Raw genomic sequence first — 57671 nt, forward strand, 5'->3', positions numbered from 1 at the left:
CCGATTTATTTGGCAGATCCGTTAATGATCGTCTCATAATCGTCGAGCCCCGATGCCATCAGCCACTGACCGTTTACATACTCGATCTTTATAATCGCTGTGCCATACGGGTCGTCAAGCACCGTTGTATCTAACGTAATTTCGGCGGCATGATCTTTCTGGCTCTTCACCTTGGCGGTATCGATCAGAAATTGGGTCGCCCATCCGTGCCCCCCGTTTTGCGTGTTCACATACAGCCGCCCCTCATAGTCCTTATAGAGAGGCAGACCGGTATCCTTCGTTTCCAGATAACGGCTGTACAATTGCTTTTGAGCGGTATCCCGGGTGAATACTTGCTCGACCACTTTCTTTAAATCCGCTATCGAGTTGACACTGCTGGTATCGATTCCCGACTCCCATTTTTCCCCGTAGATCCTTCGATACTGCTCCTCGCCCGGAATCGCCTGCGACGCATCCTCTTTAAACACCCCGGAACCGTTAAACATGCCTGCAACGATATCTACCGCCTTCGGCAAAAGCTGGGTGAGAATCTCCTTAGCTTCGTTGTCCGTAAGAGCCGCATTTGCTGCATCATTTGTTCCGGCGGCGGTTTTTATTACTTCAACTTGATGATGTCCCTCGTTTATTTGTGAATTATCGCAGCCGATACAGCCAGCAAGTAAAACAAATGTTGCTAATAACAGAAAAATGGTGACTTTGGTTATCCTCATTCATCCACCGCCTTAAACAATTCTTCACTAACAATCACCCGGTTACCTTTCCTCATCCTTAAAATGATAATGCTCATGATCAATACCGTCCATTCCAACCAGCTCGCCGCTTTTCTTATGATAATAGGCAAAGTTACAGTTCACAGGCAACCTGAGCAGATGGTAATTTACATTCCGTGGCAATCCGTTAATCTCTTCAATCGCTTGTTCTTTAGAAGTATACATGGCAATGGGAAAAAAGTTAGGAAAACGTCCTCCTCCGTTAGCCACAAAAATTCCCCAAACCGCATCCTGAACCATCCATTCACCCTCCCCTGGTAACAGCCATTTTACCACAATTTGGGTTAAGCAGGCGATAAGGCGTTAAGAAAAAACGGAAACGTAAAAAAGCCCGGACACCTTCATCAGAAGGTCATCCGGGCCGTAAGGCTGTATTAGTCGAAATAAACCGCTTTGCCGGTTTTCGACGATTCGTAAATGGCTTCCAGAATTTCCGAGACGACGCAAGCCTGCTCCGGCGTAACGACCGGCTCTTTATCCTGCTCGACCGCTTCCAGCCACAAGCGCGCCTCCAGATCGGCCGGGCTTTCTTTTTTCCCGTCGTAGAAATCGACGCCCTTGGCATCCAGCTGAATTTCGTTCATGAACAAGCGGCTGTGCTTTTCGCCGTTAATGCGCAGACCGTCCTGCATGTCGGCCCCGCCTTCGGTGCCGCACAGCGTCGTTTTGGCTTCGCCGGTTTGCAGCATATTGATCGCCCAGCTCGATTCCAGCACGATCGTCGCGCCGTTTTCCATCGTAATCATGCCGAAGGCGGAATCCTCGACCGTAAACTTCTCAGGGTCCCAAGAGCCCCAAGCGTTGGCGGCGTTTTTCTTCTGGGACAGCTTGTGGAAGGCCGTACCTAGCACCGCTTTCGGCTTGTAGTTGTCCATCATCCACAAGGTCAAATCGAGCGCATGCGTGCCGATATCGATCAGCGGACCTCCGCCCTGCTTCTCTTCGTCCAGGAATACGCCCCAAGTCGGAACCGCGCGGCGGCGAATCGCATGAGCCTTCGCATAATAAATATCGCCGAGCTCTCCGTCGGAACAAAGCTGCTTCAAATACTGGCTGTCGGAACGGAAACGGTTCTGGTAACCGATCGTCAGCTTTTTGCTTGTCCGCTTGGCCGCTTCCACCATGCGGCGGGCGTCGGCCGCCGTCTTCGCCATAGGCTTCTCGCACATCACATGCTTGTCCGACTCCAGGGCGGCGATCGAGATATCCGCGTGGGAATCGTTCGGCGTACACACATGCACGATATCGATCGTGCTGTCTTTCAGAAGTTCCCGATAATCCGTATATACTTTCGCGTCCGGAGTGCCGAATTTCTCGGCGGCTTCCTGCGCTCTTTCCTCTACAATATCGCAGAACGCAACCATTTGGGCGTTGCTTTGATTTTTCAGTGCCGGCATATGCTTGCCGTTAGCGATTCCACCGCAGCCGATAATGCCGATTCTAAACGTTTTTGCCATTCCTATGTTCCTCCTTCGGAATCCTGAACTAATTAGCTTATGAGCCTGTCTTCTTGCTTAGCCCTAGTATATTGAAGATAGGGGGAAAAAGATATTTCTAATCTGGCTAACATTATATGCAATTTTGCCATCCTTTCCAGTCTGAAAGACTTCACCGGACTATTGTTTCCAATCTGATGCAAAATTTGTCGCCGATTTCCCGGGAAATGGAATTTCGGACGTAAAAAAAGAAGCCTCCGGTGCGAGACGCTTCTTCTTCTGCCTTATGCTTTTTTGATTGCGGTTGCGACCAGCTTGTAGCCGACCCCGCGAATCGATTCGATCTGCACGCTCTGCTGATTCATCTCCAGCTTCTTGCGCAGGGAGCTGACATGCACATCCACCGTGCGCTGGCCGCCGATATAATCGAAGCCCCATACGATATTCATCAAATCGTCCCTGGTCACGACGACGCCCGGGCGCTGAACAAGATAGAGCAGCACTTCGAACTCCTTCGGTCTGAGCGGGATCGACTCCCCGTTCAGCATGACCTCGTACTTCTCCGGATAAATGTACAGATCGCCGACCTGAATGACCTTCTCTCCCGCCGCGCCTTTGTCCTGAAGCTGGTCCTCGGACAATGTTCTGCGTAAAACGGCGGAGACGCGGGCCAGCAGCTCGGCCACTCCGAACGGCTTCGTAATATAGTCGTCCGCGCCGTATTTCAAGCCCTGCACGACTTCCTCCTCGGCATTGCGCGCCGTCAGAATGATCACCGGCGTTTTGTTGCCCTTCTGGCGCAGCTTGGATAAAATCTCGAAGCCGTTAAGCCCGGGAAGCATAATATCTAAAATGATCAGATCAAACTGCTGCTGAAGAGCGGTTTGCAGCCCTTCGCTCCCGTGATCGATCACCTTCGTTTCATAGCCGTCTTGCGATAAATTATAAGATAGCAGTCTTGCTAGCGTAGGCTCATCTTCAATAACTAAAATTTTGTGCGGCATGGGAATCCCCCGTTTTAGTTTCTATATGACAAGCTTATCATAGCACGGTTTTGTTGGCAAAATGTAAAGTTTTTATTAATTTATTGTAAAGCGGCAAGGGCAGGGAAGCGCCGGCTTATGACGCCCTGCCCCTGCCGCAGCCGCTAGCGGTCAATGGATGACCGGCAGCTCGACGATAAATTTCGTCCCCATGCCAACCTCGCTTTCCACGCGGATCGTTCCTTTGTGCAGCTCGACCAAATGCTTGACGATGGATAGACCAAGCCCCGTACCGCCCGAACTGCGGGAGCGGGCTTTATCAACCCTGTAAAATCGTTCGAAGATGCGCGGCAAATCCTTCTTCGGAATCCCGATCCCCGTATCGGAGATCGTCATCTGAATCCGCTCGTAGTCGCCGCTCGGACCGTAGCTGCCTTCTACCGGCTCGACCTTGACCCTCACCTTGCCGCCTTCCGGCGTATAATTGACGCCGTTGGACAGCAGGTTGATCAGAATTTGCCGCAGCCGGTCCTCGTCGGCTTCGATGTACATCTCTTCGTCGACCTCCATCGCCAGCTCGATCGACTTCTTCTTCGCTTCGGCGTTCATCACGTTCAGCGCATTGGCGACAAAGGTATGCATATGCACCGGCGAAAATTGCAGCGGAATCCGTTTCGATTCAATCTTCGACAGCTCCAGAATGTCGCCGATCAGCCGGTTCAGCCGCTCGCTCTCGTCGAAAATAATTTGCAGAAACGATCTCGCCGTCTCCTTATCGTTCAGCGCGCCGGCGAGCAGCGTCTCGGCGAAGCCTTTCACCGCGGCGATCGGCGTCTTGAGCTCATGCGACACATTCGCGACGAATTCGCTGCGCATCCGCTCAAGTCTGCGCACCGCCGTAATATCGTGCAGTACGATCAGTACGCCGGCCCATTCCCCTTCTCCTACGGAAAGGGGGCTTAGGTTGATCTCCAGAATCCGCTCCGATGGGTAGTAGAAAATCATCTCATCGCGGATATGCTCCTTAGAATCGATGCATTCCTGAATCAGCTGCGTAAATTCGTACTGCTGCTTCGCTTCGTCAAATTTTTTGCCGAGCAGCTCATGGGAAGAGAAGCCGACAATCTCCTCCGCCGAACGGTTGAGCAGCACAATCTTGCCTTCGCGGTCGATCATCATCACGCCGCTGATCATATTTTCCAGCACGCTCTTCAGCCGGCTCTCGTCCTCCAAAATCCGGTTCATCTGCAGCTGCAAGCTGTCCGCCATGCCGTTGATCGCCTGCCCGAGCTGTCCGACCTCGTCCTTCTTGCGGATATGAACTCTCGCCTTGTAATTCATATTCGTAATCTGGTAGGCGACCCTCGTAATCATCTCGATCGGGCGCGTCAAACTGTAGGCGATCCGGTAGCTGATCAGGCCGGCAATAATGAACACGGCCAGCAAGCCGATGAGCACGCCGTACCATACTTGGCGGATCGAAGCGTCGACATCTTCCAGGCTCATCGCTAGCCGCAAGAAGCCCTTGATTTGACCGTCTTCCTTCACCGGTACCGCCGCATACAGCATATTGCGCTGCAAGGTGGCGCTGTAGCGCATATCCGTGCCGAAACCGCCGCTCTGCATCGCTTCGGCGACTTCCTTCCGGCTCAAATGGTTTTCCATATCCTGCGGATCGTGATCGGAGTCGCCCAGCACCTTGCCGTCGGAGCGGATGTAAGTGACGCGGGCGTCCGCCGATGCCTTGAGCCGATCGGCCCGCTCCGTGAAATAGCGGATCTGCTCCGTCTCCGTTCCCGTTTGTCTCCAGTCGATCGTCACGAGAATGACTTTGAGTTCCCGCTCCATATTCGTTTTTAACGCATCGATATGGGATTCCTTCAGCATTCGGGCCATGAACAGCCCGGCGGCAAGGACGGAAGCCCCGATCAGCACTATAAATATCAATGTAAGTCTTGCCCGGAATTTTTGCATCGTTCCTTCGGTTCCCTCCGTATGAGGCGCGGCAATGTTACCCCCGCTGGAATCATTCTTGTGTAAAAAGTAAACATACCTTAGTAGCGTAGCTGTTCGGAGATCGGAACGCCAGTTAATTTTTTGTTAAGACGGGTTTCGAATTTTTTCAAGCACCAGTAATTCAACGGCGCGCAGACCGGGGCCGACCACTCCTTGAACCGGTGCCGCGACAGCTCGTTGACGATCACGCCCAGCGCCGTCGGCACTACAATAATTTTAACCAAATCGAGCATAACCTTTACATGATCGAATGCAATATCCGCCCCGAAAAACAGCGATACCTCGAACGGTATGACAAACGGGCTTAATGCGGAATCAAGCACGATCATCGACAGCGCAAGCGGTAGGCATCCGAAACGCCTGCTTGATCTGGCCCCAGCTGCAGCCGGTCGCCATCACGAACGTCAAATAAGCGAACAAATACGGCGCCCAGGCCGTCAGTCCGTTAAGACGGGCAGAAAAAAGAAACCCAAGTATCAGAGATACCGGGACAATGAGGGACAAATATTTTTCTATACCGGCGTTCAGCCGGATTCCAAAGGTTCTCATTGATTTAAGCGAATACAGGCTCTTTAAATTGCGCGAGCTTCTCCAGCGAGTTTTTATCGACTTCGGCGTGCAGGCTGTTGCCGTGGGAATCCATCGTCACAATCGCGGCGAAGCCTTCGGTTTGCAGATGCCACATCGCTTCAGGCGTGCCGAACTCCATAAAGTCGACGCCGCTTACTTTCTTGAAGCATTGCGCGTAATACTGCGCCGCGCCGCCGATCGCGTTCAAATAAACGGCGCCGTGATCCTGCAGGGCAGCCAGCGTTTTCGCGCCCATGCCGCCTTTGCCGATCACCATGCGAATGCCGAACTTCTTGATGATCGTTCCTTGATACGGCTCTTCCCGGCTGCTGGTCGTCGGGCCGGCTGCCTTCACATGCCATTCTCCGCTCTCATCCTTCGCCATAACCGGACCGCAGTGGTAGATTGCAGCGCCGTTCAAGTCGACAGGGGCGTCGTGATCCATCAAATATTTGTGCAGCGCGTCGCGCCCGGTGTACATAGGTCCGTTGATGATTACGACATCGCCTACGCGCAGCTGGCGAATCTGCTCTTCCGTTACCGGCGTTTGCAGTACGACTTCGCGGCGTTCGGACGTTTCAGAACTTGCTGCGGCTTCCTTCTTCATCGATACGGTGTTGCCGTTCGGATATACCCATTCCTTGATGCCGCCGGTGTTCGGATCGAGCAGAACGCCTTGTCTGCGGAACGCCCAGCAGTTGTAAGCAACGGATACGAAGAAGCTTGCCGGCAAACGGTTCATCACGCCCACCTTACAGCCGAGCAGCGATACTTGACCGCCGAAGCCCATCGTGCCGATGCCGAGCTGATTGGCGGTTTCCAAAATGTAATCCTCCAGCTTGCGCAGATCCTCTATCGGGTTCTCGTCGTCTACACGGCGGAACAATTGCTGCTTGGCCAGCTCGTAGCCGCTTGTCCGGTCGCCGCCGATGCCCACGCCAATGAAGCCCGCGCTGCAGCCCTGACCTTGCGCTTGATATACCGCGTGCAGAATGCATTTGCGGATACCGTCGAGGTCGCGTCCGGCTTTGCCGAGCCCTTCAAGCTCCGTTGGAAGGCTGTATTGAATGTTCTTGTTTTCACAGCCGCCGCCTTTGAGGATCAGCTTCACTTCGATCTCGTCCTGCTCCCACTGCTCGAAATGAATCACGGGCGTTCCGGGTCCGAGATTGTCGCCGCTGTTAGCGCCGGTAAGCGAATCTACCGAGTTGGAGCGAAGCTTGCTGTCTTTGGTCGCTTTGGCAACCGCTTCGAGAATTTGCTTCTTCATGACGATTTGGTTGGCGCCTACGGGACAATGAATAACGAAGGTCGGCATTCCCGTGTCTTGACAGATCGGCGAAACGTTGCACTCGGCCATATCGATGTTATCGGCAATCGTAGATAATGAAATCGCGGAACGGGTTCCCGCATCCTCCCGCTCTTGGGCGGATTGGATCGCTTGCCGGACGTCGGCCGGAAGATTCGTCGATGTCTCTACGATCAGGTCGTAGATGCTCTGTTGAAATTGCTGCATGAATAAAATCTCCTTTCCAAAATAAGCCCTGCGTCAATTCTATATATGATGGCACATAAGTATATAATAGCATATTCCGCCATGTTCAAAAACTGCGAAAAACAGCGCCATGACGGCTTCCCGCGGCGCCAGCCTCCCATTGTCGTTTCCTAGTAAACTTTTCGTTAAAAATAGCAGGCGGCGGCAGGAGTTTGCCCGCAAATAATAGAATACGTTAGCAGAGTAAACTAGGTCATTCAGACTACACGATAAGGAGCATCGATGTTTATGAGGAAACTCGTCGTCAAGGCGGTTGCCCTGAGTATTTTCGGGCTTGGCATGCTTCTTCCTTCCCTCCAGGCGGCCAAGACGAATGTCCTATACAAAGATCAAGTCGCCGTGATCATGTACCACCACGTGGACGATGACGCCAAAAGCGCCGGAACGATCACGACCAAGCTTTTTGAAGACCAGCTGACGTATTTAAAAAACAAAGGCTACCAATTCATCACGCTGCAGCAATTCAGAGACTATATGCAGGGCGCCAAAGTCCCTCACAACGCCGTGCTGGTAACGTTCGACGACGGATACGAGAGTTTCTATGTAAACGCTTACCCTATTTTGAAGCATATGCGCATTCCCGCCGTTAATTTTGTCATTACGGGAGATTTGGAAAATCCTCTGGCCAGCTATATCCCCTCCTTATCCAAGGATGAAATCGTCGAGATGACCACCGATACGAATTTTATCGACGCGCAGTGCCACAGCAACAGCTTCCATTATAAATTGCCGGACGGCAGCGCGGCCCTCCTCGGACGGATCGTAACGGACGACAAAAAGGAAACCGAGGAGCAATACAAGCAGCGCGTTCTCGGCGATACGCAGGCGTGCGTCGCCAAGCTGGGCGAGCTGTATCCCGGACCGATCGACGCGTATGCTTATCCGTTCGGCTTTTACGATAACAAAACGATCGATTATATCGGCCAAGGCGGCATGAAATATGCCTTCACCATCGTGCCCGAAATGGCGACCCGCGACGAAGACCCGATGCAAATTCCGCGCATCAACGCAGGCAACAGCGCCGTCACGCCGGAAGTTCTCGACTCTTCGATCATGCGCCGCATCGTGGCGCCCGCACCTTCGTCTCAGGAAGTGCCCTTAGCGGACACGATGAATCAGCTGGGCGGGAAAGCGGCAGCGGCGGCGGACGGCACCGTTACGATCCAGTACCAGAGCGGCCAGTGGACCGGGACGGCGAACGCCAACAAGCTGACGGCCCGCGCCGGAGGCAAAACGATTACGCTGCAAAAGCCGCTCGTCCTGAAAAATAACAAAGTGTTCATAGCTCTTAAAGATTTGGAAACTGTCATCGGCGCCCAAATCGTGTATAATCCTACTGTGCAGAGCTTTTCCGTGCGCCAGACGCCCGCGGCAAAGAAGTAAACAGGATAGGATGAGTTATATGGACAGTCATTTTTTCGCTTATATGTACCGCTTGCGCTACATTGAACGCTGGAGCCTTATGCGCAATATCCTCAAGGAGAACGTCGCCGAGCATTCGTTTCACGTCGCGCTGCTGACGCATGTGCTGTGCACGATCGCCAATGAGGAATTCGGCCGTAACGTTCCTACGGACCGCATCGTCAGCATGGCGCTGTTCCACGATGCGACGGAAGTGTTTACGGGAGACATCCCGACGCCGGTGAAGCACCATAATCCGAAAATTTTATCCAACTTCCGCGATATCGAACAGCTTGCCGCCGAACGGCTGCTGGATATGATTCCTCCGAAGCTTAAGCCCGTATACGAGCCGCTGATCGACGCCAAGTCGTCGGGACTCGATCCCGAGTTGAAGCGTTACGTCAAAGCCGCCGATTTGCTCGACGCCTACTTGAAATGCGTGACCGAGCTGTCCGCGGGCAACAAGGAATTCGGCAGCGCCAAGAAACAGATCGAGCAGTCGATTCAGGAAATGAATATGCCGGAGATGGAGTACTTTCTTAAGCATATGGCGCCCAGCCTGGAGAAGACGCTCGACGAGCTGTCCGAGGAATCATTGTAAGCCGATCCGCACCCAAACGAAAGGACCTCAATTTCCACTGCCATGTGGAGGCTGAGGTCTTTTTCTCGAAGTCCAGTCTGACTTAGAAAATATTTCAATTGGGAATATCATTGTTCGCAAAGAGGGCGACAACACAAATGTAGTTGGTCAAATAAAAGTTGCCGAAAGTCTTCCATCTGCTAACATTGGGGCAAATATATCCTTTCAAGATCAAAATGGAAAAGAATTAGGATTCATTGTTATTAATGAAAAGCTCAAGGCAGGGATAAATAATTTTGAAGCAGTCGGTTCCGGAGATTTCACTAATTATGTTTCATTAAAATTCCATATCGGTGCATTGAACGGTAGAATCGTAAAATAGCTGTTTGGAAAGAGCAAGAAAACCGTATCCAGCGAGCATGGCGATATTGAAATTGGGCGGGGAATCGAACTCGTCGGCTTTCGGGAACTAGGCCGCTATTCCGCCGGGGGTTGATCCCCCCGTTGCTCGCCGGATCGCTTTAAAATAAGGTAACTCCCCTATAACTATAATGTAAGTCCCCCATAAGTATCTTGGAATTATTGGTATAATACAATTTGTAAGCGTTTACTAATAATAGCATTGCTGTAAGGCCCGTGCCGGCCGGCCACCGGCTTGCGGCATCAAGTCTGGGAGCAAGGGAGGTGGAAGGAAAGTCAACCCGTCGGACGCGACGTGCTCAATTGATGTTGGCCTATGCCATTGCGGCGACGCATGGCTGAGGCATTACAAAGGAGGTTAAGTTGATGCTCAAATGGAATAAGTCCAAAATGAAAAAGATATGCGGAATTTCAGCCGCTTTATCGGTTACTTTATCGTTATTTTGTGCGGCGGGTAACCCTGTTGTCTACGGTGCTGCTGCCTCGCAAAATATCGTTGCCTTTCCCGGAGCTGAAGGCGGAGGCAAGTTTGCCACAGGCGGACGCGGAGGCGAAGTCGTATATGTCACTAATCTTAATGACAGCGGACCCGGCTCATTCAGAGATGCGGTCGGCACGCCGAATAGAATCGTCGTTTTTAAAGTGGGAGGAACCATTGAATTACAAAGCGATGTCGTTGTCAAATCCAATGTGACTGTAGCCGGGCAAACTGCGCCGGGCGGCGCAGGAATTACATTGAAAAACTATAAAATCGGTCTAGGCGGGGATAATATTATTCTTCGTTTTATCAGCTCAAGGCCCGGTGAAAGAGGCGTCGAGAAGGATTACGATGCATTTGGAGGGGCGAACGGAAGCAATTCCATAGTAGACCATGTGTCAATAGGCTGGGCAAATGACGAACAATGGGGACTTTATTCAAACAATAATAATTACACCGTACAGTATTCCATCATCGGTCCGTCGAATTCATTTTCCTACCATTCCAAAGGCATTCACGGGTTTGGGGTTATGCTTGGCAGGGCTAATGCTTCATGGCATCATAATCTGCTTGTACACAACGTATCCCGGAATTTCAGAGGAAAAGTAGTGGGAACCAATCCCATCGATTTTACCAATAACGTCATCTACAACTGGGGATACCAAACGGCTTACGGGACTCTCGGGCATGAAAATTATGTGAATAATACGTTAAAAATGGGCGTTTCCACCAAAGGAGGCTTCAATTATATAAGCGTTGGAGATAGCGGAACAAGTCCCGAAAACTATTCCATTTATTTAAAGGGGAATCGGTTTCTTAATAGGGATAATACAGACTACGGTACGCTTACCTCGAATAACTGGACAGGGATAACCTATGATTCCGGAAAAACAGAAGCAAATACCCGTTCGGATGTTCCTTTTGAAATGATTGTAAACGATGTGAATGTTTCTACCGCCGTCTACGCGGAAAGTGCCAAAGATTCCTACAATCATGTGCTGCATTACGCCGGTGCGGCGGTCAGTGCGAATCAAAGAACGGCTATTGACAAGCAGGTTGTTTTCGAAACAAGATCAGGTCAAGGATCGCTCACGGGCGCAAGACCTTATTCGGAAGCTTCGGATGAACAAAAAGCAGAGCTTGACAAATACCATATTGAAACGGGCGTCGAATATATGTATCCTGATGCAGTGCTGACCGGGGCGCCGGCGGATACAGATGGAGATGGCATGCCTGATGACTGGGAGAAGGCAAGAGGGCTTAATCCGAACAGCGCTTATGCGCCTGACGGCACCTTGGAATCCAGTGGGGACTACTGGGGAATGGGCTATACGAATATCGAATATTATATCAATGATTTAACGGTTCATGCATTCCCGGCCAACACCGTGAAGGCTTCTCCCAAAAAAAGAAAATAATGTCGCTGACGAAAACGATGCCTGCAGCGGCAGGGCGGCAGAATGGTTAATGAACAAATATCCGTCAAATTCGGGCAAGCAGCCGCTGCTTGCTTCTTTTTTTATGATCGTTGACTGCTGGCCGGCATCTCGACAGGATAGATCGTTCGACTTGCCGGGCTTCTCCCCGTTGACGCCCTCCCCCGTCCCTTTCGGAGAGGCGGGGGCGAATGAAAAGCCGATATGATCGATCCAAACCTTCTGCATATCGCCTTTCAGCTGTACCCTTTTGGGGCTTAGGCACAGCGCCTCCTTCGCCTCGCTCCCCTTCGCTTGCCAGAGGAATGATTATAGCTCCAGCAGCGCCGTTTTGTAGGCGGTGACGGTCGGCTGCATCGGCGCCAAAAGCCGTTCGGCCACTTTCCGCATCCGCATATTTTTATCCAATATTTGGATGACGGTATGCGTCGCTCCCGTCCTGCCCAACCTTTGCGCGGATTGGGCCGCCAACGCCAACCCCAGCCCTTGGTCCCGGTAAGCTTCGCGGATATATAGCGCGCGGTAGAGCAGCGTATCCGTCAGCTCGCGATCGACGATCGACCATCCGACGATTTGTTCATCCAGCTTGAGCGCCAGGCTGCAGCTGCGATCGATAATGCTTTCTTTTTGCAGCGGCATGAAATAATCGTTAAAATCTTGCTCCTGCAGCGTATTCATAAGCGCCAATTCGTTCTGCCGCAGCTCGCTCCAAGGGACGACGCGAAAGCGGGCAGGCAGCTTGAACCGGCGAATCCACGGGCTGGGCATGCCGGCGAATATGTCGCATCGGTAAAACCGGCTGTATACCGCTGGCGGCTGCCATCCCGATTTCACTAGAACCCGCTCCAGCGCCTCATATTGGTTGAGGGCATAATACTCGATGCACGCTCGCTTCTTTATTCGATGGAGATGCGCCTTCAGCTCCTGCATAAGCGCCGTGCCGATGCCGCGATTCCGGAAACGTCCGTCGACGAATACGGAGAGCACTCTGGCCGGATCGTCGCGGGCAGGCGAATGGGCGAGAAGCAGTCCGACGGGATGTCCCGTCCAGCGGGCGCCCAGAGCTAATTTTTGCCCCTCCGGGTCCGCATCGGGCCGGACCAGCCAGTCTCTGTAAGAACGATAGGTGAAGGGCTGATACGGCCCCGCCGTTTCCGGCTCAAGATGTACAATCTCAATCAAGGTACGACATCCTCCCGACGCGTCCAAAAAAAAGAAGCCGAAACGATGATTCCGGCTCCTCTCTCCAAACGTTGTATTATCTTTTTTTCTTGCCTTCCGGATACGGAGGACCGTACAGAATAAACGCCGAGAATGACGTGCCTCCGGAGACTTGCTCCAGTTCCGCTTCGTCCAGCTCGCGCTCGGCGTCGGAGGCAGGGGCGTTGATCAACGTCTTCGCCTGAAGCTCTCCGTTCTCCCCTTCGGAAATGACAACTTCAACGCCTTCCGGCAAATCCAAGCCGCTCAGCTCCCGGATCGCCTGATTCGGATTAGCCAGCGCGAGCGCCCGGAATGAAGCGTCCTCCGCAGCGCGCTGCTTGAACAACTCGAATTGCTCGTTAGCCTTCTCCATCGTCCAACTCATAAGGTAAAACCCCTTTCCATGATTCGTTGCCTAGCCACCCTCATTATAGCCTGACCTAAGGCAATAATCTGTACCCCATTCGGGGTATCTTTGCCGCACACGCCGTCACACAATCTGGCGCGCGGCGAGCCGGGCGAACGCCCCCTCCTGCCGCAGCAGCTCTTCATAGCTGCCCTGCTGCACGATCTTCCCTTTGTCCATCACGATAATCCGGTCGGCGTGGACGATCGTGCTGAGCCTGTGGGCGATGACGATTCGCGTACCGCTCATGCCCCGCAGCATCGTGGTAATGTTCTCCTGCGACTTCTGATCGAGCGCGCTCGTCGCTTCGTCGAGAAGTACGATTCTCGGCTTATGCACGATGGAACGGGCGATCAGAATGCGCTGTTTCTGCCCGCCGGACAAGCTGCCCGCGCCTTCCGACAGGACGGTATGCATCCCCATCGGAAGCCGGCTGATCTCGCCGTCCATGCCGACGAGCTGCGCCGCATTCCAGGCGTCGTCTATCGTGTATTCGCCGCCTTGGCCGATAATGTTTTGCGCGATGTCCCCGGCCCACAAACGGCCGTTTTGCAGCACGACGCCGCACCGCCGCCGGACGGCCCGCAGGTCCAGTCCGCTCAAGTCTTTGCCGTCGAAATAGACGGCGCCCTGCTCCGGTGTTTCGAAGCCGATAATCAGGCGCAGCAATGTCGATTTGCCGCTGCCGGAAGCGCCGACGACCGCTACGTATTCTCCCGGCTTAATCTTCAGAGAGACGTTGTCGAGTATCGGCGGCCCGTTCATGTCGTAGCGGAACGTCACCTCGCTCAGCTCGATGCCGCCTTTCAAATCTCCCGGATCTTCCCGGTTCGCTTCCGTTTCCGGCTCTTCCTTCATAAGCGGCCTGACCCTCTCGTAGAGCGGCTTCAGCTCGAACAGCGGCAGCGATGAAGCGCAGAAGGCGATCACCGAGCCGATCAACGTGGCGTACGCCGTATGGAAGGCGGCGAAGGCGCCCGGATTCATCCGAATGTCCGAGGCCGATATGATCCAGAACAGCACCAGGCTCGATAAAACCGGGTAAGCGCCGTTGACGACGGTCAGCCGGTTGGCGGCTTCGCGGAGACGGTACGCATGAGCGCGCTGCATGCTGAAGGCGCCGCTCCACCGATTGAAGGCGCGCCGCTCAGCCGCAGCGACGCGCAGCTTGGTTATGTTGGCGAGCAGCTGCACGAGCAGCCCGCCGACCTTGCCTTCCCGTTCGGTTTTTCGTTTCATGTGCTTGGCCAGCTGTACGCTTGACAATGCAAAGACGGCCGCGTAGATAACGATCAGCAGTACGGCCAGCCACGCCAAGCTCGGCTGATACCAGAACAGCAGACCGAATTGCAGCAAGGAGAAGATCGCGATCGTCATGCCCGATACGAGCCAGCCGGATATGACATGGAACATAGCGCCCACGCCCCCGATGCGGCTCGCCAAATCGCCGGCGTTGTACCGGCGGAAAAATCCGGCCGGCATATTCAGCAGCCGGTCCCATGTTGCGCTGTATAGCGACGCCCCCCATGTGCCGAACAGCCGAAGCCACGCCATGGACTGCGTCACCCGGAAGCCAAAGCCGGCAAAGGCGATGCTCATCAGCAGCGCCATCATCTGAAACAGCTGGCCCGGTTCCGCCGCAGGAATGATTTTGTCGATCATAAAGCCGGTAGCGGCCGGCAGCGCCATGCCGAGCAAGCCGAGGGTAAGCCCGTAGATCAGCCCCCAAACGATATCCTTCATCGCTCTTTGGGTAAGGAGAAAGCGGACGATATCTTTCGGCGTCAGAGAGCGGTACGGCAGCGGGCGGTACAGCTCGTAAGCGAACGGGCGCAGCTGCTCGGCCAGCCGCTGCTTGACGATGACCGGCTTCTCCCCCGCCTCGCAGATCATTCCGTAGGCGCCGTCTCCGGCCGGAAGCAGCGCCGCCGGACGGCCGTCCTCAAGAAAGGCGAGCAGCGGTCCGTTGTCTTCCCGCCACCAGCCCGAACGCAGCGCAACCTTGCGGCTGCGAAGACCGGCTTCGCGAAGCAGCTCCTCCGCCTTGCGGCCCGGTTCCCATCGTCTCGGCATGTTCAGTTCAATGCCGATCATTTCGCAGACAAGGCGCGTGCAAAAGAACAGAGGATCGCGCCGGTCCGGGAACGAACCCTCCCGCTGAAGTCCTCTCTTATCGCCGACCGCCGAAAAGCGGCTGACGGCTTCCTCCATGCTGAGCCTGTCTTGCTTTAATCTTTTTGCCAGCCGCTCCTGTTCTTCCCGCTTCGCCTGACGCAGCTGATGGAGCAGCTTTTGCGCCAGGAGACGGTGAAACAAGCGCACCGATTCGGGCAATCCGTCATGCAGCTGCAGCAGGCTTAGGGTGTCTGCTGTGTACAAGCGGTTGCCTTTGGGAGAAGCCGCCCATACGGAGCGCATCATCGGCACGTATACGCCGGGCGGGACCGCAGGCAGGCCGCCGTCCTGCCATAAGCCGGGCAGCCCGCCTTCAGCGCACATCCAGACGACATGCGCTTCCGAAGTGAACACCGCCGGTTCCCAGACGACAATGTCGGCGTTCGGCTCCGCTTGCTGAGCCTGAACCGGGGCTGCATCGGACACGGCCGCGGAAGTAAGACGGAGCAGCCACTCTTCAAGCAAGCCCGCCGCCTGAACCTGCAGCTTGAGGCTGTCATCGGCGTCATCAGCGCCGCCGGCCCGGGCGGCCTCCGCAAACGGTTCAAGCCGAATGCCGGCGATAACCGTATCCGCCATCATCTCGGCGATCCAGCCGAAGCCGCCTTCATCTACTTGCGGCAGATCGAACCAAACCTGCCCTGCCTCCACCGTAAGCACATGCGATTTGAAACCGGCCGGCTTACCTTGCGCAAGCTCGGCCGTATACATGTCCACGGCGCCTTGCTCCACGTAATGCATCGTCAGCACCCGGCGCTCTTGCAGCAGCAAGGCGGCTCTGGACGGATACCGCTGCCGTGCTTCGGCGAGTTCCGGCAACATCATGAAGCTTCACTCCTCTCCGAAGCATGGAACAGCTCCCGGTAATGGCCTTCGACTCGGAGCAATTCCTCATGGGTTCCCGTCTGTACGAGCTTCCCTTGGTCCAGCACCGCGATCATGTCGCAATCGCGGATAGCGCTGAGCCTGTGAGCAATAATGATGCAAGTGCAGCCTCGCCTGCGAATATTGCCGTAGATGACAGCCTCGCTCTCCGGGTCCAGGGCGCTGGTAGCTTCATCCAATATGAGGATGGACGGCCGCTGCGCGAGCGCCCTGGCGATTTCCAGCCGCTGCGCCTGCCCGCCGCTGAAATTCCGGCCGTCTTCCTCCACCATATGATCGTATCCGCCCGCTCTTGCGGCGATGATCTCGTGGATGCAGCTGTCCTTGGCCGCTTGAACGACAACGGCGTCGGGTATCGTCGGGTCCCACAGCGTAAGATTATCGCGGACGGTCCCTTCGAACAGCCGGATATCCTGGTCGACCAGCGAGACGGAATTGGCCAGCACATGGCGGGGCAGCTCGGACCGCTGCCGACCGTCGAAACGGATCGCCCCGTCCCACGGCTCGTATAAGCCGGTCAGCAGCTTCGACAACGTCGATTTGCCGCTGCCCGATCCTCCGACGATAGCAACCGTCGCGCCGGGAGGAACCGTCAGGCTGATCCGCTCGATAAGCGGAGGGTCCAGAGGACTGTAGCCGAACGTAACATTGCAGATAGCCAGCGCTCCGGACAGCTTCGGAGGCCATTGCTGCGGGTCGTTCGCCTCGCCCGCTTCCGATGAGCCGGAATGCGCCGTATCGGCCGAATGGTTCAGCACGTCGTCCAGCCGAAATAAATGCCCTCGCATTTGCTGCCATTCTCCCCCCATCGCCACCAGATTGTTGACCGGCGCAAGAAAACCCGAAGCAAAGCCGGTAAAAGCAAGCAGCATGCCGACCGTAAACGAGCCGTTCAGCACGAGGAGGCCGCCGATGACAAGAATGATTGCGCTATTTAGCTGCTCTAGCAGAACAGGAATCGCCGACAAATATTGGTTGGACGCGCCGAGCGCTTGCTCCGTGCGAGTCGTATTGGCCTGGTATCCCACCCAGCGGGAGAAGAAGTCCGACTCCCTGCCGCTCGCCTTGAGCGATTCCATATTGATCAGCCCGGCAATGGACGCGCCTTCCAGCTTCCCCTCGTCCATCTGCAGCTTCTGATTCCGGTCCGTCTGCTTGCGGTTTACATGCAGCAAGTACGCCACGTTAAGCGCAGCGACCAGTATGGCGATCAGCGCCAAACGGTAATCGTAAAGCAGCATGAACGTGAAGTAAAATCCGGCAAGCATCACGTCAATAACGGTGCCTGCAAGCTTTTCCGTTACAAATTGGGCGACTCTGTCGTTCGCCTGCGCTCTGCCCGCAATCTCCCCCACGAAGCGCTGAGCGAAAAATCCGACGGGCAGACGAAGAATATGCAATACGAAAGAGCCTGCCATACTGAGAGAAAACTTCGTTTCCATTCTCAGCAGCGCATACTGCCTTAGAGCCGTTAACAAGGCGCGAAGAACGACGATGACAAGCATTCCCAGCAGGATAGCTCCCGCCCATTCCCTCTGTCCCGCCAGCATCATCCGGTCTACGAAAAGCTTCAGAAACAGCGGTACGAGCACCCCCGTGCCGGCCAAGCCGATCCCCGCCGCAACCAAATAGACGACTTCCCGCTCATATCCTTTGAGCCGCCGCAGCAGCGACGAGCGCACCGAAAAACGGCTCCCTTCCCGCACGAAGGCTTCTCCCGGCGTCATGGTCAGCACGACTCCCGTATACGAGCTGTCGAACTCTTCGAGGCTTACCGAGTACGGACCGTGGGCAGGATCGTTCAGAAACGCCTTGCCGCCGGCAAAGCCCTCCACCACAAGAAAATGATTGAAATTCCAATGTACGATAAAAGGAGGCTTCAGCAGCTTGAGATTTTCCGGGTCCTTCTTGTAGCCTTTGGCCTCCATGCCGTATTTGCGGGCGGCCTTCAAAATGTTGCTCGCCTTGCTGCCGTCCCGGGATACCCCGCAATCGTACCGGAGCGTCTCTACAGGAATATGACGCCCGTAGTAGGCCAGCACGATAGCGAGGGAAACCGCGCCGCATTCGACCGCTTCCATCTGCAGCAGCGTCGGCGTAACCGCTCGCGCACCGCCGCGAAGCCTGGATAATAACGACGCCATCATCGGATTCACCTCTTCTGCGCGTTCGCGATCAGAATATCCATTCGATCGGACGCGTTTTGCCTGTAATAAACTGGACGGAGCACAGCATACCCGTCTTCAAGGTTATGCCGGACTCGGCGCGCCGGGCGGTCCAGCGAAGCCCGGTCGGGTGCCCCGGGTCCTTTTGCAGCGCGACCCGCACTTCCGCTACGGGACCGGCCGCGATGAAGGCTGCCGCAAGCTCGCGGTTCCCGGTCGCCCGCTCCGCCTCGTCCAATGCGGCGGGAATTTGCGATACGGCGGCGATCTCGCCGATTATCGCTCCGTTCGCATTGGCGCTGTCGCCGTTCGGCCATACCCTTGCCGGCGTGCCGGGCTTGAGCGCTTTGCTCTCATCCATCGGAACGTACACGACGGCCTCGTACTTGTCTTCGGAGTCCGCCGCCGCTTCCGCTTCCAGCGTGATGAGCGGCTGCCCGACCTGGACCCACTGTCCCGGCTGCGCGAGAACCTTCAGAACGCGGCCGCTCGCCAGGCTGACGACCTTCGACTTGAGCAGCAGCCGCTGCGCGTTATCGGCGGAATTGCCGCCGTCCCCGGCTTCCGGCCACGAAGGGTCGAACAGTCTCGCAACCGTGTCGCCCCGCCGCACCGTATCTCCCGGCTTGACCCCGATATCCGTCACCTGGCCGGCGGATGTAGTCGCGATGGCCGCAAGCCCGTCATGCATCGTCAATACGCCGTTTCCGTTCATTTTGACGGTCACCGTCCCCAGCACCGCCCATGCGAAAAAAGCGGCAAGCAGCGTTAAAACGGACAAAAGAGCGATCCAGTGCCGCGGACGGGCGATCGTCATCAGCACGTCAAGCTGCTCGGGCGAAGACATTTTCTCCAGCGAGGATTGGCGGAAAATATTCGGATTCATCGCGTCATTCCCCCCACTCTCCCTGTTTCGGCGATAGCTTGAGCAGGCGGACGAGACTGCCGCTCCCGGTCTCGCTCCCGGCATTGAAATTATAAGTGCGGAGCGCCCCCTCCCACACTCCGGCCGCTTTAAGGGCCTCAACCATCCGCGCCGGCTCGGCGGAACCAGCCTTATCGGCGGAGAGTGCGATCAGCCGCACCGCGTCGTAGGCGGCGGCCGCTATACGGCTCGGCGCCATCCCGTACGCGGCACGGTACTTGTCTGCAAAAGCCGCAGCCGCCGCTCCGCCCGCAGCTGCATCGGCGGCGAAATCGGTATAGCCGTATACTTCGCCGGCATACGCCGGCATCATCTCGGCGGCCGGGACGGCCGGACCGGCTAGGAGCGGGTAGCGCGCCCCGGCCGCCTGCAGCCCGGAGCCGATTTCCGGCGCCGCTTCCCCGCTGCTGTCATAGACGACCACAGCTTCCGTCTCCAGCAGCTTCCATTTGCCGATGACGGCAGTGAGCGCGGAGCGCGCGGAAATGCGGGTCAGCCTGTCGGCGACGAGAATCCCTTTCCGGTCGGCCGCTTTCTCCAAAGCCGCGGCAAACTGCCGGCCCGCGGCGCTGTCCTCGTAATAAATCGCCACCTTCCCGAAGCTTTGCCGGGCAAGCCACTCCGCGACTTCCCCGGCATAAACTCCGGGAGCGATCCCCAATGCGACGGAACGGCCCGCAGCCGATGCTGCGGCTCCATCCAGAAGGAGCGTAGGAACGCTTGCCGATGCCTGCCCTGCCGGCAATGAGGCGGCGATGGCGAACGCCGGAGCGGCAGAACCATCGCTGAGCTCTTCCGTCCCTCCGTCTCCCCGGTAATCCGGCGACAGTCTGAACCGCGGATAGGCGGAGCTCGCCTGCAAGTCCGCCATCGCCAGTTCAACGCCGCGCTGCATAGAGACTGCAGCGCTTGCGTCTTTCGGCAGATACACCGCAACCGGCACCTCGACCGCAGCGCCGTCTGCTATCGTGGCCGATAAGGACGATGGCGGCGACGAGTCTGGCCCTACCGCGGCCCATTGCCATAAATTTGCCGCCGTCGATGCGCCGTCCGCTTGCAGCCCGTAGCACAGAAGAGCGCCGGCCATGAAGGAGGCGGCCATGCAGAGCGCCACGGGCAACCGCGAACGCGCCGCTGCACCGGCAGCCGCGCGCCGATCGTTCGGCCGGACAGCGGCGGCCGCTTCCGCCGTCGATGCCTCTTCGACTGCCTCAGGCTCCGGCAGCGCCGGCTCTTCTGGCGGCGGGCCAGCCGTGCGCGAAGACTCGCGGTTCACCTTGGCCAGACGCTTAGCGAGGATACCGGCAAATTGAACGGCAAGCGTATTATGCTCGTACAATATCCGGTCGAACGAATCCTTGATCAGCTTCAGCACGACCAGATCGCTCTCCGCCCTGGCGGAAGCCGAGCGCGGGTCTCCCGTCAGCAAAGCCATTTCGCCGAAATATTCCTTTTCTCCCAATATCGCCAACGTCGTTTCGTTGTTGCCGGAGCCCAAATAAATTCTAGTTTTCCCCTGCATAATGATGTACAACGAATCGCCGAATTCGCCTTCCTCGAACAAGATGTCTCCCGCGCGGTAGCTGAGCTGGGTAAACTGCTGCAGCAGCGCCGCCTTATGCGCCCTGTCCAAGCCTACGAACAGCGGAATTTCCAGAAATGCAAGCTTGTTCAAAACTATCCCTTTCCCCTTCCGGCCTACACTAAAAAAGCCGAATCGTGTCAAGGGCACATTCCGGCTTCATAGAATCGTTTTCTTTTTCCGTTCCCATGCCTATCATTATAAGCAAACTTCCAACTCAAAACATACCCCATTTGGGGTATATCCCGATATATTTTGCATAAGGCGCGGGCTTTTGAAAGATTAGGATATAAGACCCTGGCAGGGCTTCGGCGGCCCTCATCCGTTCGATCTTTTGCTGCTGTGGGGAGAATTTAACAAATTCAGCTTGGCCGCTGCGGAGACGGCTTTCACCCGGTTATTGACTCCCAATTTGTCGAACACGTTACGGACGTGCACTTTGACTGTACCGGCAGACATCACCAACCGGACCGCGATTTCCTTATTCGACAAGCCGGCGGACAAGCATTGCAAAACGTCGAGCTCCCGGCTCGTTAAAGACGGCACGGCCTCCGCCCCATATTCTGAGGGCGCCGCCGCGCTCGAAGGTTCAAAATATTGCGTCAGCGTATGCACATAGCCTAATTGCGACGCCAGCATTTGCAGCAGCGGCAGCCGGTCCGCAGAAAACACGCCCGGTGCGTACTTGTTTTCCAAATACAGCACCCCTTGCAGATCGCCTTGAATCATCACAGGCAGCCCCAACACCGATTTCGGACGATGCCGGGTTATGTAAGGATCAGGCAAAGTATGCCCGAGACCGTCCTTGGCATCGTTCCATATGACAGGCATCCGGTTTATCGCCGCGCTGCGGACGACGTGCGGGCTGACGTCGCCGGACTCGTCCAGCGGAGTGTACCCTGTCCGGGCTGCGGCGCTTTTATCCGGATCGAGCATCAATACGGCGTATAGCGCTTCCTTTGCCGCTTTGACAAAAACGCCCTTGTGCGCTCCGGATACATTCATAATAATCGTCATGATGCGAGACATAAGCTTTAGCGAATCTTTCTCTTCCGTAAACGCCTGCGAGACTCTTACGATCGCTTCCATTTCCAGAACCTGGGCGTAGCTTCCTTTGCTTCCCGGCCGCTTTTCCTCTTGATCGGCCCGCCGTCCCTCGGCGGTGACAGGACCGGACGGCTCCGCGCCGGTTGTAGCGGCGCTTTCCAGCTGCCCGAGCGCGAAGAGACCGATGCCTCCGGTTTGCTGATATTGCCGGAGACATCGTTCCAAATCCGCTCTTAAGCCGGCTGCGCTCCGGTATCTGTCCGCTACGGATTTCTCCAGCAGCTTGAAGACGATCCGCTCCAATATAACCGGGATGGCGGATAAAGAACTGCCGCCGAGCGGAATGGGCGGCTTGGCCACATGGGCATGGGCCCATTCCAACGGGTCGTTCGCTTCAAACGGCAGCCTGCCGGCAAGCACCTCGTACAGCGTCACCCCCAGCGAATACAGATCGGTGCTCGGATCGATCCAGCCATCCAGCTGCCCGGTTCTCTCCGGAGCCATATAAGGCGGGCTTCCCTCCATGAGCGGCACGGTTCTCGTCTCGCACCTCTCTTCCGCAATTTGAATCGAATGCCCGAGTCCCGTAAGACAAACCCGAAGCGTGCCCGGGACCACGACGATCGTTTCCGGGCGAATGTTCATATGGACGATGTTCTTTTGATGCAGCTGCTCCAGGGCCTCGGCAATTCCGATCGCAATGGTCAGGAAATTGTCAAGCGGTACCGGTCCCGCCATGGCAAAATGCTTCAGCGTCATCCCATATACCCACTCGCTGGCCATAACGAGCCGGTTGCCTTCTCTGAATAGCGCCAACGGCTTTAAAACCCCGGCAAAGCTGAGATTCCCCGCCACTTCATATTCATTGATGACTTTGGCATTTTCGATGACGGCTCTCGGCCCTTCCTTAACGATTTTCAACAAAACGTCCAAGCGGTTCTCTACAGAAGATGCGTGACAAACCGCGATCGCCTCATCTTCAAAGATGACCTGGCGTATATCGTAACCGGTTGCTCTGAGCATAACGAACTCCTTTTTTTAGCGAAGAAACATGCAGGTTTATGTCGAATATTGTATCATAAATCGGCTGTCTGCTGGAGTATCTGCTTCTAAAGACCCGCTTGTTAACGGATGCCCGTTCATAAAAAAAAGAGCGGGCGGGAACTAAGCCCCAATAAAAACCCCGTCGCAGATATTACGTACAACCAATGTGCTCATTTCGATAATGCATCTTGGAGGGTTTCAGACATTGCAAATATATGTTCCCTTGTAAACAAATAACCAGTATTGATTTTGGCAAGAAATGTACTGCAAAAAAAAGGACATCCCGTCCTCGAAACGGATGTCCATATATGATGGGTACGATCGCCGATACTGCGTCCGATCCTGGTTTATTGAAAAACAGCGGCTTCGGTGATATCCCTGTAAGCCCAGTGGGTTAGAGGCAGATCGGTGAAGCCGGGCTTCCCGGCAGCTTCTTGCGAATCCGCCGCCTGACTGTCGGCGCTGCGATTCAGCACGCGGTTCAGCATGGCGATGCATTCCGCTCTTGTGACTTGGCGGTCCGGACGGAAATTTCCGTCCTCGTAGCCGAGGATATAGCCGCTTTCCGCCAACAGCCTGATGGATGCTTCGGCCCAATGGCCCCGGATATCCGGAAAATCCTCGGCAACGATTCCTTGCCCGGCCCCGGCAGACACGAATCGGGATAAGATTGCGGCCAGCTCCGCCCGGGTCAGGGTTTGCTCCGGTCGGAAGCTTCCATCCTCATACCCTCCGAACAGTCCCTTATCGCCCAAATACTGAACGGCAGCCGCATACCAGTCGTTGGCTCTTATATCCTTGAAGACTTGCCGGCCGCCGGGCTCCGCCATGTCCCCGTTCACTGTCAAACGGTAGAGCAGCTGGGCGAATTCCGCTCTGCTGATAGCATTATCCGGTCTGAATGATCCGTCCTCGTAGCCGGAAATATACCGGAACGTCTTGTCGGCGTTCAGCATGATGCCGGAGGATGGATCTTGGACCGCCTTGTATTCCCGATTGTCCGGATCGGGCTGGGGATTGGAAGACGATGCTTGATCGGACCCAGGATCAGCTCCGGGGGCAGTCTCAGTTCCGGGATCAGGGCCAGCGATGGGCGAGCCTGATCCTGAGGATGATCCTTTATTCTTCCGCTTAACCGGCGTTTCGGCTGTAATGGTAACCTGGTGCGCCGACGTCACTTTGCTGCCGTCCAGGGCGGAGGCCGTCACCTCCACCACCCCGGCGGCTTCAGCCGTCAATAGCCCGGACGAATTGACAGTTGCTAGCGAGGTTGCGCTTCCGTCCGTACTGTTGACATTCCAGCTAAGCGACTTATTGCTGGCATTGTCCGGAGAAACGATTGCCGTTAACTGCAGCTGTCCGCCCGCCGTCACACTGCTTGCGCCCGTGATGTCGATGCTTTGGACGGAAACGTGCTCAGGCTGTTCAGGTTGCCCGGGTTGTTCCGGTTGTCCGGGCTGCTCAGGTTGAGGCTCTCCCTCTGAACCGCCGGGTACGGCGCTCATGGTATCGACAGTAAATAAATATGGCGTAAGCGGCTGCAATTCCAAGGTTTCCGCCTGCTCTGTTCCGCCGGTAATCAGATCGGTGAAGCTTGAGGCCTGTCGGTTGCCTGACCGGATCGCCGCACTTACCGGCGTCGGGCCATAATTGACGACGTTCAACAGGGTGCGTCCCTCGTACTCGACACTACGCCACTCCACGTTATAAGGAAGCTCTCCGGAAGCCGGATCGACAAGCGTCATGTGCTGCGGATCAATAGATTGCAGAATCGGAAGCAGGAATGCTCTGATCTGAGCCGCAGTCCAGTCGGCCGCCGAAATTTTGTCGGCATGGGTGAAGACATAGCTCCGGTCAGCGGCGGATTGCTGGGCGCCGTGAGGTTCCAGCTCCAGCGCGTGGGAGCCGATGAGCAGTACCCGTCCGCCCGATTCGATAAACGCTTTAATACCGGTAAGCGTAGCGGGGTCCACCCGCGTCGCATAAGGGACAATCAGCAGCTTGTAGGCGCTGAGTCCGCCGTTCTTGACCTGCTTTTCCGAGATAAAGCCCGCTTTGTGCCCGCTGTAGGACAAAGCCTCGTAGGAACGCAGCATTACATTGGAATAATCGCCCGAAAAAATCCCCGCCGCTACCGAATACAGGATAGCCGCTTGCGGACGCTCATTCTGGAACGCGGTGACCTCCTTGGCCAGACGGTTTAAATCAAGCCCCGTCCGTCCGGCGGCCGCAACCGCATCAGGGCGGTGCAGAATGCTGCCTTCCCGGCTTGAGGACTCGTCATACGTCCGCTCCCAAACCCACATGGTCGAGCCGCTGCGCCCATGGATGGCGCTTTGCCAGAGCACGGAGCGGACATGCTTCGCCTGCTCCGGAGTGTACATCTTATCCCCGTCGGCTATGAGATGGTGCTCCGAATTAAACACAGGCGCTTGCTTGAAGGAAGCCTGAAGATCATAGAAGCTTAATTCCTCCATAAAACCTTTGGGCCCTTCATTGATGTAGTTCCAGTTGTCGTTGCCGTTAATTTGGCTGAATTCCGAGAAGCGCTCAATATCCACTCCCCAGGACAGGCTGCCCCGCGGGTCGCCCATTATTTTGACTTGAACGGGCAGATCCGGCGCCAGCTCGTGGATAATGCCGGCCATCCATTCATGCCAGCGGGCAAAATAATCCTGATTGAACAGTACATAATCATAGGAAACGGGAGTTGCGCTTACATTCTCCGGCATCGGCACCTCTTCAAAAGAGCTGTACGACGTCTTGTATACGCCGTTTAATTCGCCGATATTGCCGTTATAAATTTGCTCCAGATAGTCATGCCAGGCTGGCAGCGCATATGCATCCTTATTGGACTGATAGACTGACTCATTGCTTAAGGTAATGCTGTGCAGCGAGCTGTATTGCGAGACAATGGGAATCAGCGCTCTTAAGTAATCCTCCATCATGGCCAGGGCCATAGGGCGGAACAGCGAGAACTTGATGAAGCCGTTGTTCGCCACTTTCAACTCAGGCCATTTGGTCAGCGCCCAATCCGGAAAATAATGGGGCGAAATCAGCAAATTGACGGCAACGTGATTTTGTTCCGCGCGGGCCAGTACCTGCTCAATGTCGGATTCGATTTTTTTAGTAGAGACGACGTATTCTTTATCCTCGGAGTAACCGCCCAAATCCTCGAAGCCCGGGTTTTTCACCAGATTGACACTGCTGCCCGCCTTCGTGACGCGAAGATCGTCCACCCAGATCGTTCCCGCGTTCTCCGACGTAACCATCAGCTTGTAGGACGTTTCTTGAGCCCCGGTCGTGTATTCGTAGACCACCTCCCGCCAATCGTAGGTGCCGCTGGGGAAGGATTTGCGCTGCTTCATGGCCGAACCGCCGGGAAACCAGGTATTTTTGGCGTTTTCTCCCTTAACCCATACGCTGAATTCATAGGTGGTATTGGGCTCCACAGGGATCGTTTGGGCCGCATTGATATACACGTTGGCTTGCAACGGGGAGGCATTGGCAATCTTCAGGGAAGCATTTCCCGAATGGCTCACGCCCTCCACTATGGCGGCAGTGGCATTCACATTGCCTGAACGGCCGACCGTATATTGGTTGACGAAGTCTTTTTTATCCAATATTACGTCGCGAGGCCCCAGCTCGACCTGGATCACATTGGCGCCCAGGTCCTGGAACTTGGGAATATCCTCCCTGACCTTGTTAAAAGCGCCGTAGCCCGTGAAGAAAATGGGCCGTTCCTCCGTTGCCCCGCTGCTTCGCACCTCCGTATTTCCTAGGAAGGAATAGCCGGATATGGCCGTTGGCCCGTATACATAGCGGGGAACGGATTGAGGAATGCGGCTGCCCGCCAAATAGCTCTGAAGCTTCGTCAGCGCATCGTCATACAGCTTGCCCAGCTCCACAGCGACATAATAGGCCCGGCTCAATCTGCCCTGAACGATATCCTCCTTGCCGTAATCGACGAAATCCTTGATCACCGTGTAGTTGACGCGTTCGTAATCGGTGGACAGCCCCTGGGCCTCGCACTGCAAGAGCAGCTGCTCCAGTGCCGGAAGCTTGACCGCTATGGCATTCAGCATGGCTTCCACCTCGTCGGCAGTCATTACGGCGGCAACGCTTACAGTCTGGCGTTCCGTTCTGCCGTCTCCCGGATCGTATAAGGTAAAATCGAGCTCATGACTGCCGGCCAGACTAGCGGCAAAGGGCAGATCGATCCGGGCCGCCGACCGGGCGGGAATCGTTATATTCCGTTCGGCGCCAAGGGTGTCGGAAGATAGATGCAGGTTTCTGGGCTCGTCTCTCCAGTTTAACGCGTACATTGAATAGGAGACGGTTGAATCCACATTGACCTCTTGAGGACCTTCCACCCAGTAGCTCCAGTCTGCGGCGGCGGGAACCAGATGAACTTTGGCGTGCAGGCTCGGGCTTTTGGCCTTGCCGATGCCCGGCGTCCACTCAATCCAGCCTCTCCGGCCCGCACCGTCATTGTCGTTGATCAGCAGGGTGAACGGAAGAACGTCCGTATCCTGCTTGCCTGTATAGATCGTCGTCCATGGCATCCGCACCTCGTAGTAAGTATCATGGCCGCTCTGGGTGGCTGCCGCCGTAATCTGATCGGCGCCGGCGACCGCCTTGCCCTCGCTGAACTGCCATATATGAGCCTCTCCGTCCATGTAGTTGATGCCGTATTCCGGTCCGTAGGTGCCGTCCGGGCTGAAGGCGAACTGGATGCTGTCGCCCCGCCACATCGTACTGTCGGAGACGGGAGTATGCACATTGTCCGTCACCTTGGCCGCCCAGTAAAAGTATTGATCGTCATAAGCCAAATAGACGCTGGCCGAAACGTCATCCTTGCCGGCCCAGCCGCTCATGGCAATTTGCGCGGAATTATCCGGCAGCCGGATCTCCGCATAACCGCCCCATTCGTCCAGATTGCCGTCGATCACCATGCTGCCCGCCTCAAGAGCTACCGCATGGTTATGGCTTCCGAAGCTTGTGCGGAACTGGTCCCAGCCGGTTATGACAGGCTGCGTTCCGCTTGCATATACCGCTTCATGGATGGTCCCGGACGAGTTCGCCCCGTATGAAGCGGCGCCGCCGTCTGACAGCGCTTCCAATTCATTTCCATGAACAGCCGAAGGAAATCCTCCAGCTCCTATGGAGAACAAAAGCAAGAAAATCATGGCCCAGATGGCCGATGAACGAATGATCATACTGCTGTCCCCTCCCTATTTATCCGATTTTTGTAATCTGATGTCTGCCGTCCAGGCAGGTTTTGCAGGCAGCGTACTTCGTTCCACCTCCCTTCCTCACACTGGTCCCGCAACTGAAACGGGCATGGCCGGCGCCGGGTTCTCTTCGCAATCGATTCGTCTCCGACTCCGCCCTTTTGCGTCTCTTTACCATAAACACGATAAACGGCAGAGCGAAGGCTCGTCTATAATCAGGGGATAATCATTAGGAAGGGACTTTGCCGCGACAGAGCAATAATCATAAGCCCGGCCGCAATAATCATCAGAATGCGTCAGCGGCCCCCATGTGTCCTTTGCCGTCCCGGCATGAAAAAAGACTCCCGGCAACAGGCTGAAATCACCTGTCGCGGGAATCTTGAGGTTTACAATTCGTATTTTATGGCGGCTGTGCAATTCACGGTATGGCTGGTTGAACGCTACCCATGTAGTAATCCGCGCGCCAGCATCGACTCAGCAAGCAGAACCGCTCCTTTTCCTGCACCCATTTTCGTATTGTGGGAGACTAGAACATATTTCACGCCGCCGAGTACGGACTCCTCTTCAAGTCTTCCCATACTGGTCGTCATCCCACCGCCAAGCTCGCGATCCAAGCGGGGTTGAGGACGAAACGGGTCGTCAAAGAGATGAATCATACGGTCGGGGGCAGAATGCAAATTACCGTTTTGGAACGGATTGTAACCGTTGATTGCTTCTTTAATTTCAGATAAACCGGCTTGTTTTTTCAATCCGACAAACACCGATTCTGTGTGTCCGTCCAGCACATTCGCTCTCGTACATATACAATTGATATGGATCTCAGCCGGAGCAATGCCCTCGCTTGAATATTCTCCAAGTATTTTTAAAAGCTCTTTTCTCACCTTCCCCTCTTCATTGGGGATGTACGGGATTATATTATCCAAAATATCTAAAGATCGCACCCCGGGACTTCTTCCGGCGCCGCTTAGCGATTGCATGGAAACCATTAGAACGTTTTGTATTCCAAAACGATCGTATAATGGTTTTAAAGTTATCGCAAGTCCGGTGACCGTACAATTGGGAACAGGCAGAACAAAGCCTTTCCAGCCGCGTTCCCGCTGCTGTTTGCGAATTAATTCCGCATGATCGTCATTGACTCCGGTAATGAGAAGCGGAGTATCGTCGAAATAACGAAATGCGGATGCCGTCGAAAACGTTGGGGTCGTTTGGGCAAACCATGGCTCCAGCTCTTTAGCAAGATCGGATTCAATCGCCGTGAAAATCACATCGACAGTTTCTGGGCGGAACTCCTTCGAGGATATAACCGGAACTTCCAACATATCCGCAGGAACCGGCGTGTTCTGTATCCATCTGGATGATCCGTCGGATTCCAGTAAGGCTTCATTGTAATTTTTCAAAGTTCTTGAGGTAACCATAATGACGACTTCAAAGTCAGGATGATTGGATAGTGCTTGCACGAATTGCTGTCCGGCCATTCCGGTAGCTCCAACGACTGCCGCTCTTAACCTGGTCATTTTGTTCACTCCTCGTATTTAATTTAATGCTGCTATCCGTAACGCGATGATACAAATAAAAAAACTCACCCCCAAGACCATAGTCTCAGGGGCGAGATTCGTTCACTCGCGGTACCACCCGGATTCGCCGATATGTCGCCATATCAGCCTCTTCGAGTACGGCATCCCTGTACAAAAGATACTTATACTCTAGCTCTATAACGGGAGCTCCCGTTACACCATCCCCTCTCAGGTTCCGATGTACGGCTCAGAGGCTTTCTTCAATAAAGAATTCTTTACTCCTTTTCAGCTAACGGAGCTCTCTGTGAAAGAACGCTTTACTTACTTTTCTCATCATCGCATTTTCATGTTCAGGAAAATAATACCAAGCAACCAAACTAGAGTAAAGATATTTTTACAAATATGATTGATAAAATCAGTTACAAAGAAACGTTCCCCGCGTCCTGCGAATGCGCCGCTTTGCCTTGTTTGGCCGCTCTGCGGTCGCGCCAGCCTTGCAAAATGACGAACAGCGAAGGCACCACGATCAACGTCAGCAGCGTCGAATAAATTAAGCCCGAGATGATCGTAATCCCCATCGGACGCCACAGGTTGCCGCCCATAATCGTCATCGGCAGCAGCCCGCCTATCGCCGTCGCCATCGTCAGCAGAATCGGCCTCAGCCGCGCTTTGCCGGCTTCAGCTACGGCTTCATGCAGCGGCAAGCCATGCTCTCTCGCCTGCTCGATAAACTCGATCAGGATGATGCCGTTGCGCACGACGATGCCTGCCAGACTGACAAGCCCCATCAAGGCCATAAATCCGATCGGCGAGTTCGTTAAGAACAGGCCGATGACGGCGCCTCCGGCCGCCAGATAAACCGTGGACAATATAAGAACGGGGATCGATAACGACGAAAATTGCATGACCATAATAATATAGATCAACAGCACGACGATGATCGACAGCTTCCCGATCGAAGCGAACGCGTCGTTTCTTTCCTCATTCTCGCCGCCGTATTCGACCGTATAGCCCGGCTGCAGCTTATATTGGCCCATCTCCTGCTTCAAATCCTGCAGCACCGCATCGGGAAGACGGCCCTCCGTATAACTGCGGACAATAATCGTCCGGGTCTGGTTGCGGTGATGAATTTGCTTCATCATGCTGCTCTCATGAATGTCTCCAAGCTCGCGGACGGTCACGGTACCGCCGCTTTGCGACGGCACGTACATTTCCCCCATTGTATCGACCGGATTGGCCGTTCTTTCCTTGGCGTATAGCGATACGTCGAGCAAATCCTTGCCCTGCTGCATCGTCGTAATCTTAAGCCCTTCGGTTGCAATCCGCAGTGTTTGGGACAAATCCTTATCGCTGACGCCGAACAAGCGCTGTTTATCCGGATCGGCGTTAATCTCGATCGTATTCATATCGATCCCAACGTCATCCGATACGCTGACCGTGCCGGGAATTTCTCTCAGCATGGATTTCACATCCTCGGCCATTTGCCGCAGCTGCGCCAGATCGTCGCCGCTGATTCGCACCGCTATAGGCGCGCCCACCGGCGGCCCCTGCTCAAGCTCGCGCGGCGTAATTTCGACATCGTCGGGCATAATCGCCTTAAGCTGCTCCCGCCACTGCGAGACCACCTCTTTCGTGCGGATCACCTTCGGGTCGATCTTCACGAACAGCTGTCCGATCTCGGTGCCGGAGGAATCCGATTCGGAATAATAAAATCTCGGCGTAGAACGGCCGGAGTATGCGGAGACGAAGACGACGCCCTTCTGCTGCTGCATGAATTCAGCCGCCTTGGCAACCGTATATTCGGTCTCCGCGAAGACGCGGCCGGTCGGCAGCTTGAAATCGATCAGCATCTCGTCTTTTTCCGCCGGCGGGAAGTATTGAACGCCGAGCAGAGGCAGCAGACCGAAGCTGCTCGTGCCGATGAACAGCGCGACGATGCCGGTCAGCAGCGGCCGCCGCAGAAACCGGTGGATCTGCTTGCCGTACAGAGCGCTTAGCCGCTGAATCGGCTTGCCGAGCAAGCCGGGTGTCGAGCTCGCTTTGCCCAAGCGGCCGCCTTTGTTCATGATCCGCTCTCCCACCCATTGGCGGAAGATCGGTATAATCGTCAGCGACATCGCCATGGAGGCGGCCAGCGTCAGCGAAATGACGACCGGAAGCGGCCGGATGAAGCTGCCGATGTTCCCCTTCAGGAAGAACAGGGGGAGGAACGCGGCCGCCGTCGCGATCGTAGCGGTAAGAATCGAGATCGCCACATCGCGGCTTCCTTCCAGCGACGCCTTGGCCGGATCGTCCCCGAGCTGCAGCCGCCGCTGGATATTGTCGTTGACGACGATCGCGTCGTCGACGAGAATGCCGAGCACGATTACGATCGCCACAATCGTGATCTGATTGAGGTCGATTCCCATCGCTTCCACCGGAATGAAGCCGACCGTAATCGAAATCGGAATCGCCAGCGCCACGATCAGCGACGTGCCGAACGTGAGCCCCATCGAGCAGACGACGATAACGACCGCAATCCCGATCAAGAGTTCTCGTCCGAGCTCCTTGAACAAATGTTCCAGACTTTCCTTCTGCGTGAACAGCGAAGACATCTGCACATGATCCGGCAGCTGCGGCTTCAGCTCCGTCACCTTCTTGTCGATCCGCTTCTGCAGATCCGGAATATCCGCCCCCTTCTCCGCATTGATCACCAGATCGAGCGTCGGCTTGCCGTTATGCAGCACGCTGACCTCCGTCTTCTTCGGACGCAGCTTAACGTCAGCGACATCCTTCACCTTGAGAGAACGGCCTCCCGGCAGTCCGAGCAGCTCGGTATTGGCAATATCCTCCGCCGATTTCCATTCCCCGCTCAGGTTGACGTAATACTGCTTGCTATCCTTATCGACCGTTCCGAGCGGAACGCGGTCATGACCGTTCATCAGCGCTTGGGCGACAACGCCCCACGGCAGAAGGAACGTATCCATCTTGGCCGTATCCAGCACCACCGCGACCTCTTGATCCGGCAAGCCGACGATCTCGACGTTGCTTACTCCGCTCACCGTAGACAGCTGCTTCTTCCATATTTCCATCGTCGGCCGCAGCGGCTCCAGCTGATCGGGCGATTCAACGGTAAAATGCAAAATTTGCTCGGCGATTTTACTCAAATCGTCGTTGACCTCAGGCTTCTCAGCCTCATCCGGCAGCTCGCTCTCGGCCGACTGCACCTTCTGCTTCAGCGTATCCCAAGCGCGCTTAATATCCGTATCCGCCTTCACCTCGACATTGATCACGGATACATTGGCCATGGAAGTCGAGCTGAGAACCGATATATCGCTCATTTCCTTAATCTTCTCTTCCAGCGGACGCGTGACGAACTGCTCTACCTTCTCCGGGGACGCGCCGGGATAAACTGTCTTCACCAATGCGACGGTCAGATCGATTTCGGGATTTTCCCGCTGCTTCAGCGTAAAAATATTGACGATCCCCATCAGAACCGCCATCAGGAAAAACAGCAGCGTGACCTTACGGTAACGAATGAGCTTGGCGATCATTCTTCGCTCACTTCCATGCTATCCATATCTACGATCACTTGGGCGATAGAATCGATATATTCGGGGCCGTGTCCTTGGACGACGAACCATTGGTAGGCTACCATCTCGACCATTCCGATTTTCGAATAAGCCGCGATTTCCAGCTGCTCCTCGGAATAATCGGGGCATCCTCCCCACTCCTTCAAATGCTCCTTAATGATCAGCATCATTTCATGGTAGAAAGCCTGCGATATATCTCTGATCTCTTGTGAAGCAATCCCGTTCCGGTACATGATGCTCAGTATCGCTCTGTTATGATAATAAACCGTCAGCGACCGCTGGATCATCCAATAATACACTTCGTTATTTTGGCAGGGCGCGTGCGGACCGTGCTTCAGCGCCTCCGAGATTTCCTCCAGGCAAGCTTCGGCGATGCTGCGGAATAAATCCTCTTTGCTCTGAAAATACAAGTAAAACGTCCCTTGCGCGACGCCGGCTTCCCGAACGATATCGGAAACCTTCGTCTGATGATACCCTTGCTCCTCGAACAGCTTTAACGCCGCTTCGACAATATTATTTTTTTTATCCTCTCCCATTGCGCAGCTCCCCCTATGTAATCCATTTATCGTTTTTTAGAAATGACTGACTCATCAGTCATTTTTGATTTTAACATCATTATCCAGGGAATGCAATGCAGTCCCTATTTCGTTTTTATGCAAAAAAAACAGCCCGGAAACCGTCTCCGAGCTGGCTGAAATTGCATTATGGATGCGCTATCCGGCTATTAGCCGGTAACGACTTTAATGACGTTGCGTACGGATTGAGCGGATTTGTCCAAAGCCGCCATCTCTTCGGCAAGCAGCTCCAGCTCGAATATTTTCTCGATGCCTTCGCCGCCAAGCAAAGTAGGCACGCCCATAAACAGGTTGTCGTAGCCGTACTCTCCTTCGAGCAAAGCGATGGAAGGAATGATTCGTTTTTTATCCTTAATAATCGCTTCGGTCATTTGAACCAAAGAAGCCGCAGGAGCATAGTATGCGCTGCCGTTGCCCAGCAGATTGACGATTTCGCCGCCGCCGGTGCGCGTGCGCTGAACGATCGCTTCGATACGGTCGGCAGAAATCAGCTTCTCGATAGGAATGCCTCCTACGTTGGAATAGCGAACGAGAGGAACCATGTCGTCGCCATGACCGCCAAGCACGAAGCCGCGAACGTCTTCAACGGAAACATTCAGCTCTTGAGCGATGAATGTGCAATATCGAGCGGTATCGAGTACGCCGGATTGGCCGATAACGCGGTTTTTCGGGAAGCCGAGCGTTTGGTAAGCGACATAAGTCATCGCGTCAACCGGATTGCTCAGGATGATCACGATCGATTCAGGAGATGTCTTTTTCACGTTCTCACAAACGGATTTTACGATTCCTGCGTTCGTGTTCACGAGGTCGTCGCGGCTCATGCCCGGCTTGCGGGCGATGCCTGCTGTGATGATCACGATATCGGAATTAGCCGCATCTTCGTAGCTGGAAGTGCCTACGATATTGCTGTCAAAGCCTTGAACCGGAGAAGCTTCCATCATGTCGAGAGCTTTACCCTTAGTAGGGTTTTCCAGTTGCGGGATATCGAGCAGTACGACGTCGCCCAATTCCTTTTGAGCAAGCATCAAAGCAGTCGTAGCACCGGTAAAGCCGGCGCCGACAACGGTAATCCTTTTACGTTTGATTCCCATGAGAATACCCTCCCGAAATTGTAATGTTCATGCTCAGCATATCCAAATGTTGGCTGCAATATTCCGTTCCAACGCACCTTTGTACACTCGGAGAGCAGCTGCGCCCTCCAAGGAAGAAACCCTGGATCTTCCTAATAAAAAGGGAATTTCCAGGGTCCTAAAGCAGCTCTTAGCCCATGTGAGCGATGATTTGGTTAGCGAACTCGGAGCATTTAACTTCAGTAGCGCCATCCATCAAACGAGCGAAGTCGTAAGTAACCGTTTTGTTGTTAATAGCCGTTTCCATACCTTTGTAGATCAGCTCGGCAGCTTCCAGCCAGCCCAGATGCTCAAGCATCATAACGCCGGACAAAATAACGGAACCTGGGTTTACCACGTCTAAACCGGCATATTTAGGAGCCGTACCGTGAGTCGCTTCGAAGATCGCATGGCCGGTTACATAGTTGATGTTCGCGCCCGGAGCGATACCGATGCCGCCTACTTGCGCAGCCAAAGCGTCGGACAAGTAGTCGCCGTTCAGGTTCAACGTAGCGATAACGTCGAAATCGGTAGGACGAGTGAGAACTTGCTGCAAAGCGATGTCGGCGATAGCGTCTTTAACGATGACTTTGCCGGCAGCTTCCGCTTCTTTTTGAGCTTGGTTAGCAGCATCCGTGCCTTTTTCGGCTTTGATTTTGTCATATTGAGCCCAAGTGAAGGTTTTATCGCCGAACTCTTGCTCAGCCAATTCATAGCCCCAGTTTTTGAAGGCACCTTCGGTAAATTTCATGATGTTACCTTTATGTACCAAGGTAACCGTTTTGCGGTTATGCTTGATCGCATATTCGATAGCGGAACGGATCAAACGCTTGGAGCCTTCGGAGGAAACAGGCTTGATGCCGATACCGGAAGTTTCAGGGAAGCGGATTTTTTTAACGCCCATTTCGTTTTGCAGGAATTCGATGACTTTCTTCACTTCGGCGGAACCGGATTCCCACTCGATGCCTGCGTAGATATCTTCTGTATTTTCACGGAAAATAACCATGTCGACAAGCTCAGGACGTTTTACCGGCGAAGGTACGCCGTTGAAGTAACGAACCGGACGGGAGCAAACGTACAAGTCAAGCTCTTGGCGAAGCGCAACGTTCAAAGAACGGATACCGCCGCCGACAGGAGTCGTCAAAGGTCCTTTGATCGCTACGATGTATTCGCGGATTGCCGTCAATGTGTCGCCAGGCAGCCAGTTGTTGAATTTGTTGAACGCTTTTTCGCCAGCAAATACTTCGTACCATGCGATTTTCTTTTCGCCTTTATATGCTTTTTCTACCGCTGCGTCCAGAACGCGCTTGGAAGCCGCCCAAATGTCGGGACCCGTACCGTCACCTTCGATAAAAGGGATGATAGGATTGTTAGGTACGTTCAACTTGCCGTCAACGATAGTAATTTTTTCGCCTTCAGTTGGTGCTGCGTAATTTTCGAATTGAGCCATGATCTTTGTTTGCCTCCTTATAATGGTGTGGATAAGACACAAAATTGAACGGGAGCCACAGCGCTTGTCCCGACCCTGAACCGGATCGGGATAAGCTGACTGCAGCAACCCGCTGCCGCTTAAAGCTCTATTGATAATCGATTAACGATTTTCAATCGGGATATACTTTTGATTCGAAAGACCGGTATATTCGGCGCGAGGACGAATCAAACGGTTGTTTTCGTATTGCTCAAGAATGTGCGCTGTCCATCCGGATGTACGGCTGATCGCGAAGATCGGAGTGAACAGGTCGCGAGGAATTTCAAGAGAAGTATACACCGAAGCCGAATAGAAGTCCACGTTAGGTTTCAAACCTTTTTGCCCTGTAACGAGATCTTCAATTTTAATCGACATGTTGTACCAGTTCATGTTGCCGGTAATTTTGCCGAGCTCGTGGGACATTTTTTGCAAATGCTTCGCACGAGGATCGCCGTTTTTGTAAACGCGGTGTCCGAAGCCCATAATTTTTTCTTTGTTTTCAAGCTTGGTGTTGATATAGCTTTCCACGTTCTCGTAAGTTCCGATCTCTTCGAGCATGGCCATAACCGCTTCGTTCGCGCCGCCGTGAAGAGGTCCTTTTAACGCGCCGATAGCGCTCGTTACGCCGGAGTAAATATCGGACAATGTAGCTACGGTAACGCGCGCCGCGAACGTCGAAGCGTTCAGTTCGTGGTCGGCATGGAGCACCAAAGCTTTATCCAAAGCTTCGATCGCCACTTTGTCCGGCTCTTTGCCGATCAGCATATACAGGAAGTTTTGCGCGATCGACGTAGCGTCGCTTTTCGGAGCGATCGGCTCTTTGCCTTCGCGAATACGTGCGAATGCCGCGATGATCGAAGGAATTTGCGCTTGCAGTTTAATCGCTTTGCGCAGGTTGGCTTCCGACGACATATCGTTAGCTTCTTCATCGTATAGAGCGAGACAGGAAACCGCCGAACGAAGAGCAGCCATCGAATTCGTATTTTTAGGATACAATTTGATTTGCTCGATCACTTGGCTAGGCACCGCAGCGTAAGCGTTCAAATCTTTTAGCAATTGGTCCAATTCGGAACGATTAGGCAGTTTGCCGTACCAAAGCAAATATACTACTTCTTCAAATGTCGCGTTTTCGGCAAGATCGTCAATGTTAATCCCACGATATGTGAGCACACCATCAATAATGGAGCTGATCGAGGACGTCGTTGCAACAATACCTTCCAAACCTTTGGTTGCAGTCAAAGTAATCTCTCCTTTGCAATTCAATTCATAAAATGACTATATCATAAATCATGGATCAAAGAAAAAATCACGAGGAATTCCGACGAAACAAGGCGCTTTACTAGACTTTCACACAGACGGGCAAAACTGATGACAACGTGTGCGAATGCAAGCAGGTCTGCTCATCCACAGAGAATTCTTATAATTCTACTATAAATGATTTGGCGAACAATGTGAACAAATCGGGACATAAAAGTTCATTATCGGCATAATAAACTTCTGCTATATGCATCAGTACGCGCTATCCGTGACATGGACTACAAACCCTTGATAATCAAGGATTTCTAGATTCCAGTATTCTCAGGATGAATCATAAAAAAACGCTGTGAATTATAAATCTAACGGGTAAATTGTGGGAAAAGTCATGCTCGCTAACAAGGATTTGCTACCGAATGTTAATTTATTCCGAAACATTTTGCGGCCGGCGCAAACAATGATAAAATAGTGATATTTGAAACCGCTGAACCATGAATGGGGGGATACGATGGAAATCAACCGCAGAATCGGCATCATAGATATCGGTTCCAACTCAATCCGGCTTGTCGTGTACGAAATCAATTCCCTTCATGCTTACAGAGTGATCGGTGAATTTAAGCAATCGGCCAGACTAAGCCAAAAAATCGGAGCGGATAATACGCTTCCGGGCGATGAAATCGACCGTATCGTTCGTATGCTGCGCCATTTCCGCGAGATTTGCGACGCCAACGGCGTTTCCGAAATTCGCGCCGCGGCTACCGCCGCGATCCGCAATGCGGCCAACAGCCGGCAAATTATGACGGCGCTGCGGGAGCAAAGCGGCATCGACGTGCGCCTGTTGTCCGGGAAAGACGAAGCGCGCATCGGCTTTCTCGGGATGATTCACTCCCTGGACGTCGAAGACGGCTGGCTCGTCGATATCGGCGGAGGCAGCACCGAGATCTCGTTATTTCTCGGCCGGCGGCTGGTGAGCAGCGTCTCCTTTCCGTTCGGCGCCGTCAATACGACCCGCAACTACGCGCCGGACGGCCATTTCTCCGAGGACACGCTCGCCAAAATCCGGCTGATGGTGCGGCAAGCGGCCATCGGCGAACCGTGGATTCGCGAGCATCCGGGGCTGCCGCTGATCGGACTCGGCGGCACGATCCGCAATTTGGGCAAAATCAATCAGAAGAAGCTCAAATATTCGCTCCCGCAAACGCATAATTACCCGATGTCCGCCCAGGAGATGGAAGAGCTTATGCACTGGCTGCCTTCGCTGCCCGCGGAGAAGCGCAAGAAGGTCGACGGCCTCTCCAAGGACCGCCACGATATTATCGTCCCGGGTCTGACGATTCTGCATACGCTGTTTCAGCTGACCGGCTCCAGCCATTATATCGTCAGCGGCGCAGGGCTCAGAGACGGCTTGTTCCACGAAGCGTACTTGGCGGACCGGCCGGCCGCCGGCAGCATGGCCGAGCTCAGCGCCCGCAACATGCTCGGGCTTCATCCGTGCGCGCCCGCAGCCCATTTGGAGCTGGTGGCCGCCAATGCCGCCAAGCTGTTCGACGCTCTGCAAGAGATTCACGGCTATGATTCGCGTATCCGCGGATGTCTGCATACCGCCGCGCTGCTGTACCGGATCGGCGTATCGGTCAATTACTATCAATTCGCCAAGCATTCCTTTTACATAATCGCCCATTCCCGCCTTGACGGTCTCAGCCATCGCGAGCTGCTGCTCTGCGCGGCCGCCGCTTCCTACAAGACGAAGAATCGGGTGCAGCCGCTTTACCTCCAGTACAAGGACATCTTGCTGGAAACCGACGTCGAATTGATCGTCCGCCTGGGCACGCTGCTGCAGCTCGCCGCGGCGCTGGACTGCTCCGAAACACAGGAGCTTGCGATGATCGAAGCGAGGGTTAACGAGAATACGGAGCTGCAATTGCTCGTCCATTCGAAAAAAGACCCCTCTGCGGAATACAGAGAGATCTCTTCTTTAGCCAAAGATTTCAAAAAGGTATGGGGTCTGAAGCTTACGCTTCAGGATGAGGCTTCTTCTTTTTCCACGATTTGATCCGCATCGCCTCGAACTGGCTTCGAAGCGGCACTTCTTCGTTAATGACGCGCACGTACATCCCGTTCGATTGAAGCTGACGGGCTTTGACGTTATCGCTTAAGCTCAGCTCCAAAATCCGGATCAGCGACTCCTGAATCTGCTTGTCGAACACCGGACAGATCAGCTCGATACGGCGGGTCAAGTTGCGCGTCATCCAGTCGGCGCTGGAGATATAAACCTCCCTCTCGCCTTCGTTCTCGAAATACAGAATGCGCGAATGCTCGAGAAAGCGGTCCACAATGCTCAGAATGCGGATATTTTCGCTTAAACCCGGGACCCCCGGCCGCAGGCAGCAGACGCCCCGCACGATCAGATCGATCTTCACGCCGGCTCTCGATGCGGCATACAGCTCGTCGATAATTTCCTGATTGGATAAGGAATTGAACTTGGCTACGATTCTCGCCGGCTTTCCGAGAGAGGCATGCATCGCTTCGCGGCGAATTTTCTCGAACAGCTTATCCTTCATATCGGTCGGAGCGACGCCGAACGCCTTCCAGTTATGGGGCGCGGAATAACCGGTCACCTCATTGAACAATGCGGACGCATCCTCGCCGATAATCGTATGGGACGTGAACAAGCCGACATCCGTATACAGCTTCGCGGTGTTGTCGTTATAATTGCCGGTGCCGACATGGACGTAACGGCGCAATCCGTCCTGCTCCTGCCGCACGACCAGCGTAATCTTGGCGTGCGTCTTCAGGCCGACAAGGCCGTAGACGACATGGCAGCCCGCCTGCTCCAGCTTGCGCGCCCATGCGATATTGCGCTCTTCATCGAATCTCGCCTTCAACTCGACGACGACCGTCACCTGCTTGCCCGATTCCGCCGCGCTCGCCAGCGCTTCGATTAACGGAGAATTGCCGCTGACGCGGTACAGCGTCACCTTGATCGCCAGCACCTTCGGATCGTCCGCCGCCTGGCAGATGAAATCCGTGATCGCATCAAACGATTCGTACGGATGATAGACAAGCACGTCCTGCTGCCGAAGCACCTCGAAGATGTCGTCCGTATCGTCCAGTTCGGCCGGATACACCGGCTCGATCGGCTTGTAGCGAAGATGGTCGTATCCTTTGAGCGAGCCCGACAGCTTCATGAAATACGTCAAATCGATCGGACCGTCAATCTCAATCGTATTGTCGCTAATTTCAAATTCGTACTGCAGCTGCTCAAGCGCATAGGGATGAATGCCCTTCTGTACCTCCAGTCGTACCGGAGAACCCCAGCGGCGGCGGCGCAGCTCCTTCTCGATCTCCTCCAGCAAATCCTCCGCGCCTTCTTCATTGAGCGTCAAATCGGCATTGCGCGTCAAGCGGAAGGCATGGACCGCGACCGGCGTATAGCCGGAGAACAGCGTATGCATATGCTGCTCCATCAGCTCCTCCAGCAGGACGAACTCATGCTTCTTGCTGTTGGAACGAACGGGCACCTCGATAAACCGCGATAAGTTCGAAGGCACCTGTACAATGGCGAAATACGGCTCATCCTCCGGGTCCTCGTCCTCCTTCATCAACACCACAGCAAGGTACAGCGCCTGGGTATGTACGAGCGGGAACGGCCGGCTCTGGTCAACCGCCATCGGCGTCAGCACGGGAAAAATAATTTCATGATAATATTCATCCATCGCTTTGCGCTGGGTCAGATTCAGATCTTCGTAATCGGTAAAAATAATGCCTTCCTTACTCAGCTGCCGGGTAAGCTCGCGATACGTTTTATACTGCTCGGATACCATTTTGGACGCTCGCTTCATCACGCGCTTGAACAGCCCCGCCGGCGTATAGCCGGTGAAATCCTTTTTCACGTACCCGGCCTTGATCTGATCCTTCACGCCGGCCACTCTGACGCTCATGAACTCGTCCAGATTGGACGATACGATGGCCAGAAATTTCATCCGCTCCAAGAGCGGAGTCTCCGGGTCTTGCGCTTCTTCCAGCACGCGCCAGTTAAATTCGATCCAGCTTAAATCGCGGTTCAAATAATCATTCGATGATGCTTCTCTTTCTCTCGGCGTCATCTCTTTCATATCGTCACGTAACCTCCATCAGATGTGCCCCGTTTTCGAAAATGAAACTTGAAGCGGCCATCGCGCCTATTCGTTTTCATTCTGCTTTCTTCATGGTAGTTCGACATTGTCATCGGAGATTAGGTTCTTTGTAAATTTTATGTAAAGAAGGCGGGAGTATTCCGTCTTTTACGCTTCAGGCAGCTTTTGCAGCAGCTTGTACAGCTCCGGGGCCGCCTTGTCGATCCGCGTCGGCTTCCAGTCCCGGTTCAGCCATATATGACGCGTGCCGCCGGTAACCAGCAGCTCTTCCCCGCGCCGAATCTCCGAGGCGAACCGCATCCGCAGATGCGTATACTCCTCCACCCGCGTGCGGATCGTGACGATATCGTCGTACTTCGCCGGCTGGCGGAATTTGAGCTCCGCATCGATGACAGGCAGCAGCAGCCCGCACTCTTCAATCGTTTGATAAGGCATGCCCAGCGAGCGGATCAGCTCGGTGCGTCCGATTTCGAACCAGTTCAAATAATTCGCATGATAGACGACGCCCATTTGATCCGTTTCCTGATAACGCACTCTGATCGTAAACTCAAACCATGGTGATGGAGACATCAGAACATCCTCCTGCAAGCTATTATAGCCTATTTGTAATGAGAAAACCGCCGCCTGTCGCAAAGGAACGCACGCTGCTGCGACTTAGGCTTAGAATCCAAACGCCGAGAAAAAAAGAGTGAAACCGATGTAAGAACGTCGACTTCACTCTGGGAAAAACTTGTTTTGGTTAAAATCGGACTAGCGGCAAGCATGCAGCTCGCTTCGCGGAATTACAAAACGCGGGCGCGTCCGGAGTAAATAACGCCGACTTCCGGATAGATCGACACTTCCTCGCCGTCCTTGATCAACCCCAAAGCGCCATCCACGCCGACGATGACCGGTTTGCTCAAGCTAATGCCGACTACCGCCGCATGGGAAGTAATGCCGCCCGTTTCCGTAATGATCGCAGCCGCCTTCTCGATGGCGGGCATATAATCCTTGTCCGTCGTCAGCGTAACCAGAATGCAGCCTTCTACCGCTTTAGCTTTAGCCTCTTCTGCGGAGCGGGCGGCTACGACCTTGCCCGTGGCGATTTGAGTGCCGATGCCTTGGCCTTTGGCGATCATTTCGCCGATTTGATGCACTTTGATGAGGTTCGTAGTTCCGGAGCGGCCTACTGGCACGCCTGCCGTGATGACTACGGTATCGCCCAGGCTGACCACACCCGCCTTAACGCTGCTGTCAACGGCAAGCTCGAACAGCTCGTCCGTCGTTTGGCAATGCTCGCCTTTGATCGGTATAACGCCCCAGACAAGCGACAAGCGGCGAAGCACTTGCTCGTTAGGAGTTACGGCGATGATCGGAGCTTTCGGACGGTATTTGGATACCATGCGAGCCGTATAGCCGCTCTCGGTAGCCGTCAGGATCGCTTTGGCGTCCAAATCGAGCGCGGAGTTCGCTACCGCTTGGCTGATCGATTCGGTTACCGTTTTTTGCTGCGCGTTGCTTTGACGGATGAAAATTTCGCGGTGCTCCAGAGCCGCTTCGGCGCGCTCGGAAATTTTGGCCATCGTCAGAACGGATTCGATCGGATATTTTCCTGCAGCCGTCTCGCCGGACAGCATCACGGCGTCCGTACCGTCGAAGATCGCATTGGCCACGTCGCTTGCTTCGGCGCGCGTCGGACGCGGGTTGCGCTGCATCGAATCGAGCATCATCGTAGCGGTAATAACCGGTTTGCCGGCTTGATTACATTTCTTGATCATCGCTTTTTGCACGATAGGCACATCTTCGGCCGGAATTTCTACGCCGAGGTCGCCGCGGGCAACCATCAAGCCGTCGGACACTTCAAGAATTTCGTCGAGGTTCTCGACGCCTTCCTGATTTTCGATTTTGGAGATGATCTGGATATGCGTCGCATTGTGACGCTCCAGAATTTCACGGATTTCGATGACGTCGCTCGCTTTGCGCACGAAGGAAGCAGCGATGAAATCGACTCCCTGCTCGATACCGAAAATAATATCGTTCGCATCCTTCTCCGTAATCCCCGGCAGGTTGATTTTGACGCCGGGCACGTTCACGCCTTTTTTACCGCCGAGCAAACCGCCGTTAACGATACGGCATTTAATTTCGTTGCTGGTCAAATCGACGACTTCCAGACCGATCAAGCCGTCATCGATCAGGATTGTGGAGCCGACTTTGACGTCCTTCGGCAAATCTTTATACGTTACGGATACGCGCTCGGCGTCGCCAAGCACTTCTTCCGTCGTCAATGTAATGAAGTTATCCTGCACGAGCTCAACTTTTTGATCGTCTTTCAAACGGCCGGTACGGATTTCCGGACCTTTGGTGTCGAGCAGAATCGCCACGTTTTTGCCGAGCTCGGCACAAGCCTGACGCACGTTGCGGATCCGGTTGCCGTGCTCCTCGAAATCGCCGTGGGAGAAATTCAATCTGCACACGTTCATTCCCGCATCAATAAGCTTCTTGAACATGTCCAGCGATTCGCTCACCGGTCCGATCGTACATACAATTTTCGTTTTACGCATGGTTGTGGTTACCCTCCTGAATGTAAGTGAATCTGCCAATTTGTCTGAATTTTTGGTAGCGGTCTTCAACTAATTCCTTCTCTGATAAAAGCATCAATTCCTGCAAATGCTTCGTTAAAGTTTCTTTAATGACCTCGGCCTGGCGGTTCATATCGCGATGCGCGCCGCCCCGCGGCTCGGGAATGACGCCGTCGATAACGCCGAGCGCGTGAATATGGTCCGCGGTAATTTTCATAGCCGCCGCCGCTTCGCCCGAACGGGAAGCGTCTTTATACAAGATCGACGAGGCCGCTTCCGGGCTGCTGACCGAGTAGATCGCGTTCTCCAGCATGAAAACGCGGTTGCCGACGCCAAGAGCAAGAGCGCCTCCGCTGCCGCCTTCCCCGATAACTACACAAAGAATCGGCACACCGAAGGAAGCCATCTCCATCAAGTTTCTGGCGATTGCTTCCCCTTGTCCCCTCTCTTCGGCCGCGCCGCCCGGATAAGCGCCGGGCGTATCGATAAACGTAATGATCGGCCGCTTGAACTTGTTGGCCTGCTGCATCAAACGCAGCCCTTTACGGAAGCCCTCCGGATGGGGCATGCCGAAATGGCGCGCGATGTTATCCTTCGTATCCTTGCCTTTTTGGTGGCCGACGACGGTGACGGGAATCCCGTCAAGCCGCGCCAAGCCGCCTACAATTGCCAGATCGTCGCCGTAATGGCGGTCTCCGTGCAGCTCCATGAAGTCCGTAAAAATCAGCTGGACGTAATCGAGCGTCGTCGGACGCTGCGGATGACGGGCCAGCTGCATCTTCTCGGCTGTCGACATATTGCCGTACAGCTCGGCCGCCAGCTGCTCGTACCGCTGCTCCAGACGGGCGATTTCGTCCGTGAAATCGATTTGCTTCTCCGCGCCGAACTTGCGCAGCTCCTCGATCTTGTCCTTCAGCTCAAGCAGCGGCTGCTCAAAGGGCAATTCACTTGCCATTGGCCACTTCCCCCTTCACTACATGCAGATCCAGCAATCGGGTCAGCGTGTTTTTCATATCTTTGCGCACTACCACCATGTCCACCTGTCCATGCTTCAAGTTAAATTCCGCGGTCTGGAAATTGTCCGGCAGCTTCTGGCGAATCGTCTGCTCGATAACGCGGCGCCCGGTAAATCCGAATGCGGCTCCAGGCTCGGCCAAAATGTAATCGCCCAGCATCGCGTAGCTCGCCGATACGCCCCCGAACGTCGGGTCCGTAATGACCGAGATGAACAAGCCGCCCTGCTCGTTAAACTTGGCGATCGCTGCGCTCGACTTGGCCATTTGCATCAGAGAGAGAATGCTCTCCTGCATACGGGCCCCGCCCGAAGTAGAAAATATGATAAGCGGATCGTTTTTCTGCATGGCATGCTCGATAGCGTTCGTAATTTTCTCGCCTACGACCGAACCGAGCGTACCGCCCATGAAATCGAAGCTCATAACAGCTACGACAACAGGGAAACCTCCGATCGTTCCTTCGCCGGTAATAACGGCGTCGTTCATCCCCGTAGCGTCGACCGCTTTGCGGTACTTGCCTACGTAATCCGGGAATTCCAGCGGATCTTCGGAAATAAGTTCGGCGTCATATTCAAAAAATCGGCCTTCATCCATGACCATCTGAATGCGTTCGACGGCGCTGAGCTTGAAGTGATATCCGCATGAAGTGCACACTTTCAAGTTTTTTTCCAATTCTTTGGTGAATTGGATCGTAGCGCATTTGGGACATTTGTTCATCAAGCCTTCGGGAATTTCCCGCTTCGGCTTGTCTTCCGGCAATATTTCTCCGCTTTCTCCCGCACGGTTAACAGGCCTGTCCGTACTGGGCACCGTAGCGTACTTTCTTTTCTTTTGAAATAAATCTATAAATGACACGACTACACCTCGCTCGCGGTTGATGTTCAAATGCGGTCCGCACGGATCTTACGATCTATGCAAAATAGAATTCAACACATCTTGAACCTCTTCCAGTTCACCTTCCGGGACTAAAATTTCAAATTGATTCTTCGTCATGTTAATGGCCCGTACCTGGACTAGAAAGCCCTCTTCCGTCAGTTTCTGCTTGATTCTGTCTGCAATCTTTGCTGTAGGAGCTATATAAATAACGGTCCACATGAAAAAAGACCTCCCGAACATAATGCACTAATGATATCATATCTACACTTTTTCCCGCAAGAAAGGGTTATCGCGGCTCCCCCCGCTTCCTGAAAAAAAGGGCTCATATGAGGGGCCGGGAAATAATCCCAGCCTTTATCATTCGTTCGGGAGGCGTTACAAGCTTCGTCCGCAAACCGTAAATCATCCGTTTATTGTCCGTCCGTACCCCGGGAATCGTCCGCGCCGGAAGACGCGGAATCGTCCGATGTCTCGCCGGCGGCCGGAGGCTGCGCGGAAGCGGACGTTTTATCCAACTGATCCTGATGGCGGTGCGCGATCCGCGCCGAAGCCGCCGCAGCGAGGCCGGCAACCAGATCGTCGAGAAACACGTGGATGCCTGTCGCATGGTCGTTCAGCTCGCGAATGATGCCCATCTTCTCCTTATCCAAATAACCGAAGCTCGTAAGGCCTATCATTCCGTAGACATGAACGATGCCCAGAGCCAAGGTCTCATCGACGCCGTAAAGCGATTCGTCCCGCTCCATAATCGACTGCAGCGGCTCGGGGAGCAGCTTCTGCTCCGCCAGCTCATCAAGCGCAATACCGGTATATAACGTATATTGAACCTCGCGTTTTTTAAGAATGGACAGCACGCTGTCGATGCAGTCTTCCTTCTTGAGCGAAGCGTTATAAGGAAGCTGCAGCTTCCAGACGATGTCGGCGATCCGTTCGATCGTAACGCCCCTGCTTTGCAATCTCTCCACAATATGCTGATGCGACATAAAACAACGCCTCCTCCATAACAACTGGTAACCATGAGGATTCGCCCGTTCCCTTAGGCCTGCGGTTGGACAAGCTGTAAGGACAGCGACATCTTCTCGTACCCCGACTCCAGGGGCCAACCGCTTCGGCTAGCGGTATTCGGCGCCGGCTTGCCGGCCGGTTTGCGCTGCCTGCAGCCGCCGAAGACAACCCGGGTTACTAAATGTATGCGGAGGAGACGTCAATTATTTCACTTTTACCGTGTCTTTGCCAAGCAGTTCTTCCATCTCCTGAAACAGCTTCGGAGACGGTTTCACGTTGAATTGCTCGCTCAGGCCGAGCGTCTTCTGGCTTTTCTCGTAGTACAGAATGACGGGCAGCGCCCCTTCGTGCTCCAGCAGCATCCGCTTCAATCGGGCCAGCACCTGAGGCTGCTCGTGATCGGCGGATATTTTGACGTATACCCGCTGGGAGCGCGCAGGCCGTGCAGCTTGGCTCTGCCCGCCCGCAGCGGCCTGTTCGCGGCGCTGCTGCGGAGCCGTGTCCGCCCGGGCAGCTGCGGGCGGCGGCCCCGCCGTTCTTCCGCCCGCGCCTTGGGCGGAAGACTGCGGCTGCGCGCTTGCGGCGCGGGTGACCGCTGGCTGCGAGCCAGCCGTGCGCGATGCCTGCGAGCCGGCCGTGCGCGCTCCTGCGGCAGGCGCGCCCGGCTGCTGCCCGCGGCCGGTGGCGCCGCCTGCGGGCGCGCGGCGAGCCGCCTTGCTGCGCAGCTCGGGATCGCTCAGCGCGAACACCTGGTCCGCCAGCAGCTTGACGTCCTCGTCTCCCTGCTGCAGCTTCGCCTTGACAAGCAGCGGCTTGCCCTTCTGCACGAGCGGCGCGCAGTGCTTCCACGCTTCCGGAAACAGCACGACCTCGACCTTCGCTACCCGGTCTTCCAGCTCCATGAAGGCCATCGGCTGGCCTTTCTTGGTGACGATCGTCTTGCTCGACAGCACCATTCCGGCCACGATCACCTCGCTGTGATCCGGCATCTCCGGAAGATAATGCAGCGGGTCGATCTCGATGTCGCGCAGCACCGTCTCGTAATCGTCGAGCGGGCTGCCGGAGATGTACAGGCCGAGCAGCTCGCGCTCCAGCTCCAGCTGCTGGGTCATGGTGAACGGGCGAATGTCGGGATATTCGACCTCCCAGTTCACTTCCTCGACGAAGCCGAACAAGTGAAGCTGCAGATCGTCGCGCTCCTTGCGCCACTTGACGGCGGCTTCGATCGTTTCCTCCAGCATCGCCAGCTGCTGCGCGCGGTGCCCCGGCAGCGAGCCCGTCGCTCCGCCCTGGATGAGCGACTCCAGCACCCGCTTGTTGCACACCCTGAGATCGACTCTCCTGCACAAGTCGATCAGGCTCGTGTAAGCGCCCGCTTCCTTGGCGCGCTCGCTCATGATCGATTCGATCGCGTGCGTGCCGACGTTCTTCACCGCGGCAAGGCCGAAGCGGATCGCTCCCGACGCCGGCCTTGCCGCGCCCTCGACCGCCGCTTCCGAGCCTTCCGGCCCGGCGGAATCCTGCCCGGCGTCCCCCGGTCCTTGACCGCCTGCACCGCCGGGCATGACCGGCGTGAACACGACGCCGCTCTCGTTCACATCGGGCGGCAGCACAGGGATGCCCATGCGGCGGCATTCGTCGACGTACTCCGCCACCTTGTTATGGCTGCCCATGACGGCGGTCAGCATCGACGCCATAAACTGCACCGGATAATGCGCCTTCAAATACGCCGTCTGGAAGGCCAGCACGCCGTACGCCGTCGCATGGGCGCGCGGGAAGCCGTAATCGGCGAAGCGGACGATCATATCGTACACCTTGTTCGCCTCGGCTTCCGTGAAGCCCTGCGACAAGCTGCCCTTGACGAAATGGGCCCGCTCCTCGTCCAGCACCTCGCGCTTCTTCTTGCTGACCGCGCGCCGCAGCAAATCCGCTTCGCCGAGCCGGAAGCCGGCCATGACGGACGCGATCTGCATAATTTGCTCCTGATAGACGATAATGCCGTACGTATCCTTCAAGATCGGCTCCAGCACCGGATGCGGATATTCCACCTCGTGCAGCCCGTGCTTGCCTTGAATAAAGCGGGGAATAAACTCCATCGGCCCCGGACGGTACAAGGCCACGACCGAGATGATATCCTCGAACTGCGTCGGCCGCAGCTCCTTCAGCACTCTTCTGCAGCCGGGAGACTCAAGCTGGAATACCCCCGTCGTATCGCCGCGGCAGAGCAGCTCGTACGTCGCCGGATCATCCATCGGCAGCTGCTGAAAGTCGATATCGTCTCCGGTCTGCTCCTTGACCCACTGCAGCGTCCGCTCGATGATCGATAAGGTGCGCAGGCCGAGGAAGTCCATCTTCAGCAGTCCGATCGACTCCAGATGCTCCATCGAATACTGCGTGAGCGCGGTCTGCTCGTTGCCCTCCTGCAGCGGCACGTACTGCGTCAGCGGCTCGCGGGAGATCACTACGCCCGCGGCATGGGTCGAGGCGTGGCGCGGCATGCCTTCGACCTTCATCGCCAGCCGCAGCAGCTCCGCGGTCTTCGGCTGCTTCGCCGCCAGCGCCTTCAGCTCCGGGTTCGCCTCGATCGCTTCGGCTAGCGTCATCCCGAGCTGATGAGGGATCATCTTGGCCGCGCGGTCCACTTCGTTGTACGGCATGTTCAGCACCCGTCCGACGTCGCGCACCGCCGCCTTGGCCGCCATCGTCCCGAAGGTGATGATCTGGGCGACGCGGTCGCGGCCGTATTTGCCTACCACATAATCGATGACCTCGTCGCGCCTCACGTCGCTGAAATCGATATCGATATCCGGCATCGAAATCCGTTCCGGATTGAGAAACCTCTCGAACAGCAGACGGTAGCGGATCGGATCGACGTTCGTAATGCGCAGCACGTAGGCTACGAGACTGCCGGCCGAAGACCCCCGCCCGGGCCCTGTGACGATGCCCTTCTCATGGGCGAACCGGATGAAATCCCAGACGATCAGGAAATAGTCGGAGTAGCCCATCCGCTCGATGACGGACAGCTCGTAGACAAGACGCTCCTCGACCTTCTCCCTGTGCGCGGGGTCCTGCCACTCGGCTAGATGCCCGTAGCGGATCTCCAGCCCTTGGCGGCACAATTCGGCAAGATATTCTCCCGCCGTCCGTTCTTCGGGAATCGGCTCGAACTGCGGCAGAATCGAGCGGCCGAATTCGAGCTCCAGATTGCACCGTTCCGCCACGATCCGCGTATTTTCGATTGCCTGCGGCACATGCGCGAACAGACGCTTCATCTCGTCGGCGCTTTTTAAGTAAAGCTGCGTAGACGGGAATTTCAGCCTCTCCGGATCGTCGACCGTCTTGCCCGTTCCGATGCACAGCAAAATATCCTGCACCTGGGCGTCCGGCTCGCGGACGTAGTGCACGTCGTTGGTGACGATAAGCGGAACGCCCGTATCCTCGCTCAGACGGAGCATGCTCTGCATCACTTTCTTTTGCTCCATCAGCCCGTGATCCTGCAATTCCAGGAAGAAGTCCTCCCCGAAAATATCCCGGTACCGGGCGGCCGCCTGCTTCGCTTCGTCGTATCTGCCGTGCAGCAGATGCTGCGACACCTCGCTGCCAAGGCAGGAGCTCGTACAGATCAGCCCTTCGGAATGGCGGGCGAGAAGCTGCGGATCGATTCTCGGCTTGTAATGGTATCCTTGCAAATGCCCGATCGAACACAGCTGCATCAGGTTGCGGTAGCCGGTCTCGTTCTTCGCCAGCAAAATCAAATGATAGATCGGCTGCTCCTGCCGCGTTCCCTTATCGCGGATAGAGCCTGCCGTGTAATACACCTCGCAGCCGATGATCGGCTTGATGCCGTGCTTCTTGCACGCTTTATAGAAAGGAATGGCGCCGTACATCACGCCATGATCCGTTAAGGCCAGTGCCTGCATGCCGAGGCCGGCCGCTTGTCCGACCAGATCGTCGATGCGCGCCGCGCCATCCAGCAGGCTGTATTCGCTGTGTACATGCAGATGGACGAAGTCACTCATCTGTGCCGCCTCCCTTGCGTTACGGCCCTATGGAAAGGCCGGGTAATCCAAATTGATGAAACCTAGTCAATTTTCTCTTTATTTTATCATAATACGAACACTTGTACCATATAGTAGACAAGTAAGGCTTGCTTATTAGCGGGTACGGAAAAAAGGAGGAATCGGTAGTGGTCAGCTTTATGACGAAATGCGTGATGGATTTCTTCATAGCGTTCGGGGTCGTGTTGGGGGGGACGATGCTCGGCGGGATTGCCGCCGTGCTCACGATGGAGCCGCCGACGACGCGGATGCTGCTTATCTCCGAGCAGATCAAAATATGGGCGCTGGTAGCCGCCGTAGGAGGCACGATCGACCCGCTCCGGTTTATCGAGAGCAACCTGGCCGAAGGCTTCATTTCGCCGGCGATTAAGCAAATCCTGCTGATCGTCTTCGCGTTCATCGGAGCCCAATCCGGCACCGCGCTGATTCAATGGATATGCAGGGAGGGCGGCGTCCATTGAGAGTCCCTCCCTTCGAATATTATACCGGACTGCTCAAAGCGACCGGACTGCTCATAGCGGGGATAATTATCGGCAGCGCGCTGTTTATGAGCATCTACCACCAGCATTTGAACGATGCGCTGGTCGACAACCGCGAGCTGAGAGCCAAGATCGAGAAGCTTGAGCAGGACAACGACAGCTTCAAAAAAACGCGCAACCAGCAAAGCGTCATCAACTCGATCGACATCGTCGTCGAGCCGGGCGACCTGAATCCGCTGGACAAGGTGACCGAGCAGGAGATCGAACGGAGAGTCCGCAGCGATTTAAGCGTCATCAAAGGGCAAAAAATCGCCACCTTCGCCGAAACTCCGCATGTCTACCAGCGGCTGCTGTCGCAAAAAACGTATCACGGCATCCTTGACAAAGATTACACGGTCAGCTTGAAAACGATGCTGCTGATCCAAAACGAGCTGAGAGTCTGGGTCACCGCCAAAGAATTCAAGCGCAGCACTATGTAATCCCCCGGATTTCATTGCTTTTCTCCTTGAAAATCGGTAATCTTAGGTAAGATTGTACGATTTTCAAATTAAGGATGTGCCTAGTGCAATGGAAACGACTCAGTTGATTTTGCCCGTTCTCATCGTCATCACGCTCGCAGTCTCGGTGTTCTACAGCTTCCGCTCCCGCAGAAGCCATGACCCGAAGCTGCGCGGACTGTACGCCTCGCGCATGAACATCGCCATGGGGCTGATGCTCATCGTCATAGCGATCTCGCAGCTGTTCTTCTTCACCGATTCGAACACACGCCGCATATTCGGAATCGTCTGCTTCCTGCTCGGCATGTTCAACCTGTTCGCCGGCCTGAGAAACCACAGCATTTACAGCAAGCAATAAACCGCCCGCTTGCATCTCCATGATGACGAAGCCGTCAGGCGAATTAACCTTCGCTAAGCCTGGTCGATGAACTGAGTCGTCAGCATCGCCTTGGCGACGAGCGTGTGGGCGTGAAAAATTTCGACTTCGATTTTGCCGAATTTGCGGCTGACTTCGATAATCTTCGGCACGATCTGGATCTCGCTGTCGATTTGTACCGGCTTAACGAAGTAAGAGGACATGTTGTCCATCACCAGATCGCCCTTCTTGACATCTTGAACGACATGATAAGCCGCCTGAATGACGAGGATCGTCAGCACCCCTTCGGACACGGTTCCGAGCTGATTGATCATCTGCGGACTGATCAGACCGCGGAACATGATCTGTCCCTCCTTGCTCCTCTCTTCGCTGAAGCCCGACCAGATCAAATCCTCGAACGTCTCTCCGTTCTGCGGCTGCCGCTGAATATGCTGCATCGCCTTCAATACGTCCTTGCGGCTGATGACGGCCATCACCTTGCGGTTCGCATCGACGATCGGCAGCAGCTCGATGCCCTCCCACACCATCATATGCGCCGCAGAGGCGACCGAAGTGCTCGGCGTAGCGGTGAGCGGATTGCGCGTCATCAGCTTGTCGATCGTCTGATCCGGCTCCGCTCCGATCAAATCTTTGGAAGTAATCATCCCGATGACCCGGTTCCATTCGTCCACTACCGGAAACCGGCCGTGTCCCGTTTCTTCGCGCAGCCGCTGCCAGTCCTTGAGCGTATGGTGGCTTTTTAGCACGTTTACCTGCATGGGCGCGCTGACGATATCCTCGATTAACAATATTTTTTTCTTAATGAGACGGTCGTAGATGGCCCGATTAATCATCGAGGCGACGGTAAACGTATCGTAGCTGCTGGATATAATAGGAAGCTCCAGCTGGTCGGCCAGCTTCATAACTTCCTCGCTCGTCGAGAAGCCGCCGGTAATAAGTACGCCCGCTCCTTGCTCCAGAGCGCAAGTATGCGCTTTGCTCCGATTGCCGACAATCAGCAGGCTTCCCGCGTCGATATAACGCAGCATCGCATCCTGCTGCATCGCTCCGATAACGAATTTGTTCAGCGTCTTATGCAGCCCTCCGCGCCCTCCCAGTACTTCGCCGTCCACGATATTGACGACCTCGGCAAACGTCAGCTTATCGATATTGTCGCGCAGCTTCTTCTCTACTCTCACCGTGCCGACGCGCTCTTTGGTGCTGACCAGCCCCAAATTGTCCGCTTCCTTGATCGCCCGGTATGCGGTGCCTTCGCTGACCTCCAGCTTTTCGGCTATTTTGCGTACGGAAATTTTCGTACCGATCTTCAAGCCTTCAATATATTTCAAAATCTGCTCATGCTTCGTCGCCGTTTCCTGCATCGTATGCTCCATCGCTGTTACACCCCGATCTTCTATTTCTGTATTAATCTGTATTATTCCCATTATAAACGCCTATGCCCGCAAAAAAAAGCCCAATTCCGCAAGAACCCGGAACTGGGCGAATGCATAGAATACCGTATATCGATTTGGAGGTGCCCGCCCCGATGTATAATCAGCCTGAGGCCGTTCAATTGCGGCCCGTGTATCAAATGCAACCGTCGGTCGCTCAAACGCTGCACAGCACGAAGGAACAAGTTAGAGGACTTTGCCGCCAATACCTGCATCATCCTGTAAGGGTGCAAACCGTTCACGGACATACTTACGACGGCGTTATTACGCATATCGACGCCTATCACGTGTACTTGCAAATGATGCCTGGAAACGTTCGCGTGGTGCAGGCCGACGCCCGCGGCTTTCTCAATCCGTTCTTCGGCGCCGGAGCTTACAACAATTTCATTTTGCCGCTGGTGCTGTACGAACTGCTCGTCATTTCCCTGCTGTAAGAAACGCGCGGCGCAGGAACGAGCGCCCCGATTATTGTCCCGCGGAAAGTGCCCGGCAAGAACAAATCCCCCAAAAGCCATCCATGCCGCCGACGCGGCACCACAGACAATGGAAATGGGGTACCAAGAGTAATTTCCAGGGTAGTGACGTGATGCTCTGAAGCTTATTCCGTCCGCATCCAGCCTAAGCTGGATCGGCGTCTAACCCTTCCTCCGGGATCGTTCTATGGGTAGACTTTCCTTTCGGGGAGACCCCGGATTTCCACAGGATATTGCTTCGCATCATTTCCTGAACAACAAAAAAGAAGAGCCGCTCCCTCATCACGGGGAATCGGCTCTCTCTCGTTGGACAAGTTATTTTTTGAACTGGAGCACTTTTCTTTTGCCCTGCACCATTTGCTCCAGCTGCCATTTCTTCATGCGTTTCACTTTGGCCGTCTCCTGCTTGCTCTCCTCGTCCACTCCGATCAGCTCGTGCAAATGCGCGGCGATAATCATCAGCGCGAATACGATCCACAAGACGCTGAACGCCGTCTGCAGCGTGGCTTCCGAGCTCATCGCCAGCCGAGGGACGGCATAGAACAGCATGCCCAGCGCCAAGCCCAAATAAATGATATTTTTGGTTCCTTTCAAACGTCAGCCCTCCTTAGCTTGCAACTTGTACGATACATTGTATGAGCCTCCCGCCCAAAATAGCACTTCAGCCGGACGCAATGCGCCGCGCCTGTCAAATTGGGCGAAGCCGCGCTTGTACGGCGATGGAGGGACGGGCTCCCTTTGCATATTTTGGAGGGATAAGGAGAGTGGTTGCGATTTGAAAAAGAACCGTCGTATGACGCATTCCCTGCACCGCGCAGCGCAGAAGTACGCCAAGGCGAAACGATTCGTTCCCGTGATCGTCGAGTTTTCCGGAGCCTCTCACAAAAAGCACGCCGGCCGGCTCATGAAGAAGCTGGGCGGCCGATGCCGCCATAAGGGCCATCTGTGGCTAATCCGGGGCTGGGCCGCCCGGGTAGCCCCATCCTGTCTGAAGACGATTTGCGCCCATAAGCAAGTCGCCAAAGTATATCTGGACCGGAAAAACCGGACCAAACTGAACATTGCTACACCGGCCGTCGGAAGCGCCGCGGTTCAAAAAAGCGGGGCCACCGGCAAAGGCGTCGGCATAGCGATTATCGATACCGGCGTCGCGCCGCGGCCGGATTTGACCAAGCCGGCGAATCGGATCGCCGCCTTTAAGGACTTCGTCAACGGCAGAACGAAGCCGTATGACGATAATGGCCACGGCACCCACGTATCCGGCGATGCGGCCGGAAACGGCTATTCCAGCAAAGGAAAATACAAAGGGACGGCGCCGGAAGCGCGCATTATCGGCGTCAAAGTGCTCGACCGCCAAGGCGTCGGCCTCGATTCGACCATTATCCGCGGCATCCAGTGGTGCGTCGCCAACCGGAAGCGCTACGGCATTCGGGTGCTCAATCTGTCTCTGGGGAAACCGGCGGAGGAAGCCTGTGCCGACGATCCGCTCTGCCGGGCCGTCGAGAAGGCGGTACAAGCGGGGCTCGTCGTCACGGCAGCCGCAGGCAATGACGGACCGCTCCCCGCTTCCGTCACCTCGCCGGGAACGAGCCCTTCGGCGATTACGGTAGGCGCCGTCGACGACCGGCGCACCGTGCGGCAAAGCGACGACCGGATCGCCGATTTCTCGGGGCGCGGGCCGGCGGCGGGCGGATTGAGTAAGCCCGACCTCGTAGCTCCGGGCGTGAATATCGTCTCCTTACGCGTCCCCGGCTCGGAGCTGGCCGAACTGTACCCGGCAAACCGCGTCGGATCGAATTATATCCGCCTATCCGGCACCAGCTTCTCGGCGCCGATTACGGCGGGCGCGATCGCCCAGCTGCTCCAGAAGCGTCCCGGACTTCGCCCTGCCTCGATCAAACGGCTGCTTCAGCGGCACGGCTTCAATCTGAAGCTGCCGACCAACACGCAAGGCTCGGGCGAGCTGAACGTCCGCTTCCTGGCCGGGAGAACGGGCGGCGTCGCCGTACAGACGCGAAGCGCCCGCAGGCGCCGCAGCAGCAGCCGTTAGCTGCTCCCGGAAATGTCGAACAAGCCCCGAATCCGTCTCGCGGCGGCTCGGGGCTTGTTCGTTTGGCGGGCAAGGCGGCTGGCCTTCCCGCAATTATTGCGGCCGGAGGGCCGTACAGGGCTCCATCCGGCAACGACATAACACTCGGCAGCCTTAAGCCGCGCTCTTGACCTGCTTCCTGGAAGAGGGCGGGCGCAGCCTGCGCATGGCCTGTCCGTACAAATAGGCGGCCAGCCACGGAACGCCGAGGCTGAGGACGAACGCCGTCAGCGTATACAGATGGTAATCGAGCATACGGCCGCTGCCGTTGTCGACATGCGTGCGCCAGTACGTCAGCACGGCCGGATGCATCAAATAAATGCCGAACGAGACCGCCCCGAGCGACAGCAGCATTTTGGACAGCGCAGGCAAGTACTTAAGCAGCAGCCGGCCGATCCAGATAAAGCTCATCGACGCAAACATCGGATACACGTTGAACACGAGCATATACGCCAAGCCTCCGAACTGTACGCCCTTCAGCTCCGCAAGCAGAAACATTCCCGCGTAGCTGCAGCCAAGCAGCACGCTCAAGGGCAGCACCCAGACGATATGCTTATTGATCCATCCGATAAAAGCTTCGTAGCGCATGCCCAAATAACCGCCCAGCGCAAACAGGCTGAAATACGTAACGCATAATGAGGCGCTGTGAGGCAGCGGCTCGATCCAATGTGAATAGAGATAGCCTCCTGCCTGAACAAGAATGCCGATGAGAAACAGACTGCGGCCGAACCACGCAAAAGCGCGGCTTAGCCAGACCATCAGAGGAAACAGCAAATAAAACTGCACGATGATGACCATAAAATATAAATGATAGGACGCATCGGCCCACGGCAGCAAATCGCCGAACTCCGCCCAGTCGAAATGCAAATTCGCGGGCG

42 protein-coding genes and 1 other annotated feature (1 of these 43 running past the window's edge) are annotated in these 57671 nt (G+C 55.2%); of the genes, 9 read left to right on the top strand and 33 right to left on the bottom strand.

Annotation, left to right across the window (positions count from 1 at the left end; all coding sequences use genetic code 11):
• Positions 1–5 precede the first annotated feature (5 nt).
• The 8 genes from SK3146_RS11300 to SK3146_RS11335 form a co-directional block, all read right to left on the bottom strand.
• Complete coding sequence (locus SK3146_RS11300) at positions 6–515, bottom strand: hypothetical protein (RefSeq protein ID WP_249865171.1); 510 nt, start codon at positions 513–515, stop codon at positions 6–8.
• 237 nt (positions 516–752) lie between these two features.
• Positions 753–1010, bottom strand: a complete 258-nt coding sequence (locus SK3146_RS11305) for a hypothetical protein (protein WP_249865172.1) — start codon at positions 1008–1010, stop codon at positions 753–755.
• A 134-nt stretch (positions 1011–1144) separates the two neighbouring features.
• The gene (locus SK3146_RS11310) at positions 1145–2227 is read right to left on the bottom strand and encodes a Gfo/Idh/MocA family protein (protein ID WP_249865173.1); all 1083 of its coding nucleotides are present in this window, start codon (positions 2225–2227) and stop codon (positions 1145–1147) included.
• Between the two features lie 263 nt (positions 2228–2490).
• Positions 2491–3210, bottom strand: a complete 720-nt coding sequence (locus tag SK3146_RS11315; RefSeq protein WP_249865174.1) for a response regulator transcription factor — start codon at positions 3208–3210, stop codon at positions 2491–2493.
• A 150-nt stretch (positions 3211–3360) separates the two neighbouring features.
• On the bottom strand, positions 3361–5163 hold the full coding sequence (gene pnpS, locus SK3146_RS11320; protein ID WP_249865175.1) for a two-component system histidine kinase PnpS: 1803 nt from the start codon (positions 5161–5163) through the stop codon (positions 3361–3363).
• A gap of 80 nt (positions 5164–5243) precedes the next feature.
• On the bottom strand, positions 5244–5534 hold the full coding sequence (locus SK3146_RS11325) for a hypothetical protein (protein WP_249865176.1): 291 nt from the start codon (positions 5532–5534) through the stop codon (positions 5244–5246).
• A complete protein-coding gene (locus SK3146_RS11330; RefSeq protein WP_249865177.1) occupies positions 5521–5754 on the bottom strand; it encodes a hypothetical protein in 234 nt (77 codons plus the stop codon). The genes SK3146_RS11325 and SK3146_RS11330 overlap by 14 nt, the downstream gene beginning before the upstream one ends.
• A 4-nt stretch (positions 5755–5758) precedes the next feature.
• Positions 5759–7291: a fumarate hydratase gene (locus SK3146_RS11335; RefSeq protein WP_249865178.1), complete on the bottom strand. Its 1533-nt coding sequence runs from the start codon at positions 7289–7291 to the stop codon at positions 5759–5761.
• A gap of 267 nt (positions 7292–7558) precedes the next feature.
• Here SK3146_RS11335 and SK3146_RS11340 point away from each other — a divergent pair, with 267 nt between their 5' ends.
• From SK3146_RS11340 to SK3146_RS11350, 3 genes are all read left to right on the top strand, one after another.
• Positions 7559–8713, top strand: coding sequence for a polysaccharide deacetylase family protein (locus SK3146_RS11340; RefSeq protein ID WP_249865179.1), 1155 nt, complete (start codon positions 7559–7561; stop codon positions 8711–8713).
• A 19-nt stretch (positions 8714–8732) separates the two neighbouring features.
• A complete protein-coding gene (gene yfbR, locus SK3146_RS11345) occupies positions 8733–9332 on the top strand; it encodes a 5'-deoxynucleotidase (RefSeq protein WP_249865180.1) in 600 nt (199 codons plus the stop codon).
• Positions 9333–10097: 765 nt separating this feature from the next.
• Positions 10098–11627, top strand: coding sequence for a dockerin (locus tag SK3146_RS11350; RefSeq protein ID WP_249865181.1), 1530 nt, complete (start codon positions 10098–10100; stop codon positions 11625–11627).
• A gap of 327 nt (positions 11628–11954) precedes the next feature.
• On the opposite strand, the gene SK3146_RS11355 is transcribed toward SK3146_RS11350, so the two are convergent.
• The 14 genes from SK3146_RS11355 to citZ form a co-directional block, all read right to left on the bottom strand.
• Positions 11955–12827 (bottom strand): GNAT family N-acetyltransferase, encoded by an 873-nt coding sequence (locus SK3146_RS11355; RefSeq protein WP_249865182.1) that lies wholly within the window; start codon positions 12825–12827, stop codon positions 11955–11957.
• Positions 12828–12903: 76 nt separating this feature from the next.
• A complete protein-coding gene (locus tag SK3146_RS11360) occupies positions 12904–13233 on the bottom strand; it encodes a hypothetical protein (RefSeq protein ID WP_249865183.1) in 330 nt (109 codons plus the stop codon).
• A gap of 105 nt (positions 13234–13338) precedes the next feature.
• On the bottom strand, positions 13339–16254 hold the full coding sequence (locus SK3146_RS11365) for an NHLP bacteriocin export ABC transporter permease/ATPase subunit (RefSeq protein ID WP_249865184.1): 2916 nt from the start codon (positions 16252–16254) through the stop codon (positions 13339–13341).
• The gene (locus tag SK3146_RS11370; protein ID WP_249865185.1) at positions 16251–18461 is read right to left on the bottom strand and encodes an NHLP family bacteriocin export ABC transporter peptidase/permease/ATPase subunit; all 2211 of its coding nucleotides are present in this window, start codon (positions 18459–18461) and stop codon (positions 16251–16253) included. Before SK3146_RS11370 ends, SK3146_RS11365 begins: the two co-directional genes overlap by 4 nt.
• 28 nt (positions 18462–18489) lie before the next feature.
• On the bottom strand, positions 18490–19365 hold the full coding sequence (locus SK3146_RS11375) for an HlyD family efflux transporter periplasmic adaptor subunit (RefSeq protein ID WP_249865186.1): 876 nt from the start codon (positions 19363–19365) through the stop codon (positions 18490–18492).
• A 4-nt stretch (positions 19366–19369) separates the two neighbouring features.
• On the bottom strand, positions 19370–21079 hold the full coding sequence (locus SK3146_RS11380; RefSeq protein ID WP_249865187.1) for a cyclic nucleotide-binding domain-containing protein: 1710 nt from the start codon (positions 21077–21079) through the stop codon (positions 19370–19372).
• A gap of 225 nt (positions 21080–21304) precedes the next feature.
• Positions 21305–23056, bottom strand: a complete 1752-nt coding sequence (locus SK3146_RS11385; protein ID WP_249865188.1) for a protein kinase domain-containing protein — start codon at positions 23054–23056, stop codon at positions 21305–21307.
• 368 nt (positions 23057–23424) lie between these two features.
• Positions 23425–28296: an S-layer homology domain-containing protein gene (locus SK3146_RS11390; RefSeq protein WP_249865189.1), complete on the bottom strand. Its 4872-nt coding sequence runs from the start codon at positions 28294–28296 to the stop codon at positions 23425–23427.
• 455 nt (positions 28297–28751) lie between these two features.
• Positions 28752–29786 (bottom strand): aspartate-semialdehyde dehydrogenase, encoded by a 1035-nt coding sequence (gene asd / locus SK3146_RS11395; protein WP_249865190.1) that lies wholly within the window; start codon positions 29784–29786, stop codon positions 28752–28754.
• 123 nt (positions 29787–29909) lie between these two features.
• Positions 29910–30171 (bottom strand) — a binding site (T-box leader).
• A gap of 73 nt (positions 30172–30244) precedes the next feature.
• Positions 30245–33358 (bottom strand): efflux RND transporter permease subunit, encoded by a 3114-nt coding sequence (locus SK3146_RS11400; protein WP_249865191.1) that lies wholly within the window; start codon positions 33356–33358, stop codon positions 30245–30247.
• On the bottom strand, positions 33355–33933 hold the full coding sequence (locus tag SK3146_RS11405; protein WP_249865192.1) for a TetR/AcrR family transcriptional regulator: 579 nt from the start codon (positions 33931–33933) through the stop codon (positions 33355–33357). The genes SK3146_RS11400 and SK3146_RS11405 overlap by 4 nt, the downstream gene beginning before the upstream one ends.
• A 188-nt stretch (positions 33934–34121) precedes the next feature.
• The gene (gene mdh / locus SK3146_RS11410) at positions 34122–35063 is read right to left on the bottom strand and encodes a malate dehydrogenase (RefSeq protein ID WP_249865193.1); all 942 of its coding nucleotides are present in this window, start codon (positions 35061–35063) and stop codon (positions 34122–34124) included.
• 169 nt (positions 35064–35232) lie between these two features.
• Positions 35233–36531: an NADP-dependent isocitrate dehydrogenase gene (icd, locus tag SK3146_RS11415; RefSeq protein ID WP_249866268.1), complete on the bottom strand. Its 1299-nt coding sequence runs from the start codon at positions 36529–36531 to the stop codon at positions 35233–35235.
• Positions 36532–36672: 141 nt separating this feature from the next.
• A complete protein-coding gene (citZ, locus tag SK3146_RS11420) occupies positions 36673–37788 on the bottom strand; it encodes a citrate synthase (protein ID WP_249865194.1) in 1116 nt (371 codons plus the stop codon).
• Between the two features lie 490 nt (positions 37789–38278).
• Between citZ and SK3146_RS11425 the strand changes: the two genes are divergently transcribed.
• Positions 38279–39856: a Ppx/GppA family phosphatase gene (locus SK3146_RS11425; protein ID WP_249865195.1), complete on the top strand. Its 1578-nt coding sequence runs from the start codon at positions 38279–38281 to the stop codon at positions 39854–39856.
• Here the strand turns inward: SK3146_RS11425 and SK3146_RS11430 are convergent.
• The 8 genes from SK3146_RS11430 to SK3146_RS11465 all read right to left on the bottom strand — a co-directional run bounded on the left by SK3146_RS11430 (position 39816) and on the right by SK3146_RS11465 (position 51410).
• On the bottom strand, positions 39816–41918 hold the full coding sequence (locus tag SK3146_RS11430; RefSeq protein WP_249865196.1) for an RNA degradosome polyphosphate kinase: 2103 nt from the start codon (positions 41916–41918) through the stop codon (positions 39816–39818). The genes SK3146_RS11425 and SK3146_RS11430 overlap by 41 nt on opposite strands.
• Positions 41919–42086: 168 nt before the next feature.
• Positions 42087–42509, bottom strand: coding sequence for an acyl-CoA thioesterase (locus SK3146_RS11435; RefSeq protein ID WP_249865197.1), 423 nt, complete (start codon positions 42507–42509; stop codon positions 42087–42089).
• Positions 42510–42721: 212 nt separating this feature from the next.
• Positions 42722–44479 (bottom strand): pyruvate kinase, encoded by a 1758-nt coding sequence (gene pyk / locus SK3146_RS11440; protein WP_249865198.1) that lies wholly within the window; start codon positions 44477–44479, stop codon positions 42722–42724.
• Positions 44472–45452 carry an acetyl-CoA carboxylase carboxyl transferase subunit alpha gene (accA, locus tag SK3146_RS11445; protein ID WP_249865199.1) on the bottom strand — a complete coding sequence of 327 codons (981 nt, stop codon included), beginning with the start codon at positions 45450–45452 and terminating at the stop codon, positions 44472–44474. The genes pyk and accA overlap by 8 nt, the downstream gene beginning before the upstream one ends.
• On the bottom strand, positions 45442–46365 hold the full coding sequence (gene accD / locus SK3146_RS11450; RefSeq protein ID WP_249865200.1) for an acetyl-CoA carboxylase, carboxyltransferase subunit beta: 924 nt from the start codon (positions 46363–46365) through the stop codon (positions 45442–45444). Before accD ends, accA begins: the two co-directional genes overlap by 11 nt.
• Before the next feature lie 48 nt (positions 46366–46413).
• Positions 46414–46605 (bottom strand): hypothetical protein, encoded by a 192-nt coding sequence (locus tag SK3146_RS11455; protein WP_028548091.1) that lies wholly within the window; start codon positions 46603–46605, stop codon positions 46414–46416.
• Positions 46606–46796: 191 nt separating this feature from the next.
• Complete coding sequence (locus tag SK3146_RS11460) at positions 46797–47369, bottom strand: phosphatidylglycerophosphatase A family protein (protein ID WP_249865201.1); 573 nt, start codon at positions 47367–47369, stop codon at positions 46797–46799.
• Positions 47370–47594: 225 nt separating this feature from the next.
• Complete coding sequence (locus SK3146_RS11465) at positions 47595–51410, bottom strand: DNA polymerase III subunit alpha (protein WP_249865202.1); 3816 nt, start codon at positions 51408–51410, stop codon at positions 47595–47597.
• A gap of 167 nt (positions 51411–51577) precedes the next feature.
• On the opposite strand from SK3146_RS11465, the gene SK3146_RS11470 reads away from it, so the two are divergent.
• The 3 genes from SK3146_RS11470 to SK3146_RS11480 all read left to right on the top strand — a co-directional run bounded on the left by SK3146_RS11470 (position 51578) and on the right by SK3146_RS11480 (position 52783).
• Positions 51578–51910, top strand: coding sequence for a YtrH family sporulation protein (locus SK3146_RS11470; RefSeq protein WP_249865203.1), 333 nt, complete (start codon positions 51578–51580; stop codon positions 51908–51910).
• Positions 51907–52407 carry a sporulation membrane protein YtrI gene (locus tag SK3146_RS11475; protein WP_249865204.1) on the top strand — a complete coding sequence of 167 codons (501 nt, stop codon included), beginning with the start codon at positions 51907–51909 and terminating at the stop codon, positions 52405–52407. Before SK3146_RS11470 ends, SK3146_RS11475 begins: the two co-directional genes overlap by 4 nt.
• An 88-nt stretch (positions 52408–52495) precedes the next feature.
• Positions 52496–52783, top strand: a complete 288-nt coding sequence (locus SK3146_RS11480; protein ID WP_249865205.1) for a YtpI family protein — start codon at positions 52496–52498, stop codon at positions 52781–52783.
• A 53-nt stretch (positions 52784–52836) separates the two neighbouring features.
• Here the strand turns inward: SK3146_RS11480 and SK3146_RS11485 are convergent, their stop codons facing one another.
• A complete protein-coding gene (locus SK3146_RS11485) occupies positions 52837–54174 on the bottom strand; it encodes a DRTGG domain-containing protein (protein WP_249865206.1) in 1338 nt (445 codons plus the stop codon).
• Between the two features lie 110 nt (positions 54175–54284).
• On the opposite strand from SK3146_RS11485, the gene SK3146_RS11490 reads away from it, so the two are divergent.
• Complete coding sequence (locus tag SK3146_RS11490; RefSeq protein ID WP_249865207.1) at positions 54285–54665, top strand: hypothetical protein; 381 nt, start codon at positions 54285–54287, stop codon at positions 54663–54665.
• Between the two features lie 354 nt (positions 54666–55019).
• On the opposite strand, the gene SK3146_RS11495 is transcribed toward SK3146_RS11490, so the two are convergent.
• Positions 55020–55298, bottom strand: a complete 279-nt coding sequence (locus SK3146_RS11495; RefSeq protein WP_249865208.1) for a hypothetical protein — start codon at positions 55296–55298, stop codon at positions 55020–55022.
• Between the two features lie 181 nt (positions 55299–55479).
• Between SK3146_RS11495 and SK3146_RS11500 the strand changes: the two genes are divergently transcribed.
• Positions 55480–56754: a S8 family peptidase gene (locus SK3146_RS11500; RefSeq protein WP_249865209.1), complete on the top strand. Its 1275-nt coding sequence runs from the start codon at positions 55480–55482 to the stop codon at positions 56752–56754.
• Between the two features lie 153 nt (positions 56755–56907).
• On the opposite strand, the gene SK3146_RS11505 is transcribed toward SK3146_RS11500, so the two are convergent.
• Positions 56908–57671 carry the 3' portion of an acyltransferase gene (locus SK3146_RS11505; RefSeq protein WP_249865210.1) on the bottom strand. It continues 325 nt past the right edge of the window, so 764 of the gene's 1089 nt are visible here — the last part of the coding sequence; the start codon falls outside the window, past its right edge; the stop codon is at positions 56908–56910.

The organism is Paenibacillus konkukensis, assembly GCF_023523925.1.
GTDB lineage: Bacteria > Bacillota > Bacilli > Paenibacillales > NBRC-103111 > Paenibacillus_S > Paenibacillus_S doosanensis.

Excerpts from the sequence above, each read along its gene's own strand:
- SK3146_RS11310 (WP_249865173.1), bottom strand. The coding sequence starts at position 2,227 with ATGGCAAAAACGTTTAGAATCGGCATTATCGGCTGCGGTGGAATCGCT.
- SK3146_RS11480 (WP_249865205.1), top strand. The coding sequence starts at position 52,496 with ATGGAAACGACTCAGTTGATTTTGCCCGTTCTCATCGTCATCACGCTC.
- SK3146_RS11485 (WP_249865206.1), bottom strand. The coding sequence starts at position 54,174 with ATGGAGCATACGATGCAGGAAACGGCGACGAAGCATGAGCAGATTTTG.
- SK3146_RS11350 (WP_249865181.1), top strand. The coding sequence starts at position 10,098 with ATGCTCAAATGGAATAAGTCCAAAATGAAAAAGATATGCGGAATTTCA.
- SK3146_RS11385 (WP_249865188.1), bottom strand. The coding sequence starts at position 23,056 with ATGCTCAGAGCAACCGGTTACGATATACGCCAGGTCATCTTTGAAGAT.
- SK3146_RS11465 (WP_249865202.1), bottom strand. The coding sequence starts at position 51,410 with ATGAGTGACTTCGTCCATCTGCATGTACACAGCGAATACAGCCTGCTG.
- icd (WP_249866268.1), bottom strand. The coding sequence starts at position 36,531 with ATGGCTCAATTCGAAAATTACGCAGCACCAACTGAAGGCGAAAAAATT.
- SK3146_RS11390 (WP_249865189.1), bottom strand. The coding sequence starts at position 28,296 with ATGATCATTCGTTCATCGGCCATCTGGGCCATGATTTTCTTGCTTTTG.
- SK3146_RS11335 (WP_249865178.1), bottom strand. The coding sequence starts at position 7,291 with ATGCAGCAATTTCAACAGAGCATCTACGACCTGATCGTAGAGACATCG.
- SK3146_RS11330 (WP_249865177.1), bottom strand. The coding sequence starts at position 5,754 with ATGAGAACCTTTGGAATCCGGCTGAACGCCGGTATAGAAAAATATTTG.
- SK3146_RS11365 (WP_249865184.1), bottom strand. The coding sequence starts at position 16,254 with ATGATGTTGCCGGAACTCGCCGAAGCACGGCAGCGGTATCCGTCCAGA.
- asd (WP_249865190.1), bottom strand. The coding sequence starts at position 29,786 with ATGGCCGGACAGCAATTCGTGCAAGCACTATCCAATCATCCTGACTTT.
- accA (WP_249865199.1), bottom strand. The coding sequence starts at position 45,452 with ATGGCAAGTGAATTGCCCTTTGAGCAGCCGCTGCTTGAGCTGAAGGAC.
- SK3146_RS11360 (WP_249865183.1), bottom strand. The coding sequence starts at position 13,233 with ATGAGTTGGACGATGGAGAAGGCTAACGAGCAATTCGAGTTGTTCAAG.
- SK3146_RS11340 (WP_249865179.1), top strand. The coding sequence starts at position 7,559 with ATGAGGAAACTCGTCGTCAAGGCGGTTGCCCTGAGTATTTTCGGGCTT.
- pnpS (WP_249865175.1), bottom strand. The coding sequence starts at position 5,163 with ATGCAAAAATTCCGGGCAAGACTTACATTGATATTTATAGTGCTGATC.
- SK3146_RS11305 (WP_249865172.1), bottom strand. The coding sequence starts at position 1,010 with ATGGTTCAGGATGCGGTTTGGGGAATTTTTGTGGCTAACGGAGGAGGA.
- SK3146_RS11455 (WP_028548091.1), bottom strand. The coding sequence starts at position 46,605 with ATGTGGACCGTTATTTATATAGCTCCTACAGCAAAGATTGCAGACAGA.
- SK3146_RS11405 (WP_249865192.1), bottom strand. The coding sequence starts at position 33,933 with ATGGGAGAGGATAAAAAAAATAATATTGTCGAAGCGGCGTTAAAGCTG.
- SK3146_RS11435 (WP_249865197.1), bottom strand. The coding sequence starts at position 42,509 with ATGTCTCCATCACCATGGTTTGAGTTTACGATCAGAGTGCGTTATCAG.
- SK3146_RS11315 (WP_249865174.1), bottom strand. The coding sequence starts at position 3,210 with ATGCCGCACAAAATTTTAGTTATTGAAGATGAGCCTACGCTAGCAAGA.
- pyk (WP_249865198.1), bottom strand. The coding sequence starts at position 44,479 with ATGCGTAAAACGAAAATTGTATGTACGATCGGACCGGTGAGCGAATCG.
- mdh (WP_249865193.1), bottom strand. The coding sequence starts at position 35,063 with ATGGGAATCAAACGTAAAAGGATTACCGTTGTCGGCGCCGGCTTTACC.
- SK3146_RS11370 (WP_249865185.1), bottom strand. The coding sequence starts at position 18,461 with ATGATGGCGTCGTTATTATCCAGGCTTCGCGGCGGTGCGCGAGCGGTT.
- yfbR (WP_249865180.1), top strand. The coding sequence starts at position 8,733 with ATGGACAGTCATTTTTTCGCTTATATGTACCGCTTGCGCTACATTGAA.
- SK3146_RS11400 (WP_249865191.1), bottom strand. The coding sequence starts at position 33,358 with ATGATCGCCAAGCTCATTCGTTACCGTAAGGTCACGCTGCTGTTTTTC.
- SK3146_RS11375 (WP_249865186.1), bottom strand. The coding sequence starts at position 19,365 with ATGAATCCGAATATTTTCCGCCAATCCTCGCTGGAGAAAATGTCTTCG.
- SK3146_RS11430 (WP_249865196.1), bottom strand. The coding sequence starts at position 41,918 with ATGAAAGAGATGACGCCGAGAGAAAGAGAAGCATCATCGAATGATTAT.
- SK3146_RS11460 (WP_249865201.1), bottom strand. The coding sequence starts at position 47,369 with ATGTCGCATCAGCATATTGTGGAGAGATTGCAAAGCAGGGGCGTTACG.
- SK3146_RS11325 (WP_249865176.1), bottom strand. The coding sequence starts at position 5,534 with ATGATCGTGCTTGATTCCGCATTAAGCCCGTTTGTCATACCGTTCGAG.
- SK3146_RS11490 (WP_249865207.1), top strand. The coding sequence starts at position 54,285 with ATGCATAGAATACCGTATATCGATTTGGAGGTGCCCGCCCCGATGTAT.